Below are 57,671 nucleotides of genomic sequence, written 5' to 3'. Positions count from 1 at the left end.
AACCACATGCTCAAACACGTCCTGGAACTGCTCGAAATCCTCGACGACCCGGCGGTGACCGGGAAAGAGGTCGTCGCCTACCTCGACGCCGTGGCCGGCGCGGACGGCAGCGGCGCGGAGATCACGACGGTGCCCGGCCCGGCCGGGAAGACCGACTTCGTCCGGGTGCGGGTGGCCGGCAGCCGCGGCCGTGCTTCGGGCGGCGACGCGCCCACGCTCGGCGTGATCGGACGGCTCGGCGGCGTGGGCGCCCGGCCGGAGGTGACCGGGTTCGTGTCCGACGGGGACGGCGCCGCCGCGGCGCTCGCCGCCGCCGCCAAACTGCTGTCCATGCGGGCTCGCGGCGACGTGCTGGCCGGCGACGTGCTGATCGGGACGCACGTGTGCCCGGACGCGCCGACCCTGCCGCACGATCCGGTGCCGTTCATGAACTCGCCGGTCGACATCGCCACGATGAACAGCTACGAGCTGTCCGACGAGATGGCCGCGGTGCTGTCGATCGACACCACCAAGGGCAACCGGGTGATCAACCACCGCGGGCTCGCCCTGTCGCCGACCGTGCGCAGCGGCTACATCCTGCGGGTCTCCGAGGGCCTCGGCGAACTGCTGGAGGCGGTGACCGGCGCGCCGCTGGTGACCTACCCGATCACCACGCAGGACATCACGCCCTACGGCAACGGCGTCTATCACCTGAACTCGATCCTCCAGCCGGCGACCGCGACGGACGCGCCGGTGGTCGGACTGGCGATCACGTCGGCGGCGACGGTGGCGGGCTGCGCGACCGGGGCCAGCCACGAAACGGACATCGCGGCCGCCGCGCGCTACGCGGTCGAGGTCGCCAAGCAGTTCGGCGCGGGCGCGCTGCACTTCCACGACGAGCCGGAATTCGCCAACCTGCAGGCCCGCTACGGCTCGATGGCGCACCTGCAGACCCTGGGCACGGAGGTGGCCGGATGAGCACCGCGACGAAACCCGCGAAGCACGCTAAAAAACGGATCGGCAACGACGACTACTCGCTGAGCCGCGTCCCCGAAAACGCCCGCTACGGCTTCGGTTCGATGCTGCTGCAGTGGCTCGCGCAGTCCGGCTCGCTGTCGCAGTTCGTGCTCGGCGCGACGCTCGGCGTGGGGATGCGGTTCTCCGACGCGTTCTGGGCGTTCACCCTCGGCGCGGTGATCCTGGAGGCGGTGATCTTCCTGATCGGCCTGGCCGGCCAGCGGGAAGGTCTCACCATGACCATGCTGACCCGGTTCACCGGGTTCGGCCGCAACGGCTCCGCGCTGGTGAGCCTCGTGATCGCGATCAGCCTGGTGGGCTGGTTCGGCGTGCAGAACGGCATCTTCGGCAAGAGCATGCACGCGCTGGTCGGCGGGCCGGTGTGGCTGTGGTGCGCGGTGTCCGGCGTGGTCCTGACGCTGCTGGTGATCTACGGCTTCAAGTACATGATGTGGCTGGCGAAGATCGCGGTGCCGCTGTTCTTTGGCCTGGTGGCGTGGAGCGTCATTTCGACCCTGTCGGACCATTCGGTGAGCGCGCTGATGTCGGCCGCGCCGACCGCCACGGCGATCTCCATCCCGGCCGCCGCGACGATCATCGCGGGCGGCTACATGACCGGCGCCGTGGTCGCCCCGGACATGACCCGGTTCAACCGCAAGGGCTGGCACGTCCTGCTGCAGAGTTCCGCGTCGATCGTGCTGTCGGAGTACATCGTCGGCATGACCGGCGTGCTGCTCGGGCACCTGGTCGGCAGCTCGGACGTCACGCACATCGTGCTGTCCACGTCGGGCTTCGTCGGGCTGATCGTGGTGGTGCTGGCGACCGCGAAGATCAACGACTGGAACCTCTACGGCTCCTCGCTGGGCGTGGTGAACTTCGTGCGGACCGTGTTCGGCCGCCCGCTGCACCGGGGCGTCGTCACGCTCGTGATCGGGATCGCCGGGACCGTGCTGTCCGCGATCGGTTTCCTGCAGCACTTCACCGCGTTCCTGTCGGTGCTCGGCGTCGCGATCCCTCCGGTGGGCGGGATCATCGTGGCCGAATACTTCCTGGTGCGCCGGCTCTCCACGCCGCTGCGGGAGACCCGCGCGGCCGGCCGCGTCCCGGCGACGATGCCGGTGTGGGTGCCCGCGACGCTCGCGGTGTGGGCGGCGGCGTTCTGCGTCGGCAAGTTCGTGCACTGGGGCATCCCCGCGCTCAACTCGCTGCTCACCGCCGCGATCCTGTACACAGTGCTGGGCCGGGCCGGGCTGATCCGGCCGGTGGGCTCGGCGGAACTGGAGGAGGTCGGCCGATGACCGGCGCACAGGACGAGGTCGTCGACCTCTGCCGGGACCTGATCCGGATCGACACGTCCAATCCGGGCGCGACCGAGCGGCCCGCCGCCGAGTACGTCGCGGAGAAACTCTCCGACGCCGGGCTCGAACCGACGCTGGTGGAAAGCGCGCCCGGCCGGGCCAGCGTGTTCGCCCGAGTGTCCGGAGTGGACTCTTCGCGGCCCGCGCTGCTCCTGCACGGGCACCTGGACGTGGTGCCCGCCGACGCCGCCGAGTGGAGCGTCCCGCCGTTCTCCGGCGAGATCGCCGACGGCATGCTGTGGGGCCGTGGCGCGATCGACATGAAGGACTTCGACGCGGCGATCCTCGCGCTGGCAAGGCAATTCGGCCGCGGCGGCGAGAAACCGCCGCGGGACCTCGTGTTCGGTTTCCTCGCCGACGAGGAGGGCGGCGGGAAGTTCGGCTCGCACTGGCTGGCCGAACACCGCCCGGACCTGTTCGACGGCGTGGGCGAGGCGATCACCGAGGGCGGCGGGGTGTCGTTCGACCTCGGCAACGGCAGCCGGCTGTACCCGATCGAATGCGCGCAGCGCGGACAGGCGTGGCTGCGCCTGGTCGCCACCGGCCGGGCCGGGCACGGCTCCTCGCCGAACGACGAGAACGCGGTCACCGACCTCGCCGAATCGCTCGCCCGGATCGGACGGCACCGTTTCCCGGTCCGGCTGATCGAACCGGTGCGGGCGCTGCTGGAACGCGCGGCGGAGCTGCTCGGCGTCCCGTTCGATCCGTCCGATGTGGACGGAAGCCTGGCGCGGATGGGCCGCGTGGGCGAGCTGGTGAACGTGATCCTGCGCAATTCCGCCAATCCCACCATGATCTCCGGCGGTTACCAGGTCAACGTCATCCCCGGCCGGGCCACCGCCGCGGTCGACGGCCGGTTCCTGCCCGGGTACGAACAGGAACTGCTGGACACGATCGACGAACTGCTGCTGCCGTCGGTGCGCCGCGAGTTCATCCACCGGGACATCGCGATGGAAAGCGGCTTCGACGGTCCGTTGGTGGACGCGATGTGCGCGGCCGTCACCGCGGAGGACCCGGACGGCCACCCCACGCCGTACTGCAACGCCGGCGGCACCGACAACAAGGCGCTGTCCGGGCTCGGCATCCGCGGCTTCGGGTTCAAAGCCCTGCGCGTCCCGCCGGAACTGCCCTACAACCGGCTGTTCCACGGCGTGGACGAGCGGGTGCCGCTGGAGTCGCTGCGGTTCTCCGTCCGGGTACTGGACCGGCTGCTGCGCACGTGCTGAACAATGGCGGGGGAAACCGAGGAGAATCGCGTGACTGACCTGCTGCTGCTGTCCAATTCGACCAACCACGGCCGTGCTCCGCTGGAGCACGCGCTGGACGCGGTGGCCGAGGTGCTGGACGGGCGCACCGAGCTGGTGTTCGTGCCGTTCGCGCTGGCCGACCACGACGGCTACACCGAGCGCATCGCCGCCGCGGTGGCCCCGCTCGGCGTGCGGGTGCGCGGGCTGCACACCTGCGCCGACCCGGTCGCCGCGGTGCGCTCGGCCCCGGCGGTGTACACCGGCGGCGGCAACACCTTCCGCCTGCTGGCCGACCTGTACCGCCGCGAGCTGCTGGAACCGTTGCGGGACAGGGTGTCCGAGGGCATGCCGTACCTCGGGGCCAGCGCGGGAACCAACATCGCCGGGCCTACGGTGCGCACCACCAACGACATGCCGATCGTGGAGCCGCCGAGCCTGGCCTCGCTGGGACTGGTGCCGTTCCAGCTCAACCCGCACTACGTCGACCCCGACCCGGCCAGCAGGCACATGGGCGAGACCCGGGAGAAACGGCTCGCGGAATTCCACGAGTGCAACGACATTCCGGTGCTCGGCCTGCGCGAGGGCACGTGGCTACGCGTGCGCGGGGACTGGGCGGAACTCGCGGGAGTCTCCACAAGCGGCGGCGCACCCGGGCGGTTGTTCCGGCGAGGTGCACCGGGCGAGGATCTGTCCGGCGATGTCAGCGAGCTTCTCGCCCCCGCGCGCGAACCGGTGTGGGGCTGATCGCTGCACACCGTTCTGCCGACGGACGACGGGGAAGGGCTGGGCCTGCGGGCTCGGCCCTTCCCCGTTTCGTTTCTCCGTGGCGGTGGTGCTGGGCTCGCAGCCGGTGAAAACCGTCGAGGGCGGTGCTGCCCCGCCGGTGGGTGGTGGAACGAACCTTCGGCTGGCTGATGAGGTGCCGACGCTTGACCCGCGACTACGAACGCACAACCGCCCACGCCGAAGCGATGATCCAATTCGCGATGATCCGATTGATGGCCGCCCGCCTCGCCGACGAACACATCGAACCTCGCGGCCCCATCGAAACCGAAGCAGCCCGCCGCACAGCAGAAGACGCCAACGACTAACCACCGGGTTTCACAGCACCCTCTCAGGGTTCCCCTCGCGGACCGTCCGCGTCGCGCGCCGGGGGAGAGGACTCTGCCGAGATAGCTTGACACAAGCATCTTAGGAGAAAGATACTTCCCGGCGACCCCGCCGGCCGAGGCGGCCGGTCTGGCGGCGCGGCGGGTCCGCGCGGTCCGGGCCGCCTCGCGATGGTCCGGCCCGGAAAGGAACCGCGGTGACCGTGCCGAAGGAAGACCGGCGTCCTGGCGCGCCGCTGACCGCGTGGCTGGGCGTGCTCGCGCTGCTGGCGGTCGTGGCGATCTCCTACATCGACCGGGTCAATGTGTCCGTGCTGATCACCGATCCGGCTTTCACGCAGCACTTCGGGATCGCGGGCAACCGGGCCGCGCAAGGCGCGCTGATGACGCTTTTCCTGGCCGGCTACGGAATCGCCGCCATGCTGATCACGCCGTGGTACGAAGCGGTCTTCGGGGTGCGGCGCGGGCTGCTCGTCAGCCTGGCGTGCTGGGCGCTGTTCACGCTCGTCTCCCCGTACGCCGGGAGCGCGCTGCTCCTGCTGACCCTGCGATTCCTGCTCGGGGCCAGCGAGGGGCCGCTGTTCTCGCTGAAGACCATGTACGTCAAGGACAATTTCGCCGAAGGCGCGTGGGGCAAGCCCAACGCGGTCAGTTCGATGGGAGTTTCCCTGGGCACGGCGCTGGGCATCCCGGTGATCACCTTCGCCCTCGTGCACTTCGGCTGGCACGGCTCGTTCCTGCTGCTCGCGGCGCTTAACCTGGTGGTCGGACTGCCGCTGGTGGCCCTGTTCGTCCGCTCCGTGCGGCGTCGCACAGCGGTCCGGGAACCGGCGTTGCGACGGTTCGCGGGAGCGTTGCGCACGCCCAAGCTCGGCTGGATCCTGCTGATCGAGGTGGCCACGCTCGGCTATCTGTGGGGCAGCACCTCCTGGCTCCCGTCGTATTTGCTGCAGGCACGGCATTTCTCGCTGGCGCAGATGAGCGCGCTGTCGGCGCTGCCGTTCGTGGTCAGTCTCGGGTCCGGATTCCTCGGCGGATGGCTCATCGACCGCCTGCCCGGCCGTCGCGTGCCGCTCGTGCTGGTGATCGGCAGCATCGGCACCGCGCTGTGCGCCACGACCGTGACCTTCGCCGATTCGCGCTGGCTCGCGGCGGCGACCCTGATCCTCGCCAATGCGTTCTGGGGCCTGCAGGGACCGGCGATCCCGACCCTGGTGCAGCAGTACGCGCCGGCGGGCTCGGTCGGCAGCGCCTACGGCCTGATCAACGGGGTCGGCAATCTGGTGTCCGCGCTGCTGCCCACCTTGATGGGCGTCGCGATCGCCGCGGGCGGCGACCACGGGTTCGCCGCCGGCTACGCGCTTCTCGCCGCGACGCAGCTGCTCACGCTGCTCGGTGCGGTCGTGCTGCTCCGCGGCCGCGCTCCGGCCGGAAAGGCAACCGCGGCGGCCGAGCAGCCCGTGGCGCGCTCCCGTTAGGACGGACCCGGATAGGCTCCGTGCGCATGCCGCGGAACGAGGAGCCGATGACGATGGACCCGGTCGACCAGGTGGTGGCGGACTGGGCACGGGAGCGCCCGGACCTGGACGCCTCGCCGATCGCGATTTTCGCCCGAGTCCGCCGGATCGCCGACCTCGCCGCCGGCGGCCTGCGCGGGTACCTGGCCTCCTACGGCCTGACCCCGGGCGCGTTCGACATCCTGTGCAACCTGCGCCGGGCGGGCCGCCCGTACCGGAAAACGCCGTCGGAACTGGCGGCGTCCGCGCTGGTCACCTCGGGTGCGCTCACCGGACGGCTGGACGCGCTCGAGCGCGACGGGCTGATCCGCCGCCGCGAGCGTCGGGGCGATCGCCGGGTCAGCTATGCCGAGCTGACCGCGGCGGGCCGCAAGCTCGTCGACCGGGTCTTCGAAGGGCATCTCACCCGGGAAGAAGCGCTCCTGGCCAGCCTGAACGGAGCCGACCGCGAGGACATCGAACGGGCGCTCGCCTTGCTGGAGAGCGCGATCCGCGAGGGCATCTAGCCGGACTCCGCGCCAGCTGGATTGTCCGATCGGGCAGAGACGGAACCCGTTGGGCGCGAGGAACTCCGGCGCCGCCGCGGCCGTGGTTAGCGTGCTCGGCATGAGCCGCGAGAAGCCCAAGACGTTCGTTCTCGTCCACGGGGCCTGGCACGGTCCGTGGTGCTGGGAGCGGGTGCGCGAGCACCTGGTCGCGCGCGGGCACGAGGTGGTGTGCCCGTCGCTGCCGTGCGACACGCCCGAGGCGGGCCAGGACGAGTACCTCGCGGTGCTGGAAGACGCGCTGCGGAACCGGTCCGGCGCTGTTCTCGTCGCGCACTCCATCAGCGGCATGGTGGCCCCGCTGGCGACCGGCCACCCGGCGGTCAGTTCCCTCGTTCTGCTCGCCGCCCTCGTGCGCACGCCCGGCGCCGTGTGGGCGGACGGCGGGGCGGCGCTGATCGCCGAGCCGTTCCGGAAGGTGCTCGCCCAGGCGGTCGTCGACGGGTCCGGATGCGTGGTCCTGGACCCGGCCGGCGCGACCGACGTGCTGTACCACGACTGCACCCCGGCCGATGCCGCTGAGGCGGTGAGCCAGCTGCGACCCAGCGCGAACACCGTGGGCCAGCAGGTCTGCCCGGACTTGCCGCAGCGCCGGGTGCCGACCACGTACGTGGCATGCCGCGACGATCGCGCGGTCGACGGCTCGGGGAACGCGGTCTTGGCGCGGAAACTGCTCGGCGCCGCGGTCCGGGAGATCGACGGCGGGCACTCGCCGTTCTGCTCGGCGCCGGAACAACTCGCCGACCTGCTGGTCGAACTCGCCTGACGAGGCCGCCGGAACCGGACCCAGGCGGCCTCGTCAAGCGCGGCCGATCAGGCCGCCGAGTTCGCGATGGGGGCGTCGATTCCGTGCGCGGCCACGACCTCGGCGCTTCCGTCGGCCAGCCGGTAACGCAGGCCGACGACGGCGGCCCGGCCGTCCGCGACGCGCTCGGCCAGGACGCGGGAACGGTCCAGCAGCAGGTCGACGGTGTGCTTGACGTGCTCGGCGAGGATCTCGTGCGGTTCGACCCGGCCCGCGGCCCGGGCGGCGAGAACGCTGGGCGTCACCTTCTCGACGACGTCGCGGACGTAGCCGACCGGCGCGAGCCCGTCTTCCAGCGCAGCGGTGGCCGCGCCGACCGCGCCGCACGAATCGTGGCCGAGTACGACGACGAGGGGACAGTTCAGCAGGTCGACGCCGTATTCGATGCTGCCGAGCACCTCCCCGCCGATCACCTGGCCCGCGGTGCGCACGACGAACAGGTCGCCGAGGCCGCGGTCGAAGATGATCTCGGCGGCGAGACGGGAGTCCGAGCACCCGAACAGCACCGCGAACGGGTGCTGGTTCGGCGCGATCGCGGCGCGCCGGGCGGCGTCCTGGTTGGGATGCTCCGGGGCGCTGCTGACGAAACGGTGGTTGCCTGCCATGAGCAGGTCGAAAGCTTCCTGCGGAGTCGGGGGTGTCGTGTCGGCCATGGGCTCAGCCTAAGCCGACCCGGGCGGCGACGGGTGTTGCCATCGTCTCGCCCGGGCCGGGTTTCAACCGGATGCGCGCGGGTTACCGCCCCCGCCCCAGCGCCGCCCGCTTCACGAAGCCGACCGCGGCGGTCGCCAGGAACAGGACCGCGCCCACGATGACGAGCCAGAACAGGCCTTTGATCACCACCCCGAGCACGATGCACACCAGCCAGATCACCAGAAGCAGACCGAGAAGTGCCAGCATGGGAGTCCTCCTGACCGTCGCCGGGAAACTGCGGCTGCCGAAGGGATACCCAGGCGCGGCCGGGCTATGCGCGCCTTCCCTCGCGGGGGATGCCCCCGCCTGAGCCGGTCGATCGCGGCGCGCTCCTGCCGCGGAGCCGAGCGGGCCGAAACACCGGATTCGACTCCGGAACCACCCCATCGCCGCGGATTCCGGTTTCTAGATCCACTTTTTTGCTTCTTGACCCGCGCCGCCTCCGCATAGGAGAGTCTGCTGTCAGACAGCTAGACAGAATGACAAGGAGACAGTATGAACCGACGCGGAGTCGCCCTGCTCGTCACTGGCGCTGTCGCTGTTTGCGCTGCTCTGACCGGGTGCGGAGCGAGTTCTCCCGCTTCCGGGGACGGGGCCGCGCCCGCCGGGTCGTCCTCGGAGGTCGCGATTCCGGCGGTCGCCAAGGACGCGGCGCTGGCGGCCAAGCTTCCCGAGGAGATCCGGAGCGCGGGCGTGCTCCGGGTCGCGATGGACGAGACCTATCCGCCGTTCGAGTCGGTCCAGGCGGGCAAGGTCGTCGGGCTCGACCCGGACCTGGCGAACGCGATCGGCGGCGTCCTCGGGGTCCGGGCGGAATTCGTCAACACGTCGTTCGACGCGATCATTCCGTCGCTGACGTCGAACAAGGTCGACCTCGCGATGTCGTCGATCGGCGACACCAAAGAGCGCGAGCGCACGATCGACCTGGCCACTTATTACTGGAACGGAACGCTGGTGCTGGTGAAATCCGGGAACCCGGCGCAGATCAAGGCCGACCAGGTGTGCGGCGCGCGTATCGGCGTGATCCGCGGTTCCTTGCAGCAGACCAGTTTCCTGCCGTCGCAGGCGGCGAAATGCGCGGCGGCCGGGAAACCGGCGGCGAAGGTGGAGGTCTACCAGAACGGGCCGCAGGCGCAGCTCGCCTTGCAGAGCGGGCGCATCGACGGCGTGATGGAGGACGCGCCGCCGTTGCTGGCCGTGGCGGCGCAGCAGAAAGACGTCTTCGAGACCGCCGGGCCGTTCTTCCGCAATCCGAATCCGGGCGGCGTCGCGTTCCCGAAGGGGAGCAAGCTGGTGGAGCCGGTGCACGAGGCGCTCGAAGTGTTGCTCAAAAACGGCACTTACCAGGCGATTCTGAAGAAGTGGAACCTGGAGAAGATCGCGATCGACAAGTCCGAGATCAACGGCGCGCAGTCGTAGTCCGCGCAATCGTCGACCCGGAAGGGAAACGGGAACATGACAGCGATAAGTGCGCCACGGATCCAGGAAGAACCGGTAGTGCCGCTGCGCCGTCCCGGGCGCTGGGTCACCTACGCGGTCGCGGCGGTGCTGGCGGCGATGTTCGTCCACACCCTGCTCACCAACAAGAACTTCGGCTGGGACATCGTCGGGAACTACCTCGGGTCCGGCGAAATCCTCGCCGGGCTGGGAAAAACGATCGAACTGACCGTGCTCGCGATGGCGATCGGGATCGTCCTCGGCGTCGTGCTCGCGGTGATGCGGCTGTCGGCGAATCCGGCGATGAAAGGATTCGCCTCCCTCTACATCTGGTTTTTCCGCGGCACGCCGGTCTTCGTCCAGCTGCTGTTCTGGGGCTACGCCTCGGCGCTCTACCCGCGGCTCGGGATCGGCATCCCGTTCGGCCCGCAGTTCGTGTCCGCGCCGACCAACGTCCTGATCACGCCGTTCATCGCCGCCATCCTGGGGCTCGGGCTGAACGAGGGCGCCTACATGGCCGAGGTCGTCCGGGCGGGGATCCTGTCGGTCGACCGCGGGCAGACCGAGGCGGCGCAGGCGCTCGGCATGTCGCGATTGCGCACGCTGCGCCGGGTCGTGCTGCCGCAGGCGATGCGGGTGATCATCCCGCCGACCGGCAACCAGGTGATCACCATGCTGAAAACGACGTCGCTGGTGAGCGTGCTGGCCTTCCCGGAATTGCTGTACTCGGCCCAGCTCGTCTATTCCACGAACTTCAAGACGATTCCGCTGCTGATCACCGCGTCGCTGTGGTATCTGCTGACGACGTCGGTGCTCAACGTGGGCCAGCATTTCCTGGAACGCCGGTTCAGCCGCAGCGAACGGGGCGTGTCCCGCCGGGCCGCGGCGGCCGAGATCCCTTCGGAGGGCCGATGACCACCGCGAAAGCCGGCGAGCCGAGCCGGACGGAATCCCGCGCCGGCGTGCCGATGGTCCAGGCGGTGAACGTCTGCAAGAGTTTCGGTTCCGCCGCCGTGCTGAAGGGCATCGATCTCGAAGTGCGCCGCGGCGAGGTGATGACCTTGCTGGGGCCGTCGGGATCGGGGAAATCCACTTTCCTCCGGCTGATCAATCATCTGGAAACGCTGAGCGCGGGCCGCTTGTACGTCGACGGCCGGCTGGTCGGCTACGGCGAGCGCAACGGGCGGCTGCACGAGCTGCCGCCGTCGGCGGTCCAGCGGCGTCGCGCCGAGATCGGCATGGTGTTCCAGCGGTTCAATCTTTTCGCGCACATGACCGCGCTGCAGAACGTCATGGAGGCGCCGGTCGGCGTGCGGCGCGAAAAACGGGAAGCCGTCCGGAAACGCGCGCTGGAACTGCTCGACCGGGTCGGGCTCGCCGACAAAGCTTCGTCGTACCCCAGCGCGCTCTCGGGCGGCCAGCAGCAACGGGTCGCGATCGCCCGGGCCCTTGCCATGCAACCGAAACTGATGCTGTTCGACGAACCGACGTCCGCGCTCGACCCGGAACTCGTCGGCGAGGTCCTCGACGTGATGAAGGACCTCGCCCGCTCGGGCATGACCATGGTCGTGGTCACGCACGAGATCGGGTTCGCGCGGGAAGTCGCGGACCACGCGGTGTTCATCGACGGCGGGGTGGTCGTCGAAAGCGGGAATCCGGCACGGGTGCTGACCGATCCGCAGCATCCGCGAACGAAGGCATTCCTCGGGAAAGTCCTGTGAATACCCGCGCGCCAGGAAAGGGGCAGCGTTCCGTGCAGATCGTCGTCATCGGGGCCGGGGTGCTCGGCCTGTCCGCCGCCGCCGCGCTCGCCCGCCGCGGCGCCCGCGTCACCGTCGTGGACCAGCACGTGCCCGGCGCGGGCACGTCCTCGACCAGCTACGCCTGGGTCAACGCGAACAAGAAGGAACCCCAGGCCTACTACGACCTCAACCTCGCCGGCATGGAGGCGCATCGCCGCCTCGCCGAGGCCACCGGCGGCGGCTGGCTCGGCACCGGCGGCCACCTCGAAGTCGCGACCGACCCGGCGCACGCCGCCGAGCTGGAACAACGGATGGCGCGGCTGCGCGGGCACGGATATGCCGTCGAGGAGGTGACTCCGGAACGCGCGCGGCAGCTCGTTCCGGACCTGCTCTTGCCACTCGACGCCGGCCCGCTCGCCTACTTCCCGAGCGAGGCGCACTGCTACCCGCAGCTCTACCTCGCCCACCTGCTCACGACGGCCGAGGAGCTGGGCGTGCAGGTGGTCAGCGGGGCGCGGGTCAAGGACTTCGACGTCGACGCCGGACGGCCGGTGCTGCGGCTCGCCGACGGCACGGCGCTCGGCTGCGACCGGGTGGTCAGCTGCGTCGGGCGGTGGACCGGGGAGCTGCTGGCGCAGGCGGACCTTCCGCTGGCGATGGAAACGTTCACCCATCCCGGGGACGCGACGGTCGGCTACCTCTCGGTGACCAGCCCGGTGCCGGTCGCGCTGCCCGGGCTGCTGACGACGTCCCGGCTCAACGTCCGGCCGGACGGGGCGGGCCGGTTGCAGCTGCAGGCGCTCGACCTCGACCGGACCGCGGATCCGAGGGCGGTGCCGGGAACGGATTCGCCGCTGGCGGAGGAACTGCTCGACCGGCTCGCGAGCGTCCTGCGGCATACCCGGGCCGCGACGATTTCGGAGCTGCGGGTCGGGCAGCGGGCGCTTCCGGCGGACGGGCTCACGGTCGCCGGCCCGGTGCCCACGCTGCCGTGGCTGTACGTGGTCGCGACGCACAGCGGGGTCACCCTCGCCCCGTTGCTGGGCGATCTGGTCGCCAAGGAGGTGTACGACGGCGTGGACCAGGACCTGCTCGCGGAGTTCCGGCCGGACCGGCTCCTTGCTCCCGACGCTCGGCGCGCCCGTGCGCGGCCGCCTCGCCGGCCGGGCGAGCAGTAGGATCGAATCCAGGATTGTTCGAGAAGGGAACCGGGGGGTATGGGCCGAATTCAGCGGGAGACAGTCGCCGAGAAGAGCGTGGCGATTTTGCGCGAGCGCATTCTCAGCGGGGAGCTGAGCCCGGGCACGCCGGTGACCGAGGACGCGGTCGCCGAGGACCTCGGGGCTTCCCGCGCGACGATCCGGCAGGCGCTCAATACCTTGCTGATGGACGGTTTGCTGACCCGGCACCCGACTACGCGCGTGCTTCAGGTGACGACGCTCAGTCCGGAGGACGTGCGGGACATTTACCGGGCTCGGCGGTTCCTGGAACTGGGCGGGGTCGAGGCGGCCGCGCACGCTTCGGCCGAGCAGCTGGAGCGGGTTGCCGATGCGGTGCGGGAGTTGGAGAAGACTGTCCACGCGCATGACGTGACCGGGTTCGTGCAGGCGGATATCCGGTGTCACGTCGAGGTCGTGGAGCTGCTCGGGTCGCGGCATTTGACTACCGCGCATCGGCATTTGATGGAGAAGCTGCGGTTGGTGATCACCGCTACGGAGCAGCAAGAGGCGTTGGTCCGGGAGAATTTGAAGGAGCGGCTGGCGGTGCATCGGGAGTTCGCGGAGCTGCTGGTGGCTGGGGAGGTGGAGGCGGCTCGGGCCAATCTGGCGGCGCGGCTTGAGGATGCGGAGGAGGTCGTCGCTGCCGAGGCTGCTGGGGGGTAGGGGCGGCTCGTCGCCTGGCGGCGACATTGCCGCGTCTGGTTGCGTGGGCACCCCGAAGGTTGATTGTGCTGACGGTCCGGGGGTGCTTGTCAAGGCGGGAAAGATGCCTTGACAAGCACCCCCGGACCGCATTCCGGCTTCGTATCGGGGTGTGGGGGAGGGGCTGGGTGCCTCGATGGTTGGGTGCATCGGTGGCGGGATTGCTTGTGAGGCAAGGGAAATTCTTGGTTTGCTGCTATTGTTTAGTATTGACTGGGCTTGTTTTGTGTAGCTAAACTTCGGGGGACGGAAGGAGGGCCGGGGCTGTGGTCGAGAGCGATCCTGCTGTACGGGTGGGGGCGGAGATCAAGCGGGTCCGGTCTTCGCTTGGCATGACGTTGCGGGAGCTGGCGGAGCGTTGCGGGCTTTCGCCGGGGTTTCTTTCGTTGGCCGAGCGCGGGGTCAACTCGATTTCGCTGACCTCGTTGTTCGCGATCGCGGGTGCGCTTGAGGTGGATGCGGTCGAGTTGCTGGGCTCCGCGGGCAAGCGGAGCCGGGCGGAGTACGCGGTTTCCCGGCGGGACGATCCTCGGGCCGCTCGCGTTGTCATGGGCGAGCGGGAACATCGGGTGCTCACCGCGGAATTGCCGGACCAGCATATTGAAGTGCTGGCGACCAGGGTGAATCCGACTAATGCACCCTCGCCGGTGACTCGGCATGACGGCGAGGAATTCTGTTACGTGGTGAGCGGCGAGCTGACTTTCCTCATGCCGGACGAGTCTGTCGTCCTCGCGGCGGGGGATGCGATTCATTTCAAGTCCTCGACGCCGCACGCGGTGCACAACCAGGGCGACGTCGTCGCCGAGGTGCTGTGGACTGTGGACCGTCCGCTGCTGCGGCGGCCCGGTATTTCCCGCTGATCTTCTTTCGTCGTTCCCAGCGCCATCCTTATCGAAAGGCGGCTATGAACGAGCAGACAATGGCGTCCGCGCGTGATCGACGGTTTTTCGGTCATCCTCGGGGGCTGGCCACATTATTCTTCGTGGAGATGTGGGAGCGGTTCTCCTATTACGGGATGTCCGCGATTCTCCTCTACTACTTGTACGACCGCACTTCTTCCGGCGGCCTGGGACTCGACAAGGCGACGTCCTCGGCGCTGGTGTCGATTTACGGCGCGCTGGTGTTCATGTCCGGCGTCGGCGGCGGATGGCTGGCCGACCGGGTGCTCGGCATGCGGCGTGCGGTGCAGGTCGGCGGCGGGTTGATCATGTGCGGGCATCTGGCGCTCGCGGTGCCGGGCGGGTTGCCCGCGCTGCTGGTGTCGATGTTGCTGATCGTGGCCGGGACTGGATTGCTCAAGCCTAATGTGTCCAGTTTGGTCGGTGAGCTTTATTCGACGCGGGACAACCGCCGTGACGCTGGGTTTTCCGTGTTCTACCTGGGGATCAACCTGGGTGCGTTCGTCGCGCCGTATCTCGTCGGGACGTTGGGGCAGAAGGTCGATTACCACCTCGGGTTCGGGCTCGCGGCGGTAGGGATGGCGGCCGGGCTGCTGGTGTTTGCCCGTGGGCGCAAGCAATTGGGCGACGCGGGGGAAGCACCGACGAACCCGTTGCGGGCGGGGGAGCGGCGGCGGGTCGCGGTGCGGGCGGGGGCCGGGGTGGTCGCGCTGGCGGTGCTGGTCGCGGTGTTCGGGCTCGCGGGCGCGCTGACGGTCCGGACGTTGATCAACGCGGTGACGGTGCTCGCGGTCGTGTTGCCGGTGGCGTACCTCGCGATGATGTTGCGCAGCCCGCGGACGGACGCGGTCGAGCGGTCTCGGTTGATCGCCTACATTCCGCTTTTCCTGGGCGCGGTGTGCTATTGGGTGGTCAACGAGCAGACCAGTTCGGTGCTGGCGCAGTTCGCGGACAAGCGCACGGATCTGGAGATTTTCGGGTTCTCCGTGCCGTCGTCGTGGTTCCAGTCGCTGAACCCGATCGCGACGCTCGTGCTGGCTCCGACGTTCGCGTGGTGGTGGATCAAACTGGGCGACCGGCAACCCGCCACGCCGCGGAAGTTCGCACTCGGGTTGCTGCTCGGCGGGGCGTCGTTTGTCTTGATGGCCGGGCCGGGTCTGCTGCACGGCGTCGACCAACTGGCGAGTCCGTGGTGGCTGGTGGCGAGTTACTTCGTGGTGATCTGCGGGTCGATGTGCTTGTCGCCGGTGGGGCTTTCGGCCACGACAAAGCTGGCGCCGCGGGCGTTTCTCGCCCAGATGATGAGTTTGTGGTTCCTCGCGTCCGCGGCGGCGAGCGGGATCAATGCGCAACTGGTGCAGTTGTACCGCGCGGACACGGAGATCGGCTACTTCGCCGGAGTCGGCGCGGCGGTGATGGCGGCGGGCGTCGGGTTGCTGCTGCTGGCACCGTGGGTGCAGCGGCGGATGGGCGGCGTGCGGTGAGCGGAAAACAATCAGCGGCGAAGGAGCGGGGCGAAATGCGCGTGATCGTGGTCGGCGGCGGGATCGTCGGTGCGGCAGCCGGGTACGAACTGGCCCGGGCCGGAGTGGACACGGTGCTGGTCGACGGGGCGGCGAGCGGCCGGGCGACGTCGGCCGGGGCCGGGATCATCTGTCCCTGGTCGTCCACAGTGGACGATCCGGACTGGTACCGGATGGCGGCCGGCGGGGCGGAGCACTACGAGGAATTGCGCGCGGCGCTGGCCGAGGACGGCGAGACGGAGCTCGGTTACCGCCGGGTCGGCTCGCTGCGACTGGTGTCGGAAAGCGAAGCGGCGCAAGCGTTTCAGCGCGTGGCGGAGCGGGCGAAGGAAGCGCCGCTGGCGGGCGAGGTCGAGTTGGTCGACGGCCGTCAAGCGCAGGAACTGTTCCCGCCGCTCGCGCACGACGGTCCGGCCATCTACCTTCCGGGCGCGGCCCGGCTCGATGGCCGGCTGGTGCGCGACGCGATGCGGCGAGCCGCGGTGCGGCGTGGGGCGCGGATCGTCGAAGGCACCGCGTCGATCGTCGCGGACGGGACGGTTCGCGGGGTGCTGGTCGGCGAGGAGTTCATCGGCGCGGACGCGGTGATCGCCGCCGCGGGGGCGTGGTCGCCCGCGTTGCTGGGGCCGCTCGGGGTCGAGGTGCGGGTGGAACCGCAGCGCGGGCAGATCGTGCATCTTCGGCTGCCGGGCACGGATACCTCGCAGTGGCCGGTGGTGCTGCCGCAGTCGAGCCACTACCTGCTGGCCTTCGACGATTCGCGGATCGTGGTCGGTGCGACGCGGGAGGACGGGGCGGGCTTCGACAACCGGGTCACCGCGGCCGGGCTGGCGGAGGTGCTGACCGAAGCGTTGTCGGTGGCCCCGGGGCTGGCGGACGCGACGTACGTGGAGACCCGGGTGGGATTCCGTCCCGCCGGGCCGGACATCCGGCCGCTGCTCGGTGCGGTGCCGCAGGTCAAGGGGCTGGTGGTGGCCAACGGCCTCGGTGCGTCGGGGCTGACGATGGGACCGTACGCGGGTTCCATCGCGGCTCGGCTGGCTAGGGAGGTCGACCCGGGGATCGACCTGAAGCCGTACGACCCGTTGCGGTGACGGGGACGCGCCGACCGGGAAACTCCGGTCGGCGCTGCCTGCGGGAAGCTGGCTCGCTGACTCGTGCCGAGGGTTCTAGCGGGCGGCGGACAACACCAGTTCGCGGTAGTTGCGCACCGCCTCCCTCCAGGACTCCAGCTCCAGCTTCTCGTTCGCCGCGTGCATTTCCCGCGGATCCCCGGGGCCCCAGATCACGATCGGGGCTCCGGACACGGACCCGGCCAAGGCGGAGGCGTCGGTGAAATAGGCGGCGGCGGGTGCCGTGACCTGGTCGGCGAGCACCTCCGGCAGCCGCGCGGTGCGGACCGCGGGCAAGTCGAGCTCCACCTCCGCGCTGATGGCCGGATCGAGCGAGGACGCCCAAGCGATCGCGGGCGCGCCGCCGTCCACAGTGCGCACGTCGAGGGTCAGAACCGCCGACGCGGGAACGATATTCGTCGCGGTCCCCCCGGCGAACGTGCCGACGTTGACGGTTTCGTCGCCCAGGTAGTCCTCAGTGGACAGTGGCAGGGAATCGAGCGCGCCGAGAGCCCGCTCGGCGAGCAGCTGGATCGCGTTGCGCCCGAGCTGAGGCGTGGACCCGTGGGCGGCCTTCCCCACCGCGGCGAGACGCAGCCACGTGGCCCCGCGGTGCCCGAGCGAGACGCGGTTCCGCGTCGCCTCCGGCACCACGACGATCCGCGGCGTCAGCTGCAGCGAAGCCGCCGCCTCCGCCGCGCCCCGGCAGCCGATCTCCTCGTCGCTGGTGAGGAGGACCTGCGCGTCGGCACCGGCTTCCGCGGCGTTGCGCAACGCTTCCACCGCGGCGACGAGCCCGCCCTTCATGTCGACGCTGCCCCGGCCGTGCAGGAACTTCTCGTCGACGTCCGCGGAGAACGGCGCGCGATCCCACAGGTCAGGGGAACCGACCGGGACGGTGTCGAGGTGGCACACGAACAGCGTGCCGTCGCCCGAACCGGTGCCGAGCAGCACCCACGGGCGTCCGGAGGCGGAGCGTTGCCGCACCTGGACGCCCGCGGTGGCGGTGGCATAAGCGACAGCCAGCTCCTGGGCGGCGGCCTGCGCGGCGCTGTCGCCGGAGGTGGTGTCCTGACGGACCAGGTCGCGCAGCAGGTCGAGAGCTTCGTCGGTCATCCGGAGTACTCCTGGGTCGATTCGCGGACGACGAGCTGCATGGAGAGCACGTGGTCCGCGGGGCTCTCGCCGGCCGCGAGGCGGGTGATCTCGTCGACCGCTTTGCGCGCCATCTGCTCGGTCGGTTGCGCAACGGTCGTGAGCCGCGGCGACGTCCACTCGCCGAGGGTGATTCCGTCGCAGCCGATCACCGACAGGTCGGCCGGCACCTTGACCCCGGCGCGGCGGGCCGCTTCGAGCAGTCCGACGGCGGCGATGTCGCTGGCGGTGAACACGGCGGTCGGCTCCGCGCCGGCCCGTGCCATGTGCGCGAAGAAGTTCATGCCGAACGCCGAACTGAACGTGCCGCGCACGATCATCGCTTCGTCCACCGCGATCCCGTGCGCTTTCAGCGCCGCCCGGTACCCGGCCTCGCGCTGGTCGGCCGTCCGCAGCCCGGCCGGGCCGCCGACGTGGGCGATGAGCCGGTGGCCCTGGGAGATCAGGTGGGTGGTCGCCTGGTAGGCGCCGCCGAAGCTGTTCGCGGTGACGTGCGCGATCCGCGGTCCGGCGGCTTCGACGTACTCGTCCAGGAAAACCACCGGGAAGTCGCCCGCCAGCCGGCCCGCGAAGGCCTCGTTGGTGCTGTTCATCCCCAGGTAGATCAGCCCGCCCACGTCCGGCGCCCGCATCAGCCGTTCGACGCTCGCGCGCTCCCGCGACGGCGACGAGCCGGTGAGGGCGGTGAACACGTCGATGCCGTCCTCCGCGGCGGCGTCGGCCACCGCGTCCGCCAGCGTGGAGAAGTACGGGTTGTCCAGTGAGGGGACCACCAGGCCGAGGCTCAGCCCGGTGACCTGTTTCCGGACCGGCGGATGCCCTTCGGCGGACAGCGCGGCGTCGATGCGCCGGGCCGTCTCGGAGGCGACATTGAGCTCTCCCCGGACGTACCTCGACACCGTCGACACGGCCACTCCGGCCTCTCGGGCCACCTTCGCCAGCGACATCCGGCTCCTCCCCGTTCGAGCGTTGACGGCGACTGCAACCGCATCCTATATTGGCGTCGTTGCGCTATGTTGCGCAACACTCGCAAAACGCTTTCGCCCGAAGGAGTCGTCGATGGTCAAGGTCCTGCTAGCGGGGGAGTCGTGGGTCAGTGCGACGATCGACCACAAGGGATACGACCCGTTCGCGCACACGCAGGTGGAGATCGGGTGCGAGCGGCTGCTGGCGGCGCTGGCGGCGGAAGGGGTCGAGGTGACTCACCTGCGTTCGCACGACGTCGCCGAGAAATTCCCGCAGACGCTGGAGGAACTCGGGGCCTACGACGTCGTGCTGCTCTCCGACGTCGGCTCCAACACCCTGCTGCTGCACCCGGACACGTTCACCCGCGGCCGTCCGACGCCCAACCGGCTGAAGCTGCTGCGCGAATGGGTCCAGGGCGGGGGCGGCCTGATGATGGCCGGCGGCTACCTGAGCTTCCAGGGCTTCGAGGGCAAGGCGAACTACCACCGCACGCCGATCGAGGAGATCCTCCCGGTCGACCTCGACCCGTTCGACGACCGCGTCGAAACCCCGGAGGGCGTCCGCGCCCAGGTCGTGCGGGCGGACCATCCGGTGGTCGCCGGGCTGGACCCGGAATGGCCGATCCTGCTGGGCTACCAGCACACCACGCTGAAGCCGGACGCCGAACTGCTGGCCACCGTCGAGGGCGACGTCATGCTGGCCGCGCGCCGGGTCGGCAAGGGCCGCACCCTCGCGTTCACGTCGGACATCTCCCCGCACTGGGCTCCGGAGGAGTTCATGAGCTGGGACGGGTACCGCAAGCTTTTCGCCCAGGCGCTGACCTGGCTCGCCGGACGCGACAGCTGAGCCGCGCGCACTCGGGATCAAGGAGGATTCGATGAGTACGTCACCCACCCGCCGCGCGACCTCGGTCGTCGTGCTGACGATCGCGACCGTCTTCGCCGGCATGCTCGGCCCGTTGCAGTCGCTGGTCAACGGACATCTCGGCACCGCGCTCGGCGACGGGCACGCCGCCGCGCTGGTGTCCTTCGGCACCGGCCTGGTGCTGATGCTGGTCATCGTGCTGGCGCGCGCCCGTACGCGCACCGCGTTCTTCCGGCTGCCGGGTCAGCTGGTGCGCGGCGAGATCCCGCGCTGGAACTTCTTCGCCGGCCTGTGCGGCGCGGTGATCGTGCTGTCCGAGGGCGTGACGGTGGGCTTCCTCGGGGTGGCGATCTTCCAGACCTCGCTGATCTCCGGCATGGTCATCTCCGGCGTGGTGTGCGACCGGCTCGGCATCGGCGTCCCGTTCAAGCAGGCGATGAGCGCGCCGCGCGTCGCCGGGGCGATCCTGGCCATCTGCGCCACGGTGCTGGTCGTTTCGCCGAACTGGTCGGCCCCGCACATGATCGCGCTGGCGGTCATGCCGTTCGTCGGCGGCCTGCTCGCCGGCTGGCAGCCCGCGGGCAACTCCGAGATCGGCCTGCTGTCCGGGTCGATGTTCATCTCCATCACCTGGAACTTCCTGATCGGCTTCGTCGCGCTCGGTCTCGTGTACGTGGTGCGGATGGTCGCCGCGGGCGCGCACTTCGCCTTGCCGGGCACGTGGTGGATGTACTTCGGCGGGCCGCTCGGCCTCCTGTCGATCGCGCTGATGGCTTTGCTGGTGCGCGGTCTGGGGCTTCTGCTGCTGGGGCTGGCCTCCACGGCCGGTCAGCTCATCGGCTCGCTGCTGCTCGAGGTCGTCGCTCCCGCGGCGGGTTCCAGCCTGCACCTGGTGACCGTCCTCGGCGCGCTCGTGGCGCTGGCGGCCGCGGCGATCGCGATGATTCCCTCGCGGCACACGGCCGAACCCGCGGTCCTCGCCCAGCCGGCCGAGGTGCCTCGTGGGTGAGGTGCGCGGCGTCCTCGGTGCGGTCGACGCGGCGGACCTCGGGCTGGTGCTGCCGCACGAACACCTCTTCAACGACCTGTCCTCCGCGGTCGCCGAGCCCTCCTACGCCTCCACCCGGCGGCTCGTCGAGGCGGAAGTGGGGCCGGAGTGGCAGTTCCTGCTTCGCCAGGATCCGTACTGCTGCGCCGACAATGTGGCGGTGAAAGACCACGCGAGCGTCGTGCGCGAGGTGGCCGCGTTCGCCGCGGCGGGCGGCGGCACAGTGGTCGACGCGACCGGCAGCGCGGCGATCGGCCGGGATCCGCGAGCGCTGGCGGCGGTGGCCGAGGCGACCGGCGTCAACGTCATCATGGGCACCGGCGCGTACCTGGAGAAGTTCGAGGGCGAGCGCATCACCGCGGTCGCCGTCGAAGCGCAGACCTCGCGCATTCTCTCGGAGCTGGACGAGGGCGTGGGGGACACCGGGATCCGAGCCGGCGTCATCGGCGAGGTCGGCGTCTCCCCGCTGTTCACCGACGGAGAACGGGCTTCCTTGCGTGCCGCCGCGCTCGCGCAGGCGGCCCGGCCGGACGTCGGGCTCAACATTCATCTGCCGGGCTGGCAACGCCGCGGGCACGAGGTGCTCGACCTGGTGCTGGACGAATGCGGTGCGGTCGCGGGCAAAGTCGCGCTGGCGCACAGCGATCCGTCCGGCGACGATCCCGGCTACCAGCGGGAGCTTCTCGAACGCGGCGTGCTGCTGGAGTTCGACATGATCGGCCTCGACATCTCGTTCCCCGGCGAAGGCGTGGCCCCGACGGTCGCCCAGACCGCGCACGCCGTGGCCCGGTGGGTGCACGAGGGTTTCGGGGACCAGATCATGTTGTCGCACGATCTGTTCCTGAAGCAGATGTGGACGCACAACGGCGGAAACGGCCTGGTCTTCGTGCCGACCGTCTTCGCCGATCTGCTTCAAGCCGAAGGCGTTTCGGCGGACGCCGTGGCCCGGCTGATGCGAGACGTCCCGGCGCGATGGCTGACCGCATGAGCCCGGCAGTAGCGGTCGTCGCGTCGCTCAACGTCGACCACATCGTCCAAGCGCCGCGGATTCCCGAGCCGGGGGAGACGCTCCTGGGCTTCTCGACGAGCCGGGAACTGGGCGGAAAAGGCGGCAACCAGGCGGTCGCCGCCGCCCGGCTCGGCGCGGACGTGGCCGTGCTCGGCTGCGTCGGCCAGGACGAGGACGGCGACGAGTACCTGAAAGCCCTTGTCGCGGAAGGCATCGACGTCACCCACGTGCGCCGGTCGCCGCTGCCCACCGGCCGGGCCGCGATCACGGTCGACGCGGAGGGCGTCAACTCGATCGTCGTCGTGGCCGGAGCGAACGCCGACATTCCCGCCCCCGCAGCCGAAACAGCGATCGGCGAGTTGCCCGGCCTTCGGGTTGTCGTAGGCCAGCTGGAGGCCGCGGCAGACGCGACGGAACGCGCCTTCGCGGCCGCTCGCGAGCGCGGCGTGCTGACGATCCTCAACACCGCGCCCGCCGCCGACGCAGCCGGAAAGCTGGTGCCGTTCAGCGATGTGGTGGTGGCGAACGAGATCGAGTTCCGCCAGCTCACCGGCGAAGACCCCTTTAACGACAACGGTTTGCGGGGCGGCAGCGCCGAATTGTTCGCGGCAGGCTGCCGATGGGTGATCGTGACGCTGGGCGCGAAGGGCTGCGCAGTCCTCGACGCGTCGTCGTCCACGCACGTCCCGGCGGTCGCTGTCCAGGCGGTCGACACTACTGCCGCAGGGGATTCGTTCGTCGGCGCCCTCGCGGCCCGGCTCGCGGAGATCCCCGGTGCGCCGGAGACCGCCGATGTCGTGACGGCTTGCGCCTTCGCCGCAAAGGTCGCCGCGGTCGTAGTGACGCGGCACGGGGCGCATCCGTCGCTGCCAACCTTGGCGGAGGTGCTCGACACCTGACCGGTTGCGGTGCTGAATTGGTGGGTGCTGAGGGCCCGTGCAGTGCTCGATACGTGGTGCCACGGCGCTTGCCCCGCGTCCGTTGATTCCTTGCCCCGTATGGAAAAGGCCGCCCCGCGTACGGGACGGCCCTTCCTCTCGTTCAGTTTCAGCTCACGGTCAGCGCCGTGTCGTCGAGGCAGAACGACGTCTGCAGGCTCGAGTCCTCGGTGCCGGTGAAGGTGATCGTCACCGTCTGGCCGGCGAAGGCCGACATGTCAACGGTGTGCAGCTGGTATCCGTTCGCCTGGTTCAGGTTCGAGTAGGTGGCGAGCGTGGTCGAACCGGCCTTGACGGTCAGCTTGTCGTAGGCCGTCGTGGTGGTCGTTTCGGCGGTGTCGACGTGCAGGTAGTAGCTCAGCGTGGCGTGGCAGCCCGAGGGGATGGTCACCGACTGCGAGACCGTGTCGGTGTGCGCGCTGCCGTAGCCGTCGAGGTAGGCGAGGTAGCTGCCGCTGTGCGGGGCTTCGCCGCTGGACGACGTGCTGATCACGCCGGCGGACGCGGTCCAAGGGCTGGTGCCGTTCTCGAAGCCGGGGTTGCCCAGTTTCTGGCCGGAACAGGTGCCGCCGCCGGTCGGGGCGATCGTCCAGCTGAACGTGGTGGAGCCGGTGGCGCCGGAGGAGTCCTTGGCGGTCGCGGTCACCGAGTACGTGCCCGCGGTGGTCGGCGTGCCGGAGATCAGTCCGCCGGAGCTGATCGACAGTCCGGCGGGCAGGCCGCTGGCGGTCCAGGTGTAGCCGCCGCTGCCGCCGGACGCGGAGAGCTGCAGGCTCGCCGCGGTGCCGACGACGCCGTTCTGGTTGCCCGGGTTGTTCGCCGTGACGCCGCCGCTCGGGGCGCCCGCGCTGAACGCCGCGGTGCCGTTGGGAGTGCCGAGGCCGGTCGGGCCGTCCCAGCCCGGGCCGGCGTTGCACTGCACCGGGGTCGAGCAGCTGCCGTTGCTGCCGGAGGTCACGTCGTTGAGGTTTCCGGTGTGCGAGTACGGGTAGGCGGCGGGGGTGTCGGACGCGCCGGGCGTGCCGGCGAGGGCGTACACCGACGCGATGATCGGGGCGGACGCGCTGGTGCCGCCGTACACAGCCCAGCCGCTGCCGCCGTAGGTCTGGTAGACCGCGACGCCGGTCTGCGGGTCGGCCACGGCCGAGACGTCGGCGACCGCGCGCTTGCCGCAGCCGGTCGTCACGTTCTGGAACGCGGGCTTCGCCACGTAGCCCGAGCAGCCGCTGCCCGCGCCGCTCCACGCGGTTTCGCCCCAGCCGCGCGCGCTGCTGTTGCGGGTCAGCGAGGTGCCGCCGACCGCGGTCACGTACTGCGACGAGGCCGGGTAGCTGATGCCGTAGCCGTTGTCGCCGGTGCTCGCGGTGATCGCGACGCCCGGGTGGTGGAAGTAGCTCGAGTCGGACGAGGGTTCGGAACCGTCCTCGCCGCCGCCGTAGCTGTTGGAGACGTATTTCGCGCCCATCGACACGGCGGTGTTCACCGCGGTGCCGAGATCGGCCATGCTCGGCTGGTTCGCTTCGACGAGCAGAATGTGGCAATTCGGGCAGATCGCCGAAACCATGTCGACGTCGAGCGAGATTTCGCCCGCCCAGCCGGAATCGGCGGCCGGGAGCGGGCTGGTCTGCCCGTTTTCGTTCACCTTTGTGAAACAGCCGTTCGCGGTGGTGCAGGGCGGGAGACCGTAGGTGGAGCGGTAGCTCGCGAGGTCCGATTCAGCGTTCGGGTCGTCGTTGGAGTCGACGATGGCCACCGTGGCCGCGGAACTGCCCGCGGCGGTGAGGTTGTAGGCGGAGCGCAGGTCCGCGGGGCCGAACCCGCTGGGCAGCGCGCCCGGGGAGAGCAGCGCGCGCATGGTGTCGGTCTGGCGTTCGGCGAAACACGTGACCATGCCGGGCTTCGGCTTCTCGGCGCAGACGCGGGCGGTGGGATGCGCCGCGGCGGGCGCGGGCGCCGCCACGGCGGGCAGGGCCGGGGCGGTCAAGGCCAAGGCCGCGAAACCGGCCATGGCAAGGATTCTTCGGGCTGAACGGGACACGATCCCTCCCAGGGAATTTCCTGCGAACGGCGTCGGGCCATTCGGTGTCCCGTTGTCTACAGTTCGTTCAGCCCTGGCGGTGACGCGCTGGTGCCAGTGGCGCAATGGTGTCGGCCAGCCCGGTGGAGGTGCCTCCGAATGGTTCCCGAAGCAATCGGCCATCTCCTGACGCTCGGGCTGAAAGCGGACGAAGCAGAAATCTATCTCGACCTACTTTCGTCGGGCCCGGTTCCGCCGGACCGCTTGGCGGACGACACCGGCCGCGACCCCGGCGAGGTGCGCCGCGTGCTGGCGGTGCTGGCCGGGATCGGACTGGCCGGCCCGGTCGACGGACCCGGTTCGCCGATGTCCGCGCTGCGCCCGGAACCGGTGCTGGAAGTGCTGGCCAGGCAACGAGAGGCGGAACTGGCCGGAGCCCGCGCGGCGATGACGCGGCTGTACGAGCAATACCGCAGGCCCGCGGCCAGCTACGCCGCCGACCCGATGGTCGAGGTGGTCAGCGGCACCGCGGCCGCCGAACGGGTGCGGCAACTGGAGCGATCGGCGCGTGCCGAAGTGCGCGGATTGGACTCGCCGCCGTACTACGCCGACGCGGACGCCAACGAGATCGAACTGGAGAACCTGGCGCGAGGCGTCCGCTACCGCGCCGTCTACGGCAGGCTCGCGCTGGAACGCCCCGAGTACGTCGAGGCGAACATCCTGCCCTGCGGCAAAAGCGGCGAGGAGGCCCGGGTGCTGCCGGAGGTCCCGGTGAAACTCCTGATCGTCGACGACTGCGCGGCCCTGTCCGGCGCGGACCGGACGGTGCTGCTGATCCGCTCCTGCGGCCTGTTCGACGCGCTGGCCGGGCTCTTCGACATGTGCTGGCAGGTCGCACTGCCGCTCGGCCTCGCCGCCGACGCCTCCGGTCCCGAAATCCGCCCCAGCGAACGACGATTGCTGGCACTGCTCGCGGCCGGGCTGACCGACGACCAGGTCGCCCGGGTGCTCGGCGTGAGCAGGCGGACGATGTTCCGGTATCTGGAGAACCTGATGGCCCGCACCGGGGCGGCGAACCGGTTTCAGCTCGCACTGCACGCGACTCGGAATGACTGGCTTTCGGTGGACCATCAGCCGGGCGCTTCGGCGGTGCGGTCGGTGCCGTTGTGAGAGCCGCGTGGTTGTTCGGGTTTGGTTGAGGTGGCGGCTCCTTATCTGCGGGATAGGTGGGCCGGTTTCTGTTGGTGCCACGCGACCCGCGATGACTGGTCAGCGGTCAGCCGGGCGCAGTGCGGCTGCGAGTCGGGGTTTTTGCGGCCTGGGTGCGCCTGAATCAACACCGACCGGCGGTTCCAGCCGACCCTGCACGCGAGCCCTCATGACAGGACTCATTCGGGGGCCAGCCGGGCCCCCGCAGCGGACACCACGCCGCCCGGGCGCTCGCCTTCGAGCCGCGGTTCAAGCTCGGGGTCTGCTGGGGAGCGAACTACGACTTCGCCGCCCGCCTGCGCAACCGGGTCGCCGGGAGCGGCGCGCAGCCGTCGGTGCCGCACCTGGTCAACCATCTGATGTGGGTGTTCGGGACGAGTTCGATCGAGGAGTGCGTCGAGGCGACGCGCGACTTCCACCTGCGCGGAATCCTGGACCGGATCACCCAGCCGATCCTGATCACGCACGGCGAGGAAGACCAGCAGATCCCGGTCTCCGACGCGTGGTCCACGTACGAGGGGTGCGTGAACAGTGCGCGCTGGGAACTGCGCCGGTTCACCGCGGACGAGGGCGGGGAGCAGCACTGCCAGATCGGCAACATGTCGCTGGGCACCGACTACATGGCCGACTGGATCGCTGAGGTGCTGGTCAGCGCATGATTTCCTCGACGCTGTCGGCCAGCAGCCGGAGGCATCCCGGCGCTCCGGGGTTGAGCAACAGATCGACGCCGTCGTACTCGTTGAGGAGGCGGACCAGGTCGACGGGACCGGCCGGGCGCCAGCCAGCCGCGCGGACCCGGCGGCGGTGTGCCGGGGCGGTCGTGACGAGCAGACACGGGATGTTGTCCGGCGACGGCGCGATGAGCGGGGCTTTGTCGGTGTCGACGGCCACGGCGAAGGCCGATTCGCGGAAGACGGCGGCCAGTTGGTCGAAATCCGCCTCGTCGCGGGCGCTCAGGCGGAGCACGGCGTCCAGCGGGTCGGTCGGGGAGTCCTCCGCGGCCGGTTCGTAGGACGGGTTGGGTTCGAAGCGGCTGACGGACCCGTCCGCGCGCGCGAGCCAGCCGCCGACCACGGCCTGCGGCGGCGGGCTCGGGACCTCGGCGCCGTCGGCCGTCGACTCCGGATGCCACGCCGGGTCGACCAGCAGCACCCACTGGTCCTCGGACATCGCTGGTCCCTTCTTCGTGTCCGGCGAATTTACCGGGTTTCGTTCAGTCATCGCGGGGGCTTCCTTCCGCCGATGCGGCCAGTTCTGCCAGCTCAGCCAGTTCGGCGGCTTGGCGGGCGGACGCGGCGCGTTCCTCGGCCTGGTACCGGCGGATGGCCGCGGCCGTGTGCCACCGGTCCAGCCAGCCGAGTCCGACGACGCTCAGCCGGTGGAACGTCGGTCGGGTTCCTGGGCCGTCGAGGGCGGCGCGCAGTGCGGTGCGGAACGCGCCCGCGTCCGTCTCGGTCAGCTTCTGGACGGTGGCGGCAAGGTCCCGGGCGTAACGGTCGGGGTTCGGGCGGTCGCCGATCCGGGCGATTTCTTCGAGCAGCAACGCTCGGCCGCCTGGAACGCTCAGAACCGCGTCGAGGGCGCCGTGGCGGTCCAGGACCTCGACGGCCTCGGCGATCCGGGCGACGTCGGCCCCGTCGCGGGTCGCTTCGGCCAGGTCGGAGAGCACTGCGGAGGCGTTCGGCTTGCCCCGCAAGGTGTCGGGCACGCCGTGCAGGTGCAGGGCGGCGTGCTGTTCGGTGAGAGCAGACCGGAGGGGAGACAGTGCGACGAGTTCCTGGGCCGCGGTCCAGATCAGGTCCGGTCGTTCGTGCCGGGCGACGTCCTCGGCGAGGGAAGCGGCCGAGGCGCCGCGGCCGAGTTCCGCGAGGACCCAGCCGAGCAGTTTGGCGGTGCCGTCCCGGTCGCCCAGCGCGATCGGCCCGGCTGGCGGGACCGGGCGGAACCACCAGCGGTGCGTCGCGGTGCGCACCAGCTCTTCGAGCAGCAGGTCCGTACCGTCGAGCAGGTAGTCCGCGGTCGGGTGTTCGGCGGCCGACAGCCGGACGGTGACCGCGTCGGCGGGAAGGTCGCTGCCGTTGGTGCGCAACTCCGCGGTGAACGCACGGACCGCTGCCGGATCGGTGGTCAGATAGGACGGTCCAGGAGAGACGGACACATCGGACGGTGAATAGTGCACCCCGACCGGGCGGCCGTTGTGCACCCAGGGCCGAGGTGTCGCGGGCGCGGGACCGTCGTCCAATCCGCGGAACACCCTTGGCGCGGGACGGAACGAGATCTGGACCGGTCCGTCTCCTTCGGACACCCGGATCTTCACCGGGACGCGGTCGAGCACGTCGGCACCCAACGCGTCAGCGAGGTTCCCGGCCAGCTGGCGCGCCGCGGCGGTGGCGTTCGCCCGCCCGTCCGGCCCTGTTCCGGTGACCTCGATCGGCGGGACCGGACCGTCAGTCGAACGCAGCGTCTCGATCAAGTTCTCCAGCGGCGTATCGGCGACCAGGACGGCGTCGGCGGCGTGCATGGTGGCGGCGCGCTGGACTTCACCGAGGTGGTAATGCACGCGGCTGTCGTCGATGGTCAGCAGCGCACGGGCGGCGGGCGGCAGCGGAACGTCGTGCGCCTTGCCGGTGTAGCTGCTGCGGTCGGTCACGGTCCGCACGAGCGCGGACAGCTCCGGATCGGCTGAGATATACGACAACGCCGCCTGCCATACCAGGTCCGGCTCGGCGTGCCGGCGCACGGCGGGCTCGACCGCGGTCAAATGCAGGTCGCCGTCGCGGTTGTGCAGGCCGCGGACCAGCGTTTGGATCACGCGCTGGGTCAGCTCCAGCGTTTCGAACCGGCCGGACAGCGGGGCCGGATCTCCCTGCGGCGGCAGGAGCCAGCTGTGGTCGCTGTTCATCCGGATCTCCGTCATGCCCGGCAGTTCGAGCGCGGAGTTCAGGCCGATCCGGCGCGCCGTTTCGGTCATCGCGACCGGACCCGAGCGGTACATCACCGACTGCCGGTGCACGCGGCCCATCGGCGTGGCGAAGAAATTCTGGCCGAGCGAGTCGACTTCGCGCGGCATCAGATTCGCTTGCGTCTGCCCGTAGTTGTCCCGCAGCTGGTCCAAATAGGATGCGGCGAACGGATGTCCTTTCGACATGGTGAACGCCGAATTCGCGATGTTCCCGCCGACCCGGTGCACCGCGTAGCCAGCGTCAGATTCGGCGGCGCGGACGACGTCGTCGAGGGCGTGCACGACGTTGTCGCCGTCGGTGTAGAGCCCGCCGAACCGGTGCATCAGCTCCAGCCGCAGGATGTCGCTCGCCGCGGCGAACCCCGGACCGGTTTGCTTGGCCAGTTCGGACAGGTAGAACTCCTGTGTCCGCATGGGATGCTCGCTGGTGAACACCTCGTCCACATTGATCAGCTGGACGCGGTGCTCGCTTGCCCAGCGCAGCATGTCGCGAACGTCGTGCAGCGGGTCCGGGCCTTCTTCCGGCGCGGCGGTGGTCAGCGCCAATTCGGTTTGCCAGCGCGGCACGTCCGTCCACAGCACGGGCACGATTCCGTCGCCGAGCCGGTCCGCCGCGTCGCCGAAATTGCGGCGGAACGCGTGCATGGTGCCGGCGTCCTTGAGCGGGCCGCCCAGCCAGATCGCGTGCATCAGCAGCGGGGTCGAGGTGGTTTTGGCGAGCGGTTCGACATCGCCGGGAGCCCAAGCGGACAGCCGGTCGTCCGGCCGCTCCTTCTCCAGGGTCCATTCGCGGTTGTCGTCGAGGTTGGCGGGATCGAAGTGTTCCCGGCTGAGCTGGTACCCCTTGGTGAGGTCGAGCAGGTCCAGGAAGCTGATGCCCTGTCCGGCGGTGAGGGTGCGGAAGTCGTGTCCGCGCAGGAAATCCGGCGGTTCCGGGGCGCGGTAGAGGCCGAACAGGTCCGGTCCGAGCAGCGGCGCGGGCACCGGGCCGTTGACCGCGGTCCGGCGCAGATCGGCCACCAGATCTTCCGGGGTGGAGTAGTGCGTTTCCTCGGTCGGCTCCCTCGTGGACTGTGGCGAAGGATCGCCGAAGGTACGGAAATGACCGCCGTCGGTGACCGCGGTGAAGCCAGCCGTCGCGCCGATCGCCTTGCCCAGCGTCGCCGAACCCCGGCCGAACAACGCGGGCTTGGTCGGGGCGTGCACTGTGGACGGTCCGCCGAGTTCGCCGAGTGCGCGCTGGAAGTCGTGGGCGAGGCCGCCCGGGCCGGCGGTCTGGCCGGTGCTGCACGCGATCAGCGTGACGGAATGGGTTTGGGCCAGCGGCGCGGCTTGGGCGACGATCCGGGCGAACGTGTCGCCGTTGACCCGCACGGTCTGTCCGCCGAGCAGAGTCACCTTGACCGACTGCTCGCGTCCGTGGGCGAAGACGAAGAGGGAATCGTCGTCCCACGGCGCCGCGGCCTTGTCCGCCCATTCACCGAACCGGCGTCCGGAAAGTTCGGGCTTTGCTCCAGTATCGTTGGCCTGCTTGAGAAGCGGGTCGAACTTCTCCGGTGTCGCGCCTTCCGGAAGCGTGCTGACCGTGCCGGAATTGGTGGCGACCCAGTCCCGTTCGACGCTTTCGGTGTGCTCGTTCGCTGGAAGGAACGAGACGGCGCGAACCCGGCCGGAACCGTCGGTGATCTGGCGGACCTGGATCTCGGAAGGGGCGAAACTGTAGGGCCGATCGGTGTCGGCGTCCCAGCCGGACACCGTGTCGTTCGCTTCGACGGTCCCTTCGCGGTGCTGTTCCGGGGTGTTCTCCGGCGGACGCGGCCAGGTGTGCGCGTTGATCTGGCGGTCCACTTCGGACTTGGCCTGCCACCAGTTCCGCAAAGCCTCGTCGGCCTTCTCGCGGGCCTCCTGGATCCGGTTGGCCGCGTCGTCCTGGCGCGCGGTGTGATCGGTGTGGTTGTTGCGGTATTCGTCCAGCACGGCGAGGATCTGCGCGGCACGGTCCTGCGCGGCCTGCCGCTGCTGGACCAGTTCGGCCTGCTCGTTGCGGATTTGCTGGACCTGCCGTTGCGTGTCCCAGGCCTTCGCGACCAAATCGCTCTGCTCGACAGAACCGGGTTCCTCGCTGAGTGCTAGCGAAAGAAGCTGTTCGTCGAGCTCGTTGAGCCGAGCGATCTCGTCGTTGCCCGTGCGCAGCGCCTGCCCCGCATCGCGAGCTTCATTCTGCGCCGTCTGCACCGCTTGCCGCATTTGCTGCACCGGGTCGCCGTCGACCGGGAGCTGCAGCCCGCGTGCACCGTCGGTCGTGGTGCGCACATTGTCGTTTTCGGACAGCCACGCGTCATCGAAATCGCGCTGTGCCTTTTCGAGCTCTTCCTCCGCGGTGCGCCAATTCTCGGCGGCTTTCTTCACGGTGTCCTGTGCCGAAACGAGCTTGGCCGGCAACGGTTGGCCGAGCGACTGCTCCAGGTCCGTTTCGCTCATCCGCGTCCGCGAGGACTGCGGCACCCGCACCTCGACCGCCGCGGTCTTGCCGTCGACCTTGGCGACGATCCGGTACTCGACGTCGAACCCGACCAGTCCGGTCCGGCCCTTGTCCTTGCCGACGACGGACCGTTGCGCCGCGGCGGTGCTGGACGTCGGATCGCTCCGGCCGATCGGGCCGCGGACGTCGAGCCCGCCCCAGGAATGCGCGTCGCGGCCCGGATCGGTGATGCCGCCGTTCCCGATATTGCCCTGCAGCTCACCGGTGATCGTTTCCTTGGCCTCGCCGGTGAATGTGGACCCGGTTTGGTCCGAGCGCTCCAATTTGACCGAATCGCTCAGTCCGGCCAGATCCGGTTTCACCACGCGGGTGTACACGGTCACCGAGGCGTGGCTGCTCCCGGTGACCGCGGACGAATGCAGATCCGGGGTCGCGAACGGTTTGCCGACCATGTTCGGGAGATGCGCTTGCAGCGTCTCGTTGGTGATCGCGGCCGAAAGCGTGTTGTGCGCGCCGGTGCCAGGTCCGGTGAGTCCGTTGCCCGCGCCTGCCAAACGCAACGCGCGGATCGCGGCAGCGCGCACGTCCGCGGCACCGCGGATTCCTTCGACGGTCGAAGACTTCGGCAGCGGACCGAAACCTTCCTGCTGCCAAGCTGAGAGACGGTCCGGAGTGGACTCCGCGGCGCTGAGTTCGGTCGTCCGCGATCCGTACAGTTTGGTGTGGTACTGCTCGTCGCCGGAGATCTTGAGGTCGTCCGCAGAGGACCGCGACGTCACGGTCGCCTCCTGCGAAGCGACCGGGTAGGTGCGCCCGTCCCGGGCGACGACCAGTTCGAACTGGACCTGGTGCTGGTACCGCGCCGACGGGCCGCTCGAGGACGAGGTCAGCGCCGTGGTCGTCGTCTGGTTCTCGACGGTCTGGTCGCTCTTCGCGCGGGTCCCGGAAGCACCTAGGTACGCGCCGTCGTAACCGCTGACCTTGGCCTGGCTGTCCTGGAACAGACCGCGGCCGGCCCCGCGGACCTGTCCGCCGTAGGACGAACCGCGGCCGGAATTCTTCTTGTCCGTCTGGGTCGCGTTGACGACGTGGTCGACCTCGCTGCCGTCGTGCTTCACCCCCAGGAATTGCGTGTCGAGAATCTTCGCTTTGAGCAGTATCTGGTAATTGTCGGTCCAGAGCACGCCGGGGTCTTGGGCAACCAGGGACACACCACCGTCGAGCGCACTGTCCACCAGGGACGTGACTGCTTCCGGAGAGGCGGTGTCGAGCGTTCGCTGAAGGTTGTTCATCGAATCGTTCAGCACGGATTTCGGCAGCAGCCTGTCGCCGAGCTTGCCGAGCTGCTGCCGAGCGTCCTGCACCAGCTTCGTCAGGTTGGGAGCGTCTTCCAGCACCGCTGAACCGAGCGAACTGGACTTGCCGCCGACCAGCGGCGGCGCCGAAAGCTTGCCCGGCGCCGGGGTTCGCGGCTCGACCGGCGGAAGCAGCCCCTCCGCGCGAGCCTCGTCCTCGGTCATCGACACGAAGACCGAACCCGGCAGCCGGACGTCCGCGCCCGCTCGCGAAATCGACCCGTTGACCAGGCCTTCCTGGCGGCTCTCCGCGATCAGCCGGACGTTCGAGTCGTATTGGACCAGCACCGTGCGACTGTCCGAAGAGGACCGGTTGGTGTGGTCGATGCTCGCGGTGATCTCGTGGGACGAACCGGAGCTGCGCTGCCACGGGCTCCATTTCGCGGTGCCGAAAAGCTGGCCCTGACCGTGCGCGTCGCTGCCGGTCGGCCGCACGGTGAGGCCGAGCTGCACGTTGGCTTCGACGGATTGCTTGTGCGTGCCTTCGTAACTGGCCTTCGAGCCGCCGGAATACGTCCGGTCGCCGCCGCCGGTTTCGGAGACCGCGACGAGCTTCGGATTGCTCAGCGAAATGCCCATGCCGAGGCCGCCGACCCGGTCCGCGACTCGGCGATCGTAACGGAATCCGTTCGCCGTCCCGCCCTGCTTGAGCAGCTTCGGCGTGAGGCCGCGGAAGTTCTCCGGCGAGAACATCCGGTCCACGCGGGCGCGCGCTTCGCTGCCCGGCAGGCCGAGCACGGCATCGCCGCCAGCCGCGCGCTGAAGCTGGCGCAGCGCCTCGTCCCGCAGAGCCTCGGTGTTGGCAAACGCTTCCACGTGCAGGAACTTCGGCGTCGGCTGGTTCTGCTGCTGGGTCAGCAGGTCGTCGATGCTCGGGGTGTCGTTCGGCGCCATCGCGACGACGCCCGGCTTGCCCGGCGTGAATTCGGTCGGATCCTTAGTGAGCGCGGCCCCGTCGTTGAGCCACAAGTCGACTTTGCCGCTGATTTTCGGCAGGCCGGGGTCGCCGGTTTTGGCCACTGTGGACACCTTCGGCGTGACCCGGAACGGCGATCCGGGCGTCAGCCGCCGCACCCACGGCCGGTGGCGGGTGTAGCTGGTGATCTCGACCTCGAATTCGACGTCGTGCTCGAAGACCTGCGAATCCGGGCGTCCGCCCTTTCCGGTCGTCGTCGTGACCGTCGGGCCGCCGGAGTTTTTCCAGGTCCGGTTGTCCGAGTACTGCAGCGGGTTGACGGTCGGGCTGATGCCGAGGTTCGCGACCGCGGTGGCGGCCGGAACGATCACGCGGCCTTCGACGCCGACCGTCCAGCCTCGTTCGGTGGTGGTCGCGCTGGTGAGCGAGGGGCTGGTTTCGTTGCTGTTCTTGACGGAGCGGCCGTCTGCTTGACCGAGGTGCCGACCAGGACCGGGCTTCGCTTTCACCGTGACGTTGAGGTACTCGTCGGTGAACAGTCCTCGCCGCTTCAGTTGCGCTGAAACGCCTTGGGTGAACAGACTGTCCATTTTGCCCCGAAGCGAGGCGACCGAGAACGTGGACGTGATCTTCCGCAGGTTCGCGAACTGCTCGGCGATGTCCCGGCTGGAACCGTGGTCGTCGCTTTGGAATTTGTCCCAGCGGGGCAGGAATGTGTCCGCGCCCGGCAGGTTCCGCAACGCGTTCTCGATCTGTGGCTGGACCCGGGTCGCCGGTTCGAACGATCCGGGCCGGGCCGTACCGGCCGCCATGGCCGCAGCGAGATACGGCGGTTCGTAGCGCGCGCCGACGTCCTTGAACTTTGCCGGAGTGTTTTTCGGAACCGGGAGTCCCTGGGCCTTCGCCTCGGGCAGGCCCATGCGCGTGTACGAAGTGGCCTGGACGTTGGTCGTTTCCCCGTTCGAGGTGGTGACCTGGAGGTCGACGGTCACCTTGTACAGCCCGATGTCGCCCTTCGCGTTCACTGTGGACTTGTTGGTGAAGCTGGTGCCGCTTGTGGACTGTTGGTTGACCTTCCGGGAATAGCTGCCGCTGACCCCGCCGACGCCGCCGACCGCGCCGGGCACATAGGATCCGCCGCCGAAGATCGCATTTACCTCGCCGCCGTATTTGGACGAAACGGTGGTGCTTCCGCCGTTCACCGAGGAGTCGTTGAACCGCAGTTCGCTGTCTCCGGGGATCGTGCCGAGGTATTCGACCTTGGTCGGCCGTGCCGAGAGTTGTACCGCGTCCCGGTGGGCTCCGTGCGGGCTGAGCAGGTCGTTCGATACGGCCGGACTGCCCTGCATCGCGCTGCCGAGCATGCTGCGGACGCCGCCGCGACTGAGGAATTCCCGCAGTGCGGTGCGGCCCGGGGCACCGAATTTCGTCACCGACGGATGGAGTTTTTTGCTTACCTGGTCGAAGAGCGCGTTCTCGTCGAAGTCGACCGCCTCGGGGGAGAGGAATTCGATCTTCTTTGCCCAGTCCGGTTTCGGTTTTTCGGCGCCGACCGTCTTTTCCTGCTTGAGGTTGGCGAGGTCGGTGGAGAGAACCAGTCCGACTTGGCCGTCCACAGTGGAACCGACCAGTCCGCCGGTTTCGTTGCGCACCGTGATCCGGTAGGTCACCGGAGCATCGGCCCGCTGCATGTCGCCCGCCGTGCGGATCACGCGCTGCTCGGTGCCGGTCGTGGTGCCGGTGTGCTCCGCAGAGGGGCTGGCGAGTTGCGCGGTGCCGCCGACGGACGCGTACGGACCGGCCGGGAAGAGGGCGAAGTACGAGCTGCCGACGACCTTCGCGGTGGTGTCGGTGTTCGGGCTGGCGTGGGTGGTTTTGACCTCGTTCTTGACGTCGCCGATGGTCGGCTGCGGGAGTTTGGCGATCTGGTCGGCGGTGACCGCCCCGAAGTCGGGTTCCGCGGTGACGTGCACCTCGTACCACTTCTCGCCGGCGCGCACCATCTGCTTGCGGCCGTCGCCCAGGAAGGATTCGAACTCGGGGCCGGACAGGGAATCGGTGATCGCGTCGATGCCGTGCGTCCGGGGCGGGTTCTGCTGCTTCGGGTTGAGGCGGTGGATGAGGTTTTCGATGCTCGTGCCGACGTCCTTGGCCCCGCGCACGTCGACCGGGACCACGGAGCCGAGCGCGGTGCCGTTGCGGACGAACTCCGGCAGGCGGTCGGCGAGGGGGCGGGTGTCGGGTGCTTCTTCGGGTTCCTTGTCGGTTTGCTCGTCCGCTACGAGGACGGCGTCCTGCTGGGACCTGGTGGGGGCTTGCGGGGTCGGTTCGCCGTCGTGTTCGTGCCTGGGGCTTTGGTGAGATGTCTGACTGGAGCCGGGCTGCTTGGCGCCCTGCGAGGTTGTGGTTGGGGTGTGCGGGTTTGGCTTGGTGCTTGGCTCGGACTGGACGTGGGCGTCTTGGGTGCTGCCGGGCTGCTTGGGGTCCTGCGCGCCTGTGGTGGGGTTGTGCGGGGTTGGCTTGGTGTCTGGCCCGGGCTCGACGTGGGCGTCCTGGCTGCTGCCGGGCTGCTTCGCGTCCTGCGGGGCCTTGATCGGAGTGTGCAGGTTCGGCTTGCTGTCCGGCCCCGGCTCGGGGCGGGGGTTGTCGAGGCGCGGTGGCGGGGTCGGCGCGGGGGAGTCGCCGAGGTGGTGGTCGCGGATGTTCGCGGTGTTCGAGACCTGCTCGATCTGGGCGAGATTGCCCTGGTTGAGCCGCGAATCGTGCCAGGCGTCCGGGCCCGTCACGCCGGGCTGGTCGTCGCGGTTGAAGAGCATTTCGTCGTTGCGGTAGCCGTCGCCGAGGCCGAGGAAGTGCATCAGCTCGTGCGTGACGCCGAAAGGCGAGTCGTGGACGTCCCAGTTGAGCTGGTTCGTGTCCGGAGTGTCCGGGTCCACAGTGGATTCGTGCAGGTTCACCGGGACCCGGCGGCCGGGGTCGGCCTGCCAGCCGGTGTCGTCGGGGTGGAGGTCGTCGGCGACGCGGACGTCGAGGCGGACGTGCAGCTGGTCGCCGCCGGGCAGCCGGGAGGACTGGTTGACCCAGTCGTCGAGGTGGGCCTGCAGGTTCTGGACGAACTGTTCCCGCTGCGCGGGCGAGACCGAGCCGGAGTGCGAGGTCAGGTCGATCGGAATGGTGTGCTCGCGCACCCACTGGCCGGGCGCGATCTCGAACCGGCGCACGTCGAAGCGGATGTGCGCCATCGCGCCGGCGAGCTGCCCGCCCTTGAGTCCCGCGCGGTTGCCGGTGAACTGCTCGGCGATCTTCTTGATCGGGTCGAACCGCTCCGAGGAAAAGCGCGTGACCGGTGCAGTGTCGCGACGCCCGTGCCATTCATTCGGCCCCGGGAGGCTCTTCTCCGGTTTTGGCTGCGGATTCGCCGGTGCCGCGTTCTTCGGCGCAGCGGCCGGAGTGTGGCTAGTCGCGGGACGGTTGCCGCTGAGGTTGTCGACCAGCGCTTGCCGGGTGGCGAGTGTCAGATCGGCGAGCTTCTTGCCGTCGTCGACGTTCTCCTTCATGCCCTTGACCAGCGAAGTCCGCTCGTTCTTGGGCAAATTCGCGACAACCTCGGAAAACACCTCCGGCCGTTTCGGCATTGGCCCGCCCGGCGTGATCCCGTCGAACGCGGCTTTCGCGGCGATCTTCGCCAGATTCGGGTCGAGAGTCGTGTGATTTCCGAGATAATGGCCGATCTGGTCGGACCAGGTCGTTTCGTTGGCGTGACTCTGCGTCAGCGCGGTGATGCCGTTCGGATCGGTGCCGAGTTTGCCCGCGATGCGCGATCCGTCGGTCTGAATGGCGAGCTCGGACGAGAATTTCGCGATGGCCGCCGGGTGGTCGCTGTATTGCCAGCTCGGGTTGCGTTGCGACAGGACCGAATCGACCAGCCCCTGGCCTTCCTTCGCCCCATAATCGAAGTGGCCCGTGTTCGGGTTCTTGGTGCCGAACGTCGCGTCGTTTTCGAGCTTGTTGCCCTGCATCCGGATGAACGTGTTCGGCTCCGGAAAATAAACCGCCCGGGAATCGACCCCAGCCAATGCCTGTCGAACATCAAGATCCAGTTGCGCGGCGCGGTTCGCGAGGTCCCCGTCCCCGGGCCGGACCTGGTAACCGCCGCTGACCACCTCCGGCGGACCTTCGGGATTCTGCCGGACCGCGGTGTTGACCGCGTCGAACAGCGGCCCGCTGGGGGTGTCGAGCGAATGGACGTCGGCGTCCCCCGTGTGCAGGTAGACCTCGTTGTCGCCGCCGTTGTCGCGGATCTGCTCCGTGAGCTTCTCGGTGACCGGATTCCGGACGATCGTTTCGCGGATCCCGCCGTACGGGATGGTCTTCTGGTCGATGACGGGGTTGCTCGGGTGTTTCCAGGTGAACCCGATTACCGCTACCGGGAAGCGGTTGTTCCAGGTATTCTGGAAGTGCTGGATTTTCTGCGTGATGGCTTGTTCTGTGCCCGGTGTTCCGTTGAGCCCGATGACGAGGGCGAACCGTCCGTCGGCGGAGTTGCCGGTGAACCCGGTCGCGTACTTTTCCGCGATGGCTTGGAGATCGTCGTTCGGAGTCGCGGCGACGGTGGCTACTACGCCAATGCTGTCGTGATTGCCTTCGTTGCGGGTGCCGAGGTCGCCGATGATCCCGGTTTCGTGCACGACGGTGACTTTGAAGTTCTTGAGGTGCTGAGCGAAGTCCCCCTTGCCGCCGGTGACGGGCGGCTGCTTGCCGACGTTCGGTCCAGGCCCGGTGGCGGGCTTTTTCGGTGCCGCGACTGGGGTGTGGAGGCTGCTTTGGGGCTTTGCCGGGGCGGCTGGCTTCTTGGGCGCCGCGATGGGGGTGTGGAGGTTGCTGCTCTGCGGGTTCGCTGGGGTAGCTGGCTTTTTGGGTGCGGCGATGGGGTTGTCGCTCTGCGGGTTCGGCTTTTCGGGAGCGGGGGGTTTGCCGCTCTGTGGGTTCGCTGCGGCAGCTGGCTTCTTGGGGGCTGCGACGGGAGTGTGCAGGTTGCGGCCCGAGGAGTCGGGGCCGGAAACCGGCTTGTCGGGCACCGGGGCGTGGGCGTCACGCTGCGGGGGATTCGCTACGGTGGTTGGTTTCCCGGGCTTCGCGGCGGCGGCCGCGGGCGTGCTGCTCTGGCGGTTCGCCGCTGGGACGGATTTCCTCGACGCGTCGGTCGGGTTGTCCCGGTGCGAAACAGCGTCGTCGCGGGAGCGCGGGGCGGGGGTGGGCTCGGTGCCGATCGGCTTGGCCGGGGACGGCGCTGATCCGTTCTTGGGCAACTGAGGGGTGGGACTGCCCGAAGTCGGCTCGGCGGCGGGCTTCGGGCTGGCCGGATCCGTGTTCGGCTTCGGCGGTGGTGTGGTGTCCGGGTTCGGGTTGGTGACTGGGTTCGGTGTCGGGGCGGGTTTGACAGCTGGGTTCGGGTTGGTGGCGGGGCTGGGCGTTGGTGTGGGCCTGGTGTCCGGAGTTGGGGTGGCGGACTTGGCAGCCGGGCTCGGGGTGCTCGCAGACCTGGGCGTTGGGGTGAGCTCGGCTGCCGAGGACGAGTGCGCGACTGGGTTCGGTGTTGGGGTCGGGTGGGTGGCTGACTCCGGCGGTGAAGCGGGCTTGACGACCGACTCCGGGTTGGGCTGGGTGCTCGGGCCGGATTTGGAGGCCAGATCCGGAGCAACGGCCGGGTTCGGGCCGGGTTTGGTGTCCGAGTCGGGGGTGCTCACCGGATTCGGGTGGGTGCCCGGGGTCGGATCGGCAGTCGGGGTCGGACTGCCGGTCGTCGAGCCGGGATGGGGCACCGCGGTCTGGGCGGGGCTCGGGCCTGGGGTGGCGGGGGACGGGCCGTCGACGGTGGTCTTCGGGGCGGGGCTCGGGGTCGAGTCGATGCCTTTGACGCTGGTTGACGTCGGCGGAGGTACCGGCTTCGGGTCGGTGGAGGCGGGGGAATTGGGGCCGGTGGTGGGGCCAGGGGTGCGGACGGAGTCTGGGGAGGGGTTTACCCCGGAGGCGCGGTCAGTGGACGGGTTCGGAGACGGGGTGACGTTCGGGCTGAGCGACGGGTTCGGCGAAGCGTTGGTCGCGGGGCCCGGGGTGGCGTGGCCGGAGGGGCTGGGGGCGGTCTCGGGGTTGGAGTGAGCAACTGGGTTTGCGGGGCCGTTCACCGGGACAGGGTCCGTGGCGGGGTGCGGTGCCGCGTTCTGGTGACCGCCGAAGCCGGGGAGACCGGTGTCGTGCTGGGGCGTGGGTGGCGAGACGGGGTGGCCGACCAGTGAGGGACGGCCGTTCGTGCTGGTGAGGTCGGGATTGGCCGGTGGGTTTCCGGTCGTGCCGGAGTCCGGTCGCGAGAGGGGTGGGGTCGCGTCTCGAGACCCGACGGAATCGTGCGCGGACGGCGGCGGGGCAGGATTTCCAGCCTTGACCGAGTCCGGTGCGGATGGGGCCGGGTTGCCGGTTTTGACCGCGTCGGGCGCGGACGGGGGCGGGGCGGGGTTGCCGGTCTTGACTGAGTCCGGTGTGGACGGCGGTGGGGCGGGGTTGTCGGTCTTGACTGAGTCCGGTGTGGACGGCGGTGGAGTGGGGTTTTCGGCGTTGACCGAGTCGGGTGTGGACGGGGGCGGGGCGGGGTTTCCGGTCTTGACCGAGTCGGGCGTGGACGGCGGTGAAGCGGGGTCGCCGGTCTCGCCCGGGTCTGGTGCGGACGCGGGCGGGGTGGCGTCGTGGTCGGTCCCGTTCCCGCCTTGGTTGGCGGGGGTGGATTCCGGGTGAGTGGTCGTGCCGGACGGCGGGGTGGCGCTCGTGCCCGGGTTCGAGTTCGGGTTGGTGCTCTGGTTTCCGGCAGTTGCGGCGGGGCCGGTGCTGTTCGTGGAGTTCTGGCTGCCGGACAGGTAGGTCCCGTTGTGGTTTTCGCCGTGGGGAGGCGTGCTGCCGGGCGCGCCTTGAACGAGATTGCCTTCCGAGTCGTTCGTGGGGGTGTTGCTCGTGACGGGGTGGGAGTTGCCGCTGGGTGTGTTCGCGGAGTTGGACGGCGTTGCCGAGCCTGAGCTGTCCGCGGGGTTGGGGTGGTTCGCCGAGTTGGGACCGCTCGGGGAAGCCGGGTTGTTCGTGGAGTTGGGGCCGGGGGAGTTGGAGTTGTTGGCCGCGTTCGGGTTGGAGTTCGGGCTTCCTGTGGGGGGCGGGTTGCTTGCGGAGCCGCTCGTGGACGTCGAGTTGGTAGCGGAGTTCGGGTTTCCGGTTGTCGCATTTCCGTTCGTCGAGTGGGAGTTGCTTCCGGTGCCGCCGTTCGTCGAGTTGCTCGGGCCGCCGACGGAGTTCGAACTGCTCGCCGAGCCGCCGGTGGGGTCGTTCGTCGGACCCTGGTTGTGGCCTGGCGAGGGGGCGTTGTTCTGGCCGTCGCCGTGCGGGGCGTTGTTGCCAGAGCCGTTGCCGTTGGGGCCAGCGTTGGCGGGGCCGTTGGAGCTGTTGCCGCTAGAGCCGGAACCGTTGGAGCCACCGGCACTGTTGCCGTTGTGACCAGAGTTGCTGGAGCCGCTGGAGCCGTTGCCGTTGGGGCCGGAACCACCGGCACTGTTGCCGCTGTGACCAGAGTTGCCGGAGCCGTTCGAATCACCAGGGCCGGAACCGCGAGTACCGCCAGACCCGCCAGACCCGCCAGACCCGCCAGACCCGCCGGGGGCATTCGGCCCGTTGACCGGGTCTACCTTGATATTCCCGGTCCCTCCCTTGCCGCCCGGATCGTTCGGGCCCTTCCCTCCGCTGCCACCGTCAGCACCGCCGCCGGTGAGTTTGTTGTGCAGGTTTTGTCCTGCGCGGTGGGCGCCGTGGGTGGCGGCGCCGCTCAGGCCGCCGTTCAGGGCGCCCCAGCCCAGGCTGTCCAGGTCGCCGCCGAACAGACCCGCGCCGGCTAGGCCTACGACTACCTCGGTGGCCGCTTCCACCCCCGCCGCGCCGAAGACGTTGTGGCCCCACTTGCCCAGACCGCTGTGGGCGCCGGCGGCGAACGTTCCGCCGATGGCGCCCAAGGCCGCGTTCTGGCCGATCTGCTTCCAGTCGAAGCCGTCCCGGTTGCCTTGCGCGATCTGGATGAACTCGGCCAGCATTTCCTCGGCCGCTTCTTCCGCGGCCTCCTGCGCGGCCTCGCGCGCGACCCGCGAGAGCAGGCTCATCAGGCGCGACATCAGCGAGCGTTCGATCTGCATCACCGCGGTCCGCCCGGCTGCCCAGATTCCCGGGATCAGCGGGGCGGTGAACGGGTTTGTCATCGCCCAGATCAGGTCCGCGGCGGTGACCGCGATGGAAATGAGAATGCCGTATTTCGCGTTTTCGACATTCAGCGCGTACTCGCGCAGGGCGGCGGCTTGCTGCTGGGCCCGGTAGGAGAAACCGGCGCCCATGGTGCTGAGTTTGTTGGCGTAGTCGGCGAAATTGGTCGCCACCTCGCCGCCCACGTTGGAGACCACTTGTTCCGCCAGCTGGCTGAAACCCGTTCCGGCGGCGGAAATCTCCTGCGCGACCTGATCCCATTCGGCGGCCAGTTCGCGGGCTTTGTCCTCGTCTCCCTGCGGCCAGGCGTCACCCGCGATGATGTAGAACACCCAGTTCAGGCTGGGGTCCACCATGAGACTCATCGCGGGGGCACCTCCTCGGGCGGGAAATCAGGAAAGGGGTTCTTCCGGGGGGATCGCCGGTTCGGCGGGGATCGATTTCGCGGGTGCCCGCCCCGCGGAAGCCAGCCACGTCCCGGGGGTCTCCTCGGCCGCGTGCACCGGCTTTTCCGAACGGACGAAGAGCCTCGCCGGTTCCAGCGGGGTGACCTCGCCTTCCCGCTCGTCCAGTTCGTGCTGGACCGGGCGTCCGATCGAGAGGTGCCGGAAGCGGGGTTCCTCGCCGGGCAGGGGTTCCGTCCCGTGGTCCGCAATGCGCGCGCGGACGCGGACGGCGTACTGGTCCTCGGTCGGCGCGTCGGAGGAGTCGCCGGGATCGGCCTTGCGGACCTTTTCGTTCAGGTCGGTGAAGTTCTTGAACAGGGCGTTCGACCCGTCGTACGCGCCCTGGTCGGCCTCGCGGAAGGACGTCGCCATGTCGCTGATCGCGTCGCGGGTCGCTTCCACCGCCAAGGCCCACGCGTTGATCCCGTCGTAGATCTCCGCGGCCGACTGGATGTGCGTTTTCGAGAATTCGTTGCCGTTCTTGTCGTTTCCGGCCGCGTCCTGGATCCGGCCGGGGTTCGCCAGGCTCTGCACCCGCTGGGCCAGCGTGCGAAGTTCGGCGCTTTTGCCGTCGAAACCGTCGCGGCCGCCGTCTAGACCGTCGGCGTCGACGAAAAACTGGTCGGTCACGGCAGGTTCCCTTCGTCGAATCCCGGCACTCGCGCCGAGAAGAGGGCGTTGACGTCCACTTTTCCGCTCATCAAGTCCTGCGCGGCGATGCCCGGCGGCAGCATGGGGGCCAGCATTTCCGCGGCCGCGGCTATCGATTTCTGCCGGGCGGCGGAGATCGTTTGCACGATCACCGACGCCAGCTCCGCGGGGGCCATGCGTTTGTAAGCGCTGGTGGGGAAGGAAAGTTCGGTCAATTCGCCGGTGCGGCTGACGGTCGCGGCGACCTCGCGGCGGGCGGAAGTGACTGTGCTGGCGGTGGCTTCGACGTCCTGGCGGGTTTGGTCGAAATGGTCGCGTTGATGCTGGTAGGCCGCCATCGCGTCCTCGAGCATCTTTTCGTAGTGCGAACTCATGGTCTCCTCCCGAGGGGTCAGCCGACCGAGGCCAGGCCGGGCCCGAGGGCCATGGCACCGGTGTCGGGCGGGCGGATGCCGCGCAGGTCGGCGGCGGCGAGGGTGCGGGACGCGGCGGCGGCCGACAGCGTGCGGGCGAGTTCGTGCGCGGCGTAGGCGGTGTGGTCGGCGGCGGCGGACAGCTCGTGGGCGAGTGCGTCGCGGACGTCGTCGGGGACCTCGTGGCCGCGGCGGACCAGCAGCCGCACGGCGATCTCGGCCAGTTCGTCCACTGTGTACTCGCCGAGTTGCCAGCCGTACGGGAAGGCGTCGCGCAGGGTGGGCAATTGGGCGAGCAATTCGCCGACGCGGTCGCTTTCTCCGGTGAACACCACGACCGGGTCGGCCGGACGGCGGGCGATCATTTCGGACAGTGCTTCCAAGGCTTCGATGCCGGGAGTGTGCGGCGAGGTGTCCCATTCGCCGTCCAGGTCGACGACCAGCGTGCCGCCGGAAGCGTCTTCCACTGCCGCCCGGACGAGGTGTTCGGCTTGGCCGGGCCATTGCGGCGACAGTTCTTCGGCGAGGTGACGGTGCACGAGCTGTCCCATCGGGGCCATGCGGAATTCGGAGAGGATTTGCGCGTACAGTCTCGCGTACTCCGACCGTCCGGTGCCGCGTTTGCCGGTGATCACCAGATTGGCCTGGTGGCCCAGTGGTTGCCGTTCGTGAGTGAGGCGGCCGAGTTTGAGCAGCAGTCGTTCGGCGTTCTCTCGCACCGATTTCTGCCCGACCAGCCCGCTGAGCCGTTTCCAGCCCGTGCTGGTCGAAACCGCGGCGGCCGGATCGGCGGTGACCGAAACCGTTGACTTCGCGGCAGAAGGCAGTTGCGCCAGTTCGGCCTGAAGATCGTCGGCGGTGAGGCGGTTCAGTTCGATGTCTTTGGACGGCGGATACAAGGCCAGCCGCGACGCCTGGTTGTTCACCATCGCCTCGAACAGCTTGCGCGCGACGCGACCGTTGCCGAACGTCGAATTCTTCGGCACCCGCTCGAAATACTCGCGCAGCGCGGCCAGCGCGTCGTCGGTCATTTCGTAGTAATGCTTGCGCGTCAGCCCGGTCGTGATGGTGACGAGTTCGTCGACGCTGTAGTTCGGGAATTCGATGGTGCGCGTGAACCGCGACGCGAGGCCGGGGTTCGACTGCAGGAACTGTTCCATCTGCTCGGAATAGCCCGCGACGATCACCACCAGCGAATCCCGCTGGTCCTCCATGATCTTCATCAGCGCGTCGATGGCCTCCTGCCCGAAGTCGGGGCCGGAACCGCCGGTCGGCGCGCTCAGCGTGTACGCCTCGTCGATGAACAGCACCCCGCCGACGGCCTTTTCCACGACCTCGGTCGTCTTGATCGCGGTCGACCCGATGTACTGGCCGACCAGGTCCTGGCGGGCGACCTCGATCATGTGCCCCTTCGACAGGATGCCGAGTTCGGCGAGCACCGTGCCGTACAGCCGGGCGACGGTCGTCTTGCCGGTGCCGGGCGGGCCCGCGAACACCAGATGCCGCGACATCGGCGGCATCGGCAGGCCCATCCGCTCGCGCATCTGCGACATCTTGATCAGGTTGATCAGGCCGGTGACTTCTTTTTTTACCCCGGCGAGCCCGACCAGCGCCTCCAGTTCGCCCAGCGGGCCTTCGAGCACCTCCCCGGCGGCCTCGCTCACGGTCTGCTCAGCGAACTCGCCCGGCGGCGCGGGGGACACCGGCTCGGCCGAACGAGCGGAGTCGGTGCTCAAGCGGTCCACGTCCGCGTGCTCCCCGCTGACGAGTTCGCCCGAGGCGTCGTTGACCACGCAATCGCGGATGCTGACCGGCTCAGTCGTTTCCACGTGGAAGCCGTCCCCGCCCGCTCCGAGGATTTCGCATTCGGTAAAGGACGCCCGCGCAGCGACGTACACGCCGCTTCCTCGCGCATTGCGCACCCGGCAGCGGGAAGCGGTCAGCGGCGAACCCACGGTGATTCCGTCACCCGGGGAATCAATGATCTCGCAGTCCTGCAAGGAGATTTCCACAGTCCCGGAAAGGTGCAAACCGCCGCCGCGCACCTGCACCGACTTCGCCGACGACGCCGCGTTAGCCGCGAACGAAACCGCCTGGTCGGCCGTCGAATCGACCCGGAGATCGGTCACGGTCAACCGGGCGGCCTCGGTGACCTGCACTCCGCTTTCCCGTCCGGCCCCAATGGAGGCGTCCGCGAGGTCCAAGGTGGACTGTCCGGAAAGGACTATCCCGACCCCGCTGTCCGGCGTCATCCGCAGCCCGCCGACCGACACCGCCGAGTCCGCGCTGACCGACATCGCGGTGTGCGTCGAACCCCGCACGGTCGCGCGTTCGAACCGCGGCCGCGCTTGGTCGTCCACCAGGATCGTGACCGGCGAGCCTTCAAACGTGCAGTCCACGAACTGCGGCGCGGAGGTTCCGGTCGCCTGCACCGCGTTCGCGCCCGCCCCGGCGAAGACGCAGTCGCGGAGCAACGGCTCGGCAGACGCCGCGATATGCGCGGCCTGCATCGGCGCCGACCGGAACTGCGACGACGCCACCGAAACCCGGCCTTTGCTGGTCACGTACAGGTCGACGTTCGCGCTGTCCCGCACGGTCAACCCGGTGATCGTCGCGCGTCCTTGCTGTTCCACGACCATCGCCGGTTTCTGCGCGCCGACAATCTCGCACTGCTCGACAATCGCGCCCGCTTCACCGTTGACGCACACCCCGTTGCCCGCCGCGCCCCGCACCACGCAGCGGCGCAGCAGCACCGATCCCGTCTCGGCCACCACCACGCCGGACGACGCGGCATCGACGATCTCAGTGTCCTCAATGGCCGATTGCACCGGCGAGGCGACCACGACCCCGGCACCGCCGGTGCTGGTCACCGTGCAGCCCCGCAGCGCGAGCGAGCCCTCCAGCCGGGCCAGCAGCGTCGCCCAGGAAGTGCCGGACAGTCGGCAGCCGTCGAGCGCTGCCTCGCCGCGGACGACGTCCACTGTGACCAACTGGTCGTCGAGGCCGGTCAGGACGAAACCGCTGAGCTGCACCGCCTCGGCGTTCGCGACGAGCACGCTCCCGGTGTTCGCCACGATCTCCACCGTGCCGGGTTCGGCCACCAGCGACACCATCCGGTCCACCACGAGGTTTTCCTCGTACCGGCCCGGATGCACGCTGATCGTCGCCCCCGGCCGCGCCTGCGCCAGCGCCGCGCCGATGGTCCCGAAGGCACCCGGCCGGTCGCCGCCGACCACGAGCAGCTGTCGGTTCATCGTCTCCGCCTCTCCGCACTCACGCCAGGCCCGGGAGCGCCCCGAACCGCTCCGCCGCCTGCTCGTCCATCACGGCCCGGACCAGGTCCTCGCCCGCTTCCGCCCACGTCTGCAGCGTCTGCCGGAGCGAGTTCACGGCCAGCTCGTCCAGCGACGCCCGGTCGTTCGCGACCCGCCCGGTCTCGTCGATCTCGCTCGCGGTCAGCTCCCGCAGCAGCACCGCGCCGCGCTCGCCCGCGGCCGGCTTACGGGTTTCCAGCACCTTGAAACTGGTCCCCGGCACGAACAGCACCCGGTTTTCGACACCGCCCTCGTTCGGTTCCAGCAATTTGGTGCGCCGTCCGGTGATCGACCACACCAGCACGTCCGTTTCTCCGTCCACAGTGGACGAAGGCCGGGTCAGCGCGTTGAGGAAACCCCATTCGGTCAGTACTTTGCGCCCGTCGAGCAGCGGCCACGCGGACGGCGGCAGCTCGGCGGCGAAGGTCGCCGGACCGCGGTGCGAGGGCAGCCTGCTCAGTCCGGCCACGACGCACCGGGCGACCGGGACGTGCGGGCCGTTCGCGCCGCGCCGCAGTCCGGCGTCGATGGTGGATCCCTTGGGGGACAGGTAAAGCTGCACGGCCACCGCGTCGGTCAGCACCTCGGCCGAAGACGAGATCGACAGCACGCCTTGGAACCCCGGGTGCTCGGACAGGATCCGCGCGACGGTGTTCGACATCAGGCCGTATTCCGCGCCGAGCGATTTGCGCAGCCACTGGCGTTCCTTGTCCGCACCGCGTTTGGGCAGCAGGGCGGTCGCTTCCGAGCTGGGGGTTTCCTGGAAGCGCAGCTCCGCCGGGGCTTTCGCGGGCTTCGGCCGGTCCTGGACCGGAGCCGCGGCGGCGACCGGCGGTTCCACCGGCTTGGCCGGGGCGACCTCAGCCGGAGCGAGGTGCGAGATCGGCTTCGCCGCCCGAGGAGGCGCGGCGACCTTGGCCGAGGGAGCGGCCGGGGTTTCGGTCTTCACCGGAGCAGCAACCGGCTCGGCGACCGGAGCATCAACGGGCGCAGCGACAGGAGCGGCAACGGGAGCAGGAGCAGCGACGGGAGCAGCGATTGCCCCGGGAACCTCCGTCGGCGCGGCAATCCCCAACGCCGCCGGAGCCGCAGGGAGATACGCCGCCGGAGGAGCCGCGGCCGCCACCGGCGCCGGATGCCCGGATTCGATCGCGTCCAACGCCCGCGCCGCCACCCGCGGCCGCGCCCGCTCCGCCAGCAGCGCGGCAGCGGGCAGCACCCGGCTCATCCGCCGCGTCTCCTCGTCCAGTCGCGCCAGCAAATCCTCCGCCAGCAACCGCATCCGCGACGCCGAGCCCTCGTCCGCCGCGTCGAAAGTCAGATTGTGCACCGCGGCGTCGAGGCTGATCTCCCGGACCGCGGCCGACGAGGGACCGTCCTGCGGCGGACGCACCAGCAGGCCCGACTGCACGACCTCGACCACCGCGTCCGGCGAATACCAGTACACCGCGGGAGAGACCTGGTCGAGCCCGTGGATCGGCGGACGGTGCGAAAGCAGTTCGGGCAACGGCGTTTCGTCGCCCGTGCGCGGTTCGTAGCCGAGTTCCGTGGTGAACGGACGCCAGCCGAGCCGCCCGTCGTACCGTACAGTCCGCAGGGTCGGCAGCTGCGGCGAACCGACCGGCACGCCCGCGTAGAACGCGACCGGCTTGCCGAGCAGATCGGCCAGCGCCTGTCCGATCGCGACCTCGCCGGGCACCGACATCGGGCCGTACTGCACGAACCGCGCCTTGGCCCGCACCTTCTCCGGCAGCTGGACCCACAGCCGGGCCGCGTCGTCCAACGCCAGCGGCGGGCAGCCGGGGCAGCCCAGCACGATCGTCATGGTGTCGTGCTGCGCGGGCATCCGCGAGATCAACGCCGTGCGGTGGTGCCGCTGGGGAGCGTCGAAACCGACCGGGCGGACCCACAGACCGCCCGGGAGAGGCTCGGCGACGCCCCGCGAACTCGTCGGGGTCAGCTCGGCGGCGATCCCGGAATCCCAGGCCCGGGCGCGGAAACCGCTTCGCCTCCCAGGCCGGCGGGCGGCCGGGACGGAAGCGCACCCAGCCGCCGCCGCGCCCGGCGTGGACGAACAACGCGCCGCCCGCGCTCGGGATCACCGAACCGTCCGGCGCGAGCACCGGGCGGTTGATCCGCTCGGCCAGCCACTGCCCGGCCAGCGCGGTGGTCTCGCGCGAACGCCCGCCGATCACCAGCCGCACCCCGCGGCGGCGCCGGGGGAGCGCCCTGGCCACCGATTCCCACATCGCGATCGGCGAGTCCACCGGCAGGTCCACGACCACCAGGTCGTGCTCGGGATCGGCCGCGACGCCGAGCGCGAGCGACTGCGCCTCGCCGGTCATCCCCTCGGCGAGATGCACGACCAGCGCGTTGCCCACGGTCTTCTTCTCCAGAGCGCGGTCGCCGCGCCGGATCAGCGAAAGCTCCATGGCTGCCTCCTTCTCAGACTCGGCGGCCGACGGCCGGAGCCGCGCCGGTGTGGTGCGCGATCAGCCCGTACACGAAGAACCCGACCGCGATCAGCAGACCGAGCACGAGCCCGACCAGCAGCCCGACCCAGGCCCGCCGGGCGGGCACGTCGAGGTGGCTCGCGTCGCCGAGCACCAGCGCCGACGTCATCCGCCCGATCAGGAACGAATACGCCTCGACGTGATCCTTCTGCGTCTGCACCAGGACACCTCTCCTTCTCGCTCAAGCGGTGAGCCCGACGGCCCACGCGTAGACCCCGAACAGCTGCAGGAGGATCGGGATCATCGCCACCGCGCTCAGCGTTTCCAGCCAGTTCGCCAGATGCCCCCAGATCGGCAGCAGCCGCCGCGGCGGCGGGCGCAGCATCGCCAGCAGGAGCAGGAAGAACACCAGGCACAGCCCGGCGAGACAGGCGCCGCGCCACGCGACGGGCAGCGGCTGGATCAGCGACAGCCCGAGCAGCACCAGGCCGATCGCCCCGGCGACGGCGAGCGGAACCCGCTGCCAGACGCCGAGCAGCGCCCGCGACCGCATCAGCACCGCCGCCGACACCAGCCCGCCGAGGACGGTCGTGAACAGCCCGCGGCCGACCAGGAACGGGAAGCAGCCGGTGAAAACGGCCGTGGCGGCGAGGCAGGCGATGGTGAGGTAGCCGTCGGCGTATCCGGTCTGGTGCACCATCTGCGCGGCGGGCATCGGCTCGATGTCGTACTGCAGTTCCCCGGCCGAACGCGGCAGCTGCGGACCGCGGATGCGGGCGAACCGGATGCCGATCCGCGGCGCGAACACCATCAGCCCGACCAGCACGAACGACACGAGCCCGGCCGCCTGTTCGGCGGTGAACCCGGCGCCGAGGTGCAGCCACAGCGAGAGCGCGCCGGCCAGCCCGGTCGCGGCCGCCGCGCCGAACGGCACGAACGGGATGGCGTGCGCCCACGCGGCCCGCCCGCCGAGCACGAGACCGCCGGCCAGCGCGAAAGTCAGGCAGCCGGTCAGAATCGGCGTGCCCTGCAGGTCGAACGCCGGCTCGAGCCCGGCCACCGCGACCGCGCCGGCGAGGAACGCGAACCCGCACCCGCCGAGCCCGAGCAACGTCAGCAGCGCCTTGTCGTCCGAACGCACCCCGGTCGCCACGGCCGCGACGAGCAGCCCGAGCGACACCACGCCGCCGCCGATCGCGGTCAGCCCGGCCGAACCCGGGTACAGCAGCACCCGGGCGAGCACCACGAGGGAGAAGATCGCGAACCCGAGGAACAGGCCGCGGTTGAACTCCGGACGCCAGCGGCCGGGACGGCGGCTCACCGCGGTGGCCATGCCGTCCGCGATGTCGTCGAAATCCAGTTCCGGCAACGGGTCCGTGCGAGGGCGCAGGTGGAATTCCTCGCCTTCCTTCCAGTCCAGCGACTCCGGGGTGCCCGACGCGTCCAGCGGCTCCTCGCCGAGCCGCTGCAGCACCCAGGCCTCGCCGAGGTCGTCGCGGCCGCCGGTGTGCTCCAGCAGCACCGGAAGGAGGCTGGTCAGCGGGACGGACATCGGCACCGCCAGGTCCGCCCGGCCCTGCGGCCCGTACACGGTGATCCGGCACAGTTCGCCGGTCGACGCGGTCATCGCACGCCCCTTTCGGTCGTCGCGAGGGAGGACCAGCCCTCGCCGGTCCGGTCTTCTTCCGCGATCGCGGTCTGCACGAGCTTCACGCCGCGGCGGGTGACGAGCTGCGCGCGGCCGGCGGGCAGCTGGCGCGGGGCCGCCTCGCCGAGGAATTTGCCCTCCTCCTTGGGATAGGAGAAGACCACGCCCGGGCTGCCGAGCTCCCAGATCCGGCGGACCACCGAGTCGCTCAGCGCGCGCATCGCGCCGGACGTGCTGCGGCTGAGGATCAGGTGGAACCCGATGTAGGAACCCTGCGACAGCAACGACAACAGCGGCTCCAGCGGCGAGCCCATGCCGCTGGTCAGCAGCTGGTAGTCGTCGACCACGAAGAACAGCCGCGGGCCGGTCCACCAGTCGCGGCGCTTGAGCCGGTCCGCGGTGATGGTCTGGTCCGGGACCCGCGGAGTGAGCGAAACGCTGGCCTGCTGGGCCAGTTCCTGCAGCGCCTCGGTGGTGGTCGCGTACCCGACGCGGTACGCCTCGGGCACTTCGGCGTCCAGCTGGCGGCTCGGGTCGGCCAGCACGATCTTCGCCTCGCTCGGCGAGTAGCGGCTGAGCACCGAACGCAGGACGACCCGCAGCAGGTTGGTCTTGCCGGTTTCGTTGTCGCCGAAGGCGAGCAGGTGCGGAGTGGCCGCGAAATCGTGCCACACCGGCAGCAGTCGCTGTTCGTCCTGGCCGAGCGCGATCCGCAGGTCGCCGTCCGGCGCGGGCAGCTGAGCCATCGGCAGTTTCGCGGGCAGCAGCCGTACTGCCGGGGCCGGCGCGCCCGGCCAGAACAGGCGGACCTCTTCGGCGACCGCCTTGGCCGCCGCCGCGAGGTCGTCGGTGTTCCCGCTGCCGTCCATCCGCGGCAGCCCGGCGAGGAAGTGCAGACCGTCCGGGGTCAGGCCGCGGCCCGGCTGGTTCGGCACCGTTTTCGCTTTGCGGGAACCGATTTCCGACTCCATCGGGTCGCCGAGCCGCAGTTCGAACCGCGTCTGCAGCAGGTCGCGCAGGTACGGCCGGATCTCCGACCAGCGGGTCGCGCCGATCACCACGTGCACGCCGAAGGACAGCCCGCGCGAGGCCAGCTCGCCGATCTTCTGCTCCAGGTCGCTGTAGTCGTTCTTGAGGCTGTACCAGCCGTCGACCACCAGGAAGACGTCGCCGAACGGATCCTCGATCCGGCCGCTGCGGCGCAACGCGCGGTAGGAGTCCATCGATTCGATGCCGTGCTCGGAGAACAGCGTCTCGCGGCCCTCCATGACCTGCGAGATCTCCTCGATGGTCCGCACGACGCGGTCGCGTTCGAGCCGGGTGGCGACCGAGCCGACGTGCGGCAGCCCGGACAGCGACATGATCCCGCCGCCGCCGAAGTCCAGCCCGTAGAACTGGACCTCCTGCGGGGTGTGCGTCATCGCGAGGGCCAGGACGAGCGTGCGCAGCAGCGTCGACTTGCCGGTCTTCGGCCCGCCGACCACCGCGACGTGCCCGGCCGCCGACGACAGGTCCGCCGTCAGCAGCTCGCGGACCTGCTCGAACGGCCGGTCGATCATCCCCATCGGCACCCGGAGCCTGCCCCAGTGCGCCGGGTCGGCCACCGCCATCCCGCGCACCGGGTCCGGCGTGACGCTCGGCAGCAGCGAGTCCAGGCTCGGCGATTCGGCCAGCGGCGGCAGCCACACCTGGCGCGCCGCCGGGCCCGCGCCGGCCAGCCGGTCGATGAACGCGTCGGCGAGCGTCGGCCCGCCCGGCACGGCGGCCTCCAATGCGTCCACATCGGACTGTTTCTCGGCCGGTTCCGGTTCGTCGTCGCGGACGATCAGCTTCGCCGGATGGGCCTCGGTGCGGAACGGGACGACCTCCCGGCTGGCCCTCGCGGCCGCCACCGCGGAGTTCTCGCCGTTGCCCGCGGGGACCGGACCGGAGACGTAGGCGGCCTTGAACCGCACCAGGTTCGTGGTGTCGATCTTCAGGTAGCCGTTGCCCGGCTCCGGCGGCAGTTCGTAGGCGCTGCCCGCGCCGATCACGCTGCGGGACTCCATCGAGGAGAACGTGCGCAGCGCGATCCGGTACGAGAGGTGGCCTTCGACGCGGTGGATGCGGCCTTCGTCGAGCCGCTGCGAGGCGAGCAGGAGGTGCACGCCGAGGCTGCGGCCCAGCCGTCCGACGGAGACGAACAGCTCCATGAACTCCGGTTTCGCGCTCAGCAGTTCGGAGAACTCGTCCACGACCAGGAACAGCGTCGGCATCGGGGCCAGCTGTTCGCCGGCCGCGCGCGCCTTTTCGTATTCGTACAGCGACGGGTAGCCGCTCGCGCGCAGTTGTTCCTGCCGCCGCACCATTTCGCCGTTGAGCGAGTCCTGCATGCGGTCGACCAGCGGCAGTTCGTCGGCGAGGTTGGTGATCGTCGCCGAGGTGTGCGGCAGCCGGTCCATCCCGAGGAACGTCGCGCCGCCCTTGAAGTCGACGAGCACGAAGTTCAGGATCTCCGACGAATGCGTCGCGGCCAGCCCGAGCACGAGCGTGCGCAGGAGTTCCGACTTGCCGGACCCGGTCGCGCCGATCAGCATCCCGTGCGGGCCCATGCCGCCCTGCGCCGATTCCTTCAGGTCCAGCTCGACGATCTCGCCGTCCTCGGTCACGCCGATCGGCACCGACATCCGCGCCCGCTGCGCCGTTCGCGGCCGCCACTGGGCCGGGATGTCGAACGTGTGCACGTCCTTGATGCCGAGCAGCGCGGTCAGGCCGAAGTCGCTTTCCAGCGGCTGGTCGGCGATCTCGAGGGTGCCGCTGGTCCGCTTCGGCGCGAGCAGCCGCGCGAGCCCTTCGACCTGGGTCACCGAAAGCTCGTCGCGGGTCGCCGAACCCACGCCGCTGCCCGCCGGGAACTCGACCAGATCGTCCTTTGTGGTCAGTCGCAGCACCTTGGGGCCGCCGGGGAGCGAGCCGGTGACGTCGAGCAGCACCACGTTGCGCAGGCCCGCGCCGACCAGCCGGGAGGACTCCGGGATCGTCGCCAGATGCGCGACGATCACCACGAACGGTTCGGTCGTCGTCGGCCCGACGGTCTTGTCGTGGTCGTCGCGATCGGCCACGTCCGGGCCGAGGAGGTCCATCAGCTCGTCGTGGTCGGCGGCGAGCAGCCGCAGCGGGCCCGCCGCGTCGCGCAGGGTCGGATGGTTGTTGTGCGGCAACCACTTCACCCAGTCCCACTGCGCCTGCGCGGCCTCGGTGGTGAGCACCGCGAGCCGCAGTTCGTCCGGCGAATGAAAGGCGACCAGCTGCGCGAGCATCGCCCGGACCAGCGCGACTGCCGCCTCTGGATCGCCGTCGAACTCGACGCTGGTGAAGCTCCGCAGCCCCACCGCGGTCGGGATGCCGGACAGCGTGCGGTAGGTCTCGGTGAACCGGCGCAGCGAAATCGCCGACAGCGGTTCGAGGTCCTCGATCGGCTTGGTCACCGGCGGCACCAGTTCCAGCGCCGACTGCTGCGTGCCGAGCCCGATCCGCACCCGCGCGAAGTCCTCGTGGCTGATCCGGCGTTCCCACAGCCGCGGCCCCATCGCGAGCGACCACAGCGAATCCGGGGCCGGGTTGTTCCAGGCCACCGCGTGCCGCTGGTCCTCGGCGGTCGAACGCGCCCGCTCCCGGATCTGGCCTAGGTAGCGCAGGTAATCCCGCCGTTCGGCCTGCATCTTGCGCTTGCGCTCGGCGGCCGCGCGGGACAGCTGCCCGAGGCTCATCGCGATCATGGACACGCCCATGCCGCCGCCGATCACGTAGGTGAACGGCGAACTGCCCGCGACTCCGGAGAACGCCAGCACCATCACCAGCGACCCGATGGCCATCGGCAGCATCATCAGCAGCGAGTTGAAATCGCGCGCCGCCGGTTCCGCCATGACGGGCGGTTCCTGCAGTTCTTCTTGCCCCTCAGGCATTTCCGGACCGGCCGCGCGCGGCCCCCGCTTGACGGTTTCCGTACTCATTCGAGCACCCCCGGCGTGCCGCGGCGCGCGGGCTCGCCCCAGGCCGAATCGTCCTGCCGGAGCAGATCGGCCATGGTGCGTTCCTCTTCTTCTTCCTCGGGTTCTGCCGTCTCCGGTTCGGGCTCCAGGGGTTCGGGAGCGTCGCCGCAGGTGGGCAACTCGTCGGGGACGAACTCGGCCGGCCCGCCGCGGACTCGCTGGTAGGTGGCCAGCGCTTCGTCCGGACGCCAGGGTTCGTCGCTGCGCTGGACGTGGTCGGTGGTGATTTCCTGCGCTCGGTCCTCGGCTTTCGTGGTGACCGGCAGGAGGGCGGGGAGGAAATCGGCGGTGCCGACGTCCCAGGCCGAGGTGTCCTCGTGGTCGAGCGGCTGGACGACGGCGATCCGGACGTCTTCGGGGTTTCCGGTGCTCGTCTGCCTTGACTCCAGCGTGGCCAGGACGGACGGCTGAGTTTCGCTGCGCTTCCCCGCGGAGTCGGGGGCTTTCACACCGTTGCCCGCGGCGGTGTTCACCGGAGCCCACTCAGCCGACGCGCTCGGCGGGGTTTCGCCTGGTGCGCTGGGATCTCCGACGCCGGTCGGTGTGGTCGCTGCCCAGGGTGTTTGGACGTCGCCGAGCAGCCCGGCGGAGTCGGGTCGTTCGGCGGCGGGGGTGTTCGCTCCGCCGCCCGCGCCGCCGGGCGGGACCATGGGCAGGCCAGGGCTTGGGATCTGGTGGTTCTTCGCCCCGGTGCTCGGCGGGGTTTCGCTTTGCGCGCCGGGGCTTCCGACGCCGACTGTCGGGGTGGCTGTCCGGGGCTCTTGGATGTTGCCGGGCAGTCCGGCGATGGTCGGGTTCGTCCCGCCGCCGGGCGCGAATGTGGGAGTGTCTTTCGCCCATTCCGCCGATTCGCTCGGCGGCGTCTCCCCGAACGCGCTCGGGTCGCCGATGCCGTCCGGCAAGTCCGCGGTCCACGGCTCCTGCACATTGCCGAGCAGCCCAGCCGAATCCGGACGTTCCGCGGCGGGTGTGTTGAGTCCGCTGCCGCCGCCCATGCCGCCGGGCGGGACCATCGGCGGCGTTCCCGAGGCCGGAAGCTGCTCGTGGTTGCCGACGGGATCCGGCAGTTTCGGCAGGTCGCTCTCGCCGAGTCCCTTCACCCCCGGTCCGACTGGCTCTCCGCCGCCCGGGCCGCCGACGCCGTCGCCGAGCGCGCCGTTGCCGTTTCCACCGGGCGGCGGGGCCCACTTGGCGGCGTGGAGGGGTGGTGTGTCGCCGTGGGCGTCGGGGTTGCCGATGCCGTCCGGCGGGGGGCTGATCCAGGGTTTTTTGATGTTGCCGAGCAGTCCGGAGGAGTCCGGTCGTTCGGCGGCGGGTGTGTTGAGTCCGCTGCCGCCGCCCATGCCGCCGGGCGGGACCATCGGCGGCGTTCCCGAGGCCGGAAGCTGCTCGTGGTTGCCGACGGGATCCGGCAGTTTCGGCAGGTCGCTCTCGCCGAGTCCCTTCACCCCCGGTCCGACTGGCTCTCCGCCGCCCGGGCCGCTGACGCCGTCGCCGAGCGCGCCGTTGCCGCTCGCACCAGGCGGCGGGGCCCACTTGGCGGAGTGAAGCGGTGGTGTCTCGCCGTGCGCATCAGGGTTGCCGATGCCCTCCGGCGGGGAGCTGATCCAGGGTTTTTTGATGTTGCCGAGCAGTCCGGAGGAGTCCGGTCGTTCGGCGGCGGGTGTGTTGAGTCCGCTGCCGCCGCCCATCCCGCCCGGCGGGACCATCGGCGGGGTGCCGCCGCCGGGGAGCTGCTCGTGATTGCCGACGGGGTCCGGCAGTTTCGGCAGGTCGCTCTCGCTGAGGCCCTTGATCGCGCCCGGGCCGCTTTCGCCTGGGCCGCTGAGGTTGTTGCTGAGCCCGCCGGGTCCGTTATCGCTCGCGCCGGGCGGCGGGGCCCACTTGGCGGAGTGGAGCGGTGGTGTGTCGCCGTGGGCGTCGGGGTTGCCGATGCCCTCCGGCGGGGGGCTGATCCACGGTTTCTTGATGTTGCCGAGCAACCCGGAAGAATCCGGACGTTCCGCGGACGGCGGGTTCAGCCCGCCGCCTCCGCCCATGCCTCCGGGCGGCATCATCGGGATGCCGCTGCCGCCCGGGGTCTGGTTGCCCGGAGGGGTGTTCAGGCCCGGCGGCAGGTGCGCCGGGTTGAGGGCGTTGTTCGCCAGGTGACCGCCGGACTCGCCCGGCGGGGCCGGGATCGACGGCGGGTTCACGTGTCCGGACCCGCCCGAGCTTCCCGGCGGGGCCGGAATGGAAGGCGGGTTGACGTGCCCGGACCCGCCGGAACTTCCCGGCGGGGCGGGGATCGAGGGCGGGTCGACGTGCCCGCCCAGGTTGTTGCCCGAGGCCCCGGGCGGCGGCGGGATCGACGGCGACTTGAGGTTGTTCCCGCCCGGCGCGCCCGGAGGCGGCGGAACCTCCGTACGGTCCCCCGGAGGCGCGGGAATGGCCGGCGGCTTGACCGACGGCGGCTTCGCATTGTTCCCGCCGACCCCGTTGGGCGGCGGCGGAATGGAGGCAGGGTTCAGCGGCGGTGGCGTGCCGTTCCCGCCGGGTCCGTTGAGGTCGCCGGGCGGAGGTGTCACGAGGGCGTTCTTCAGCGGCGGTGGCGTGCCGTTCCCGCC

39 protein-coding genes and 2 pseudogenes are annotated in these 57,671 nt (G+C 69.9%); 26 read left to right on the top strand and 15 right to left on the bottom strand.

The genetic code is table 11. The features are described from left to right. The first annotated feature begins 6 nt into the window (after nt 1-6). The 8 genes and pseudogenes from SSMG_RS25115 to SSMG_RS25080 all read left to right on the top strand — a co-directional run bounded on the left by SSMG_RS25115 (nt 7) and on the right by SSMG_RS25080 (nt 7,538). The gene (locus tag SSMG_RS25115; protein WP_009080646.1) at nt 7-957 is read left to right on the top strand and encodes a DUF1177 domain-containing protein; all 951 of its coding nucleotides are present in this window, start codon (nt 7-9) and stop codon (nt 955-957) included. After that, nucleotides 954-2,294, top strand: coding sequence for a cytosine permease (locus SSMG_RS25110; RefSeq protein ID WP_009080644.1), 1,341 nt, complete (start codon nt 954-956; stop codon nt 2,292-2,294). The genes SSMG_RS25115 and SSMG_RS25110 overlap by 4 nt, the downstream gene beginning before the upstream one ends. Next, nucleotides 2,291-3,580 (top strand): M20/M25/M40 family metallo-hydrolase, encoded by a 1,290-nt coding sequence (locus SSMG_RS25105; RefSeq protein WP_009080643.1) that lies wholly within the window; start codon nt 2,291-2,293, stop codon nt 3,578-3,580. Before SSMG_RS25110 ends, SSMG_RS25105 begins: the two co-directional genes overlap by 4 nt. 30 nt (nt 3,581-3,610) lie before the next feature. After that, on the top strand, nt 3,611-4,345 hold the full coding sequence (pepE, locus tag SSMG_RS25100) for a dipeptidase PepE (RefSeq protein WP_009080641.1): 735 nt from the start codon (nt 3,611-3,613) through the stop codon (nt 4,343-4,345). A gap of 125 nt (nt 4,346-4,470) precedes the next feature. Then, nucleotides 4,471-4,692, top strand: a pseudogene (locus SSMG_RS25095) (transposase); the annotation flags it as partial. Between the two features lie 215 nt (nt 4,693-4,907). Next, nucleotides 4,908-6,188, top strand: coding sequence for an MFS transporter (locus tag SSMG_RS25090; RefSeq protein ID WP_100266877.1), 1,281 nt, complete (start codon nt 4,908-4,910; stop codon nt 6,186-6,188). A gap of 26 nt (nt 6,189-6,214) precedes the next feature. Then, nucleotides 6,215-6,733: a MarR family winged helix-turn-helix transcriptional regulator gene (locus tag SSMG_RS25085; RefSeq protein ID WP_199785980.1), complete on the top strand. Its 519-nt coding sequence runs from the start codon at nt 6,215-6,217 to the stop codon at nt 6,731-6,733. Between the two features lie 100 nt (nt 6,734-6,833). Beyond that, on the top strand, nt 6,834-7,538 hold the full coding sequence (locus tag SSMG_RS25080; RefSeq protein ID WP_158688079.1) for an alpha/beta fold hydrolase: 705 nt from the start codon (nt 6,834-6,836) through the stop codon (nt 7,536-7,538). A 47-nt stretch (nt 7,539-7,585) separates the two neighbouring features. Here the strand turns inward: SSMG_RS25080 and SSMG_RS25075 are convergent, their stop codons facing one another. Both SSMG_RS25075 and SSMG_RS46370 read right to left on the bottom strand, forming a co-directional pair. Further along, complete coding sequence (locus SSMG_RS25075) at nt 7,586-8,230, bottom strand: carbonic anhydrase (RefSeq protein ID WP_009080631.1); 645 nt, start codon at nt 8,228-8,230, stop codon at nt 7,586-7,588. A gap of 82 nt (nt 8,231-8,312) precedes the next feature. After that, complete coding sequence (locus SSMG_RS46370; protein WP_086024907.1) at nt 8,313-8,477, bottom strand: hypothetical protein; 165 nt, start codon at nt 8,475-8,477, stop codon at nt 8,313-8,315. Nucleotides 8,478-8,765: 288 nt separating this feature from the next. Here SSMG_RS46370 and SSMG_RS25065 point away from each other — a divergent pair, with 288 nt between their 5' ends. The 8 genes from SSMG_RS25065 (at nt 8,766) to SSMG_RS25030 (ending at nt 16,887) form a co-directional block, all read left to right on the top strand. Continuing rightward, nucleotides 8,766-9,689: an ABC transporter substrate-binding protein gene (locus SSMG_RS25065; RefSeq protein ID WP_009080628.1), complete on the top strand. Its 924-nt coding sequence runs from the start codon at nt 8,766-8,768 to the stop codon at nt 9,687-9,689. A gap of 36 nt (nt 9,690-9,725) precedes the next feature. Beyond that, on the top strand, nt 9,726-10,622 hold the full coding sequence (locus tag SSMG_RS25060; RefSeq protein WP_009080627.1) for an amino acid ABC transporter permease: 897 nt from the start codon (nt 9,726-9,728) through the stop codon (nt 10,620-10,622). Between the two features lie 53 nt (nt 10,623-10,675). Continuing rightward, entirely contained in the window at nt 10,676-11,428 is a 753-nt protein-coding gene (locus SSMG_RS25055) for an amino acid ABC transporter ATP-binding protein (protein WP_037717927.1), read from the top strand. 32 nt (nt 11,429-11,460) lie between these two features. Further along, on the top strand, nt 11,461-12,627 hold the full coding sequence (locus tag SSMG_RS25050; RefSeq protein WP_009080623.1) for an FAD-binding oxidoreductase: 1,167 nt from the start codon (nt 11,461-11,463) through the stop codon (nt 12,625-12,627). Nucleotides 12,628-12,666: 39 nt separating this feature from the next. Continuing rightward, nucleotides 12,667-13,332, top strand: coding sequence for a GntR family transcriptional regulator (locus SSMG_RS42595; protein ID WP_009080622.1), 666 nt, complete (start codon nt 12,667-12,669; stop codon nt 13,330-13,332). 305 nt (nt 13,333-13,637) lie between these two features. Then, entirely contained in the window at nt 13,638-14,231 is a 594-nt protein-coding gene (locus tag SSMG_RS25040; protein ID WP_009080620.1) for a helix-turn-helix domain-containing protein, read from the top strand. Nucleotides 14,232-14,275: 44 nt separating this feature from the next. After that, nucleotides 14,276-15,754 (top strand): peptide MFS transporter, encoded by a 1,479-nt coding sequence (locus tag SSMG_RS25035; protein ID WP_009080618.1) that lies wholly within the window; start codon nt 14,276-14,278, stop codon nt 15,752-15,754. Nucleotides 15,755-15,789: 35 nt separating this feature from the next. Beyond that, nucleotides 15,790-16,887 (top strand): FAD-binding oxidoreductase, encoded by a 1,098-nt coding sequence (locus SSMG_RS25030; RefSeq protein WP_009080617.1) that lies wholly within the window; start codon nt 15,790-15,792, stop codon nt 16,885-16,887. A 75-nt stretch (nt 16,888-16,962) separates the two neighbouring features. Here the strand turns inward: SSMG_RS25030 and SSMG_RS25025 are convergent, their stop codons facing one another. Then, nucleotides 16,963-18,021, bottom strand: a complete 1,059-nt coding sequence (locus SSMG_RS25025; RefSeq protein WP_009080615.1) for a M20 family metallopeptidase — start codon at nt 18,019-18,021, stop codon at nt 16,963-16,965. Next, entirely contained in the window at nt 18,018-19,007 is a 990-nt protein-coding gene (locus tag SSMG_RS25020) for a LacI family DNA-binding transcriptional regulator (RefSeq protein WP_009080613.1), read from the bottom strand. The genes SSMG_RS25025 and SSMG_RS25020 overlap by 4 nt, the downstream gene beginning before the upstream one ends. A gap of 112 nt (nt 19,008-19,119) precedes the next feature. Here SSMG_RS25020 and SSMG_RS25015 point away from each other — a divergent pair, with 112 nt between their 5' ends. Genes SSMG_RS25015 through SSMG_RS25000 form a run of 4 tightly spaced genes read left to right on the top strand, consistent with a single transcriptional unit; the run spans nt 19,120 to nt 22,846 of the window. After that, a complete protein-coding gene (locus SSMG_RS25015) occupies nt 19,120-19,872 on the top strand; it encodes a glutamine amidotransferase (RefSeq protein WP_009080611.1) in 753 nt (250 codons plus the stop codon). Between the two features lie 31 nt (nt 19,873-19,903). Continuing rightward, nucleotides 19,904-20,899 (top strand): DMT family transporter, encoded by a 996-nt coding sequence (locus tag SSMG_RS25010; RefSeq protein ID WP_009080609.1) that lies wholly within the window; start codon nt 19,904-19,906, stop codon nt 20,897-20,899. After that, nucleotides 20,892-21,926 carry a phosphotriesterase gene (locus SSMG_RS25005; protein ID WP_009080607.1) on the top strand — a complete coding sequence of 345 codons (1,035 nt, stop codon included), beginning with the start codon at nt 20,892-20,894 and terminating at the stop codon, nt 21,924-21,926. Before SSMG_RS25010 ends, SSMG_RS25005 begins: the two co-directional genes overlap by 8 nt. Further along, nucleotides 21,923-22,846 (top strand): ribokinase, encoded by a 924-nt coding sequence (locus SSMG_RS25000; RefSeq protein ID WP_100266876.1) that lies wholly within the window; start codon nt 21,923-21,925, stop codon nt 22,844-22,846. The genes SSMG_RS25005 and SSMG_RS25000 overlap by 4 nt, the downstream gene beginning before the upstream one ends. A gap of 148 nt (nt 22,847-22,994) precedes the next feature. On the opposite strand, the gene SSMG_RS24995 is transcribed toward SSMG_RS25000, so the two are convergent. Continuing rightward, nucleotides 22,995-24,893, bottom strand: a complete 1,899-nt coding sequence (locus tag SSMG_RS24995) for a putative Ig domain-containing protein (RefSeq protein WP_009080602.1) — start codon at nt 24,891-24,893, stop codon at nt 22,995-22,997. A gap of 168 nt (nt 24,894-25,061) precedes the next feature. Here SSMG_RS24995 and SSMG_RS24990 point away from each other — a divergent pair, with 168 nt between their 5' ends. Together SSMG_RS24990 and SSMG_RS24985 are read left to right on the top strand one after the other, a co-directional pair. Beyond that, nucleotides 25,062-26,072 carry a helix-turn-helix domain-containing protein gene (locus SSMG_RS24990; protein WP_009080601.1) on the top strand — a complete coding sequence of 337 codons (1,011 nt, stop codon included), beginning with the start codon at nt 25,062-25,064 and terminating at the stop codon, nt 26,070-26,072. Nucleotides 26,073-26,446: 374 nt separating this feature from the next. After that, on the top strand, nt 26,447-26,770 hold the full coding sequence (locus SSMG_RS24985; protein WP_009080600.1) for a S9 family peptidase: 324 nt from the start codon (nt 26,447-26,449) through the stop codon (nt 26,768-26,770). Here SSMG_RS24985 and SSMG_RS24980 read toward each other — a convergent pair. Next, nucleotides 26,760-27,332, bottom strand: a complete 573-nt coding sequence (locus SSMG_RS24980; RefSeq protein WP_009080599.1) for a type VII secretion system-associated protein — start codon at nt 27,330-27,332, stop codon at nt 26,760-26,762. The two genes, SSMG_RS24985 and SSMG_RS24980, sit on opposite strands and share 11 nt — an antisense overlap. Next, a complete protein-coding gene (locus SSMG_RS24975) occupies nt 27,325-38,514 on the bottom strand; it encodes a TcdA/TcdB catalytic glycosyltransferase domain-containing protein (protein WP_037714777.1) in 11,190 nt (3,729 codons plus the stop codon). The genes SSMG_RS24980 and SSMG_RS24975 overlap by 8 nt, the downstream gene beginning before the upstream one ends. 427 nt (nt 38,515-38,941) lie before the next feature. Between SSMG_RS24975 and SSMG_RS45555 the strand changes: the two genes are divergently transcribed. The 4 genes from SSMG_RS45555 (at nt 38,942) to SSMG_RS24950 (ending at nt 42,223) form a co-directional block, all read left to right on the top strand. Next, nucleotides 38,942-39,139 carry a hypothetical protein gene (locus SSMG_RS45555; RefSeq protein WP_158688078.1) on the top strand — a complete coding sequence of 66 codons (198 nt, stop codon included), beginning with the start codon at nt 38,942-38,944 and terminating at the stop codon, nt 39,137-39,139. 324 nt (nt 39,140-39,463) lie between these two features. Then, entirely contained in the window at nt 39,464-39,985 is a 522-nt protein-coding gene (locus SSMG_RS45550; protein WP_158688077.1) for a hypothetical protein, read from the top strand. A gap of 828 nt (nt 39,986-40,813) precedes the next feature. After that, a complete protein-coding gene (locus SSMG_RS24955; RefSeq protein WP_037714766.1) occupies nt 40,814-41,359 on the top strand; it encodes a hypothetical protein in 546 nt (181 codons plus the stop codon). 498 nt (nt 41,360-41,857) lie between these two features. After that, nucleotides 41,858-42,223, top strand: coding sequence for a hypothetical protein (locus SSMG_RS24950; protein ID WP_037714763.1), 366 nt, complete (start codon nt 41,858-41,860; stop codon nt 42,221-42,223). 278 nt (nt 42,224-42,501) lie between these two features. Here SSMG_RS24950 and SSMG_RS46365 read toward each other — a convergent pair whose 3' ends face one another. The 8 genes and pseudogenes from SSMG_RS46365 to SSMG_RS42580 form a co-directional block, all read right to left on the bottom strand. Next, nucleotides 42,502-43,185: a hypothetical protein gene (locus SSMG_RS46365; RefSeq protein ID WP_009080595.1), complete on the bottom strand. Its 684-nt coding sequence runs from the start codon at nt 43,183-43,185 to the stop codon at nt 42,502-42,504. Further along, entirely contained in the window at nt 43,182-43,580 is a 399-nt protein-coding gene (locus tag SSMG_RS24940) for a YbaB/EbfC family nucleoid-associated protein (protein ID WP_009080593.1), read from the bottom strand. Before SSMG_RS24940 ends, SSMG_RS46365 begins: the two co-directional genes overlap by 4 nt. Nucleotides 43,581-43,597: 17 nt before the next feature. Then, entirely contained in the window at nt 43,598-46,873 is a 3,276-nt protein-coding gene (locus SSMG_RS24935; protein ID WP_009080592.1) for a right-handed parallel beta-helix repeat-containing protein, read from the bottom strand. 19 nt (nt 46,874-46,892) lie between these two features. Further along, the gene (locus SSMG_RS24930) at nt 46,893-48,779 is read right to left on the bottom strand and encodes a hypothetical protein (protein ID WP_009080591.1); all 1,887 of its coding nucleotides are present in this window, start codon (nt 48,777-48,779) and stop codon (nt 46,893-46,895) included. Between the two features lie 599 nt (nt 48,780-49,378). Next, entirely contained in the window at nt 49,379-49,606 is a 228-nt protein-coding gene (locus SSMG_RS24925) for a type VII secretion protein EccB (RefSeq protein ID WP_009080590.1), read from the bottom strand. A gap of 21 nt (nt 49,607-49,627) precedes the next feature. Further along, nucleotides 49,628-51,013: a type VII secretion integral membrane protein EccD gene (gene eccD, locus SSMG_RS24920; protein ID WP_009080588.1), complete on the bottom strand. Its 1,386-nt coding sequence runs from the start codon at nt 51,011-51,013 to the stop codon at nt 49,628-49,630. Beyond that, nucleotides 51,010-55,026 carry a type VII secretion protein EccCa gene (gene eccCa, locus SSMG_RS24915; protein WP_050788272.1) on the bottom strand — a complete coding sequence of 1,339 codons (4,017 nt, stop codon included), beginning with the start codon at nt 55,024-55,026 and terminating at the stop codon, nt 51,010-51,012. The genes eccD and eccCa overlap by 4 nt, the downstream gene beginning before the upstream one ends. Then, nucleotides 55,023-57,671: pseudogene (locus SSMG_RS42580) on the bottom strand (hypothetical protein); the annotation flags it as partial. The pseudogene SSMG_RS42580 and the gene eccCa, both read right to left, overlap by 4 nt.

Source organism: Streptomyces sp. AA4, from assembly GCF_000158875.1.
Taxonomy (GTDB): Bacteria; Actinomycetota; Actinomycetes; order Mycobacteriales; family Pseudonocardiaceae; genus Amycolatopsis.
This window is presented reverse-complemented; position numbering and strand designations above follow the sequence as displayed.

What these genes read in the sequence shown, in the direction of transcription:
- SSMG_RS25075 (WP_009080631.1), bottom strand. Translation starts at nt 8,230, where the DNA reads ATGGCCGACACGACACCCCCGACTCCGCAGGAAGCTTTCGACCTGCTC.
- SSMG_RS24940 (WP_009080593.1), bottom strand. Translation starts at nt 43,580, where the DNA reads ATGAGTTCGCACTACGAAAAGATGCTCGAGGACGCGATGGCGGCCTAC.
- SSMG_RS24935 (WP_009080592.1), bottom strand. Translation starts at nt 46,873, where the DNA reads ATGAACCGACAGCTGCTCGTGGTCGGCGGCGACCGGCCGGGTGCCTTC.
- SSMG_RS25035 (WP_009080618.1), top strand. Translation starts at nt 14,276, where the DNA reads ATGAACGAGCAGACAATGGCGTCCGCGCGTGATCGACGGTTTTTCGGT.
- eccCa (WP_050788272.1), bottom strand. Translation starts at nt 55,026, where the DNA reads ATGAGTACGGAAACCGTCAAGCGGGGGCCGCGCGCGGCCGGTCCGGAA.
- SSMG_RS25115 (WP_009080646.1), top strand. Translation starts at nt 7, where the DNA reads ATGCTCAAACACGTCCTGGAACTGCTCGAAATCCTCGACGACCCGGCG.
- SSMG_RS24950 (WP_037714763.1), top strand. Translation starts at nt 41,858, where the DNA reads ATGGCGCCCAAGGCCGCGTTCTGGCCGATCTGCTTCCAGTCGAAGCCG.
- SSMG_RS24990 (WP_009080601.1), top strand. Translation starts at nt 25,062, where the DNA reads ATGGTTCCCGAAGCAATCGGCCATCTCCTGACGCTCGGGCTGAAAGCG.
- eccD (WP_009080588.1), bottom strand. Translation starts at nt 51,013, where the DNA reads ATGACCGCGTCGACCGGCGAACTGTGCCGGATCACCGTGTACGGGCCG.
- SSMG_RS25085 (WP_199785980.1), top strand. Translation starts at nt 6,215, where the DNA reads ATGCCGCGGAACGAGGAGCCGATGACGATGGACCCGGTCGACCAGGTG.
- SSMG_RS25060 (WP_009080627.1), top strand. Translation starts at nt 9,726, where the DNA reads ATGACAGCGATAAGTGCGCCACGGATCCAGGAAGAACCGGTAGTGCCG.
- SSMG_RS25015 (WP_009080611.1), top strand. Translation starts at nt 19,120, where the DNA reads ATGGTCAAGGTCCTGCTAGCGGGGGAGTCGTGGGTCAGTGCGACGATC.
- SSMG_RS25110 (WP_009080644.1), top strand. Translation starts at nt 954, where the DNA reads ATGAGCACCGCGACGAAACCCGCGAAGCACGCTAAAAAACGGATCGGC.
- SSMG_RS25025 (WP_009080615.1), bottom strand. Translation starts at nt 18,021, where the DNA reads ATGACCGACGAAGCTCTCGACCTGCTGCGCGACCTGGTCCGTCAGGAC.
- SSMG_RS25010 (WP_009080609.1), top strand. Translation starts at nt 19,904, where the DNA reads ATGAGTACGTCACCCACCCGCCGCGCGACCTCGGTCGTCGTGCTGACG.
- SSMG_RS25020 (WP_009080613.1), bottom strand. Translation starts at nt 19,007, where the DNA reads ATGTCGCTGGCGAAGGTGGCCCGAGAGGCCGGAGTGGCCGTGTCGACG.
- SSMG_RS24995 (WP_009080602.1), bottom strand. Translation starts at nt 24,893, where the DNA reads ATGGCCGGTTTCGCGGCCTTGGCCTTGACCGCCCCGGCCCTGCCCGCC.
- SSMG_RS24930 (WP_009080591.1), bottom strand. Translation starts at nt 48,779, where the DNA reads ATGCCCGCGCAGCACGACACCATGACGATCGTGCTGGGCTGCCCCGGC.
- SSMG_RS46370 (WP_086024907.1), bottom strand. Translation starts at nt 8,477, where the DNA reads ATGCTGGCACTTCTCGGTCTGCTTCTGGTGATCTGGCTGGTGTGCATC.
- SSMG_RS25055 (WP_037717927.1), top strand. Translation starts at nt 10,676, where the DNA reads ATGGTCCAGGCGGTGAACGTCTGCAAGAGTTTCGGTTCCGCCGCCGTG.
- SSMG_RS25105 (WP_009080643.1), top strand. Translation starts at nt 2,291, where the DNA reads ATGACCGGCGCACAGGACGAGGTCGTCGACCTCTGCCGGGACCTGATC.
- SSMG_RS25065 (WP_009080628.1), top strand. Translation starts at nt 8,766, where the DNA reads ATGAACCGACGCGGAGTCGCCCTGCTCGTCACTGGCGCTGTCGCTGTT.
- SSMG_RS25000 (WP_100266876.1), top strand. Translation starts at nt 21,923, where the DNA reads ATGAGCCCGGCAGTAGCGGTCGTCGCGTCGCTCAACGTCGACCACATC.
- SSMG_RS42595 (WP_009080622.1), top strand. Translation starts at nt 12,667, where the DNA reads ATGGGCCGAATTCAGCGGGAGACAGTCGCCGAGAAGAGCGTGGCGATT.
- SSMG_RS25080 (WP_158688079.1), top strand. Translation starts at nt 6,834, where the DNA reads ATGAGCCGCGAGAAGCCCAAGACGTTCGTTCTCGTCCACGGGGCCTGG.
- SSMG_RS25030 (WP_009080617.1), top strand. Translation starts at nt 15,790, where the DNA reads ATGCGCGTGATCGTGGTCGGCGGCGGGATCGTCGGTGCGGCAGCCGGG.
- SSMG_RS24980 (WP_009080599.1), bottom strand. Translation starts at nt 27,332, where the DNA reads ATGACTGAACGAAACCCGGTAAATTCGCCGGACACGAAGAAGGGACCA.